The following is a 55829-nucleotide window of genomic DNA, read 5'->3' on the forward strand; positions in this document are numbered from 1 at the left end:
CGTTGCCTGATACGAAGTCCGGCGTAATGCCAAGATCAGCCATCTTGCTGGTCACAGCCGGATCCTTTAGCGTGTCCTGAACCGCGGCGGCGAGCTTGTCTGCAATCGGCCTGGGCAGGCCCGCCGGAGCAAACATGGCCCAACCGGTCCATTGGTCGAAATCGACACCCTGCTCCTTATACGTTGCGACATTGGGAAAGTTCGCACTGCGACGGGTGCACATGGCCAGCGCCTTGACCTTTCCGGACTTGACCGCGGCCGTGCCACTGCCAATGTCCAGCAACCCCACCTTCACGACACCACCGAGCATTGCGGTAACCACCTGGGAGGTCCCCTTGAACGGAATATGGTCGAGCTTGATACCCGTCTTCTGCGCAAGAACCTCAGCACAAAAGTGGCCTGTGGAGCCGAGCCCCCATGTACCGAACTGGATCGGTGTCGGGCTCTTTTTCGCTACCGCCACGAGCTCCTTCAGGTTGTTGGCCGGGAAGTCCTTGGTGGCGACCAGGATGATTGGCGATGTGCCAACGCGAGCGATCGTGGTCAGGTCCTTTATCGGGTCGTATGGCAAGGCTCGGTACACGGCCGGCGCGAGCGTGGTCGTGGTCATCGTGCCAAGGGCGATCGTGTAGCCATCCGGAGTGGCGCGCGCCAGTTGCCCGATTGCAATCGTGCCGCCGGCGCCCGCATTGTTTTCGACCACCAGCGGCTGCTTGAGGCGCCGGCCCATCTGGTCCGCCAGGATTCGGGCAAACACATCGCCACCGCCGCCTGGCGCGGTGGGAACTATCAGGCGGATAGGCTTGCTGGGATACGCCACTTCGCCCTGTGCCTGAACTGCGACGCATAACGTGATCGCAGTGAGCAATGTGAGGGTGCTGAACTTTTTCACTTTTTGTCTCCAACTTGTGGGGCGGTGCACCACTCTTCTCATCTTTCTAAGCGTGGCATCTGCCACGTAAATGGAACACAGTAAAACGTTTCCACTCATTTTGCGACCGCGGGCTTTACGATCAAATGGTGGTAAACCCGCGGGGAATTTGATGCCGGGCGCGCTATGGCACTCCGGTGCTGGCGGCAGGCGCGGAGATCCGGCGCCTCCGCCTTGCTTGCGCTCTGAGCGCTATTGGAGGGGAACTGGAGGTTCAGCCCCCTCCTGACCAACTCTCTCAAGCATTCTGGGTGAGAACGATCTTCCCAAAGTGGGTGTTCTTGCGCATCATTTCGCACGCTTGCGCCACGCGATCGAGTGGCAATCGCACATCGATGGGAAGGCGCAACGCCCCACGCGCGAGTGCAGGCCAGAAGTCCTTGCGCACGCGCTCTGCGATCACTCCAAAGTCCTCGACCGTGCGGGTTCTGAACGTCATGCCGAGATACTGAATCCGGCGCATCGAGTGAAGATCGAAATCAAATGTTCCGCTCTCCCCCGCCATCCTCCCAATATTGACGATCCGTCCTCCGATTGCCACGGCGCGCATGCTGTCATTGATCAGCGGTCCGGCCAGGAAATCTACGAGAAGATCGACACCTCGGCCGTCTGTGAGTTCAAGTACCTTTTTCGCCCAGTCCGGATCGTTGCTATCGAGAGCGACATCGGCACCAAACTCGGCAAGCCGATCGCGCCGCTCCGCCTTGGTCGAGGAGCCGATCACCAGGCTCGCGCCGAAGTGCCTGGCGACCTGAAGACTCATCAGCCCGACACCGGACGATGCACCCAGCACCATGACTGTCTGGCCCGCCTCCAGTTGCGCGGTATGCCGTATCGCCGTGTGCGTCGTCCGTAGCGCGACGGAGAGGCAGGCGGCGGTTTCATAGTCCATATCGGCCGCCGGAAATGGGAAGGCACGCCGCCAATCCGTGACGGCATACTCGGCGAACCCGCCGAGGCCGGAGCACATGACCTTGTCGCCGACTTTGTATGCGGCGACCTCTTCCCCTACCTCGACCACGTCACCAGACCACTCAAGGCCCAATACTGTGCCAGGCCCGCCAGCGGAGCCGTGCGACTTGCCGTCGACAAGCGCCAGGTCTGCGCGATTCAGGGAACTCGCCCGCACTTTCACAAGGACTTCGGTGGCTTTGGGGCGGGGGATATCAAGATCTGTAATGGCCAGTCCGGTCTCATTGCGGATCGCAGCTTTCATACGTGTCTCCTGTCGAAATCGTTCTGGTGCGACGTCGCGTCCGTAGGCTGCGACGTCGCGCGCATTATCATTGTAGAAACGTTTTTACAGTTTGCGCAAGTCTCTGCGAGACAAAAAAACCGCTTCACTTCGAAGCGGCCTTGTTGGGATCCACTGGATCGGGAAAGCCTATGCTGTTGTCTTCTTAAGGCTGGCGACAGCGGGCCCGCAAGACTCTCTCAGAACGAGTTGGGTTGAGATGCCGATCGTCTCCGGCTCGACCTCCGCATCCTTTTCCAGACGCTTGAGCAAGATCTGGGAGAGGACGGTACCGACAACGTCGAGATCCCAGGTCAAAGACGTGATCGATGGGCTAAACAGTTGAGAGAGATCGGTATCACCGATACTGATTACGCTCACATCATCCGGCACAACCCTGCCGGTGTGCCGCAGCGCCTGGAGAACGCCGGACAGGATCCGCGTCCCGAGACAGAGAAATGCGGTGGGAGCATCCGGACCGGACAACAAAGATAGCGCTTCGCTGAAAGCGAAATCCATCGATGACTTCTCCGAACGGATGAGTTTGGGCACGGGCATAAGCCCGCGTTCCTTGTACGCATCCGTGAATCCGGCAATCCGCTCCCGCCCGGGTCGAAGCGCACTACCAGGCGTCAACAACGCGATCCGCGTATGCCCCAGATTCAGCAGATAGCGGGTCGCCTGCATGGCACCGCCATAGTGATCGACATGCACACCGGTTCCAATTGCGGAAAGATCACGATCAAGCGCGATGACGGGCATTTCTTGCGAAAGCTGATCCAGCAACTTTGGGTTCTCTGCCTCACAAGGGGCAAGAATTAGCCCATCCACCCGTCGCCGGCGGAAGAGATCGATCAGGTTCTTCTCGCGCTTGCCATCGTTGTGCGTACTTGCGATCAGCAGCGCGTAGCCTGCGGCCTGCAGAGACGCCTCAATGGAGATGATGATGCGTGCGTAAAGCGGGTTCGATAGATCGGAGACCAATATGCCGATAGCTCCCGACGAGCGCGTCCGCATGCTCTGGGCAATGGCGTCCGGCTCGTACCCCAGGCGGCTCGCTGCCTTGGTGACGGCTGCAATAGCGGCATCGCTCACCCGCCCTGCACGATTGAGCGCGCGTGAAGCCGTACCAATGGAGACGCCCGCTTCCTTTGCCACCTCGCGGATTGTGATACGCGGCTTCATATGGCGAGCGCCGTTGTGAACTGGCTAACCAAAGTGCCCGGGGCCACACGCATGCTCGACCAGCCACCCGACACAGTCTGATGTGACACCTTGCGCGACACAGGTTCAGGCAGTGCGCGGGACTGCAACATCGATTCTCTCCTTTTGCCCTAACCTGCGCCGCGAAGCGGCGGGTTCAGACCGAGTAACGTCTTATGGGAATGCCGAGCATTCTAGCTTACCGAATGACGCGCACTCGTGGAGGCAGAGACCGTCCCATCATGAACCGAGAGCGCCCCTCCCAGTGCGCTCTCGCCCAGGTTGGCAACTATCGCGGGGCGCCGATCAGCCGGATGGGCTCGCCCTTTCCATCCCAGGCAAGGCCAGCACGCCTCACCTCAGCAAAATACTCGGCCTTGCCGCCAGTCATTTCCGATATCTCGAACATCCCGCTAGGCAAATCGGGGTTGACGAAGTACGCAAAGCGCCCCCGCGACCCCATGCGGCCACCATGCCCCTCCACGTAACCGGCCTCCAGAAGCCGTGCGACGATCTCGTCGAAGCGGTCTTCCGTCCAGTACGCGATGTGCTGCGCGCCCTCACCGCTTCGCTTCAATGAGTCCAGGTAGAGCGATGGCGCGTCATCTCGTTGCTGAATCAGCTCAATCTGCAGATCCCCCGAGTTTGCTAGCGCGATAGAGAGCTTGGGCGGCGTCGAATTCTTGCCGTAGTAGCGAAACTCGCTCGTGCCGACGTCTTCCTTGTAGAACCAGGGCCCGACACCTAGCTTCTCCGTCCAGTGCGTCATTGCCTTCTCAATGTCGCTCACGACGTAACCAAGCTGCCGGACCGCGCCAAACAGATAACTCATCGATGTCTCCTTGTCGTCTTGAAAGTGTGCCCTGCCGTGCAGAAACGTTTCTACAATACATCATCCGTCGACCAAACAACAAGGGTAGTGTTTACCATAATTGTTCCAATTTTATAGCAGAACAACAATGCGCTTCAGCAGTGGAAACGTTTCTTCTGTTTGACGAGAACGAGATTCGCAAACTGGAAAGAGACTGCAGAAGAACATACCGGAGACATGAAAATGGCGCAGTTCACGGAGAGAGTAGCCCTGATCACTGGTGGTGCGTCCGGCATTGGCGCTGCCACAACTCGCTTGCTAACCCAGCGGGCGGCAACAGTCGTTATTGCCGACCTACCCAATAGCAACGGCGCCAAGATCGCCCAGGAAATTGGCGGCGAGTTCATGCCGCTCGATGTGACCAGCGAGTCGAATTGGGCGGAGACCGTCCAATCCATTCTGCACCGGCATGGCAGGTTGGATGTGCTCGTCAACGCAGCAGGCATTGTTGGCGACGTCGTCAATGGCACCTTGGCCAAGACGACGCTCGATGACTGGCATCGCGTGCTTTCCGTCAATCTGGACGGGACCTTCTTGGGGTGCCGCGAGGCGATGGCCGCGATGCAGAAAACTGGCGCAGGTTCGATCATCAACCTCGCTTCTGTGGGCGCCTACTACCCGACAACACAAAGTGTCGCGTACGGAGCCAGCAAAGGCGCGGTAACGCAGTTGACCAAGACGGTTGCCCTGACTGGTGCAGAAAATGGCAACAGGATTCGCTGCAACTCCGTACATCCCGGGAAAACGTCGACGCCGATGCTTGAGAGCATCTTCACGCAATACCAACAGCGCCAGGCTGCAGGCGACGTAGACCCCAGGCCGAAAGGACGCCAGATTCCGCTCGGCGACGAGGGACGAGCGGAGGATGTCGCAAATCTGATCGCATTCCTTGCATCGGACGAAGCAGGCTATATCACTGGCGGGGAGTTCACCGTAGATGGCGGGTGGCGGCTGCTCCGCTAAAGGCCAGACACGGCCATGCTGCCCCGCGATCAAGGCAGCAGGCGAAACCCACGCAGTTCAGCACAATTTCTCGCGGCGGCCCGGCTGGAGCCGCCCATATCTATCCAAGAAATATCAGACGGAGAACAAGGATGACCGATACTTTGAGCACCGCGCGCATTCAGACCGTACGCGACCACATGGCACTGGAATGCACCCACGAGTGGGACGCCGTGATCAACACGTTCCAGCACCCCCGGTATGAAATGCATGCTACAGGGGTCGTGTTTGACGGCGAGGAGCAGGTCCGAGGTTACTTCGATTCCTCGCGCATCCCCTTCCCCGACCTTGCCAATGAGATCATCGCCATCGCCGTGGACGATGAGACTGTTCTCGTTGAATTCTGGCTATCTGGTACGCACCTCGGCCCGCTGAAGGCGAACGGCAAAGTCTTTGAACCAACCGGCCGGAAGTTTCGCGTGCGAATGGCAGCGACATTCGAGTTTGCCCCAAACTCGGACAAGATCATCTGCGAGCGGCCCTATTCGGCGGCGGACGCAAAGCTGCGAGCTCTTGGCTTGGTCTGACGAATTGCACCTTTCGTCGGGCGTTGTCCACACTTGCAGTCAGTCGATCTTTCTGGCGCGCCCACGCTCTTCTCGCAGCAGGGCACACCGATGAGAACTGCAGAGCGGGGCTTCTGCGACGCCTCCGCGATCACCGCAAGGCAAGGCACTTGTCGAATGCCCCTTTTCGGCGCACCCTCCAGCGTCCGCTTGTGGAAAGGCCGATGAGGGGTTTTGACTGTTCAGAATATCCCGACTGCAGTGGTCATCAGGTGTCCGCCATGGCCGATGAGTCGACGTTCGACAGGGCAAGCCCGACGGCCGTTGTCGACCCCATTTGAGACGTACCGCCCCGCGACAGGCGACTGGATGGTCACCACAAAGTCGCGTTCGTTCTCCATCCTGATGTCCGGCCGTTCCCTTGGCCACCGGCCATCCGAGACCCACTCGCGAAGTCTCACTTTCTTTGCGAGGTCTTCCTCGCCTTGGGCCTGGCTCGCGGCCGGCAGCAGGAATAGAGCGAGGACCAGCAGGCAGGCAGCGCGAGCAGGTACACGAAAATGGCTCGCTTTGCGGAGGCTCGGGCGGACGCATATTCTGTCCGCAGATCGACTTGCGGCTATCCGCCTTTCGGGAAGAAGGGCTGGCTCGAAGGGCGACTCAGCGATCCGCGCTGCGTGCCAGCGACTCCCGACGAACAACCGACGGTGGCTTCCCGAACCAGCGCTGACAGGCTCGGGTCAGCACGGACTGGTCCGCGAAGTCCAGCAACTGCGCCACCTGCGAAAGGCCGATGTCCGCTTGCGCGAGCAGTTGGCCAGCGAGTTCGCGTCGCGCAGTGTCCTTCAGGATCTCGAAGGTCTGCCCGTCCTCCTGGAGCCGTCGTTGCAGGGTGCGCGGATGCAGGCGCAGCACGCGCGCGACGACCACGAGGTTGACCGGTCCCAGCCTCATCTGGGTGCGCAAGATCTGGAGCACATGGTCGGTCAGCGAAGCCTTTGCCCGCGGCGCCGCCGCGACGAGGTAGCGCTCCACGAAGGCCTGGAGCTGATCGTTCTGTCGGGGAAGCTGTCTGCGCCACGCGACCGATTCCACCAGGATGCCGTCGAACGTTGACCGGAAGCAGGGGACCAGCCCCAAGTGTTCCAGGTACTGGCGCTTGCTGCCCGCTGGCGCGTGGCGGAAGTGAACCTCCGCGGGGCCTACCTCTCCGTCCGACAGTATGCGAACTACCTTGCAGATGTGACTCACTGCGTGCTCGGTTGCCTGGGGCAGCAGCGGCAGGTCCGGCAGCAGAAAGCGCAATTCGACCTGCTCGTGCAACGATCCATGGGCCTCGCGCACCTCAACGGCAATACCCGGCGCATGGTAGTGCATGTGCCGGCCTGCCATCAGAATGCCGTCCCGAACGCTGCGGGCCGACTGGATGGCCAGCCACAGCACCCCCAGAAAGCTGGGGTCTTTCGCATCGGAAAGGCGCAGTCCGAAGTCGTGCAAGCCCAACTCCATGGCGCCGATCTCGATGGCCTGAAGCACGTTTCGATAGGGCAGGTACCGATCCGGGTCGTTGAGCGAGCTTACGTCGAGGCCTGCTTTGGCGAGCAACGCGTGCGGATCTCCGCCGAGCGACTGTACCAGGGACGAGTAACGCTCCAATGCCGCGGCGCGAACGAGGTTGTGGTGAATCGTCATCCACGAAGTGTCGCATGGGATCAAGGAATTGTCACTTAGCATCAAGCCTGTAATCGGGAATGCGCCTATCGTTGGCCTGCATTCAGCGCCACCCACTACCTGAAGGAGACAACGATGCACGGCCACCCAGCCTCAAAAGGCCCGCCCGAGAAAGGACTTGAAATGAGCGCTGGCACGACCGCCGCGCACAAGCCCCTCATCGCCCTGTCGCGGCGTTTCCCCGACGCCTCGCTGGCGATCCTGCGCGAACTCGGCGAGGTCCGTATGCCCGCCGAGCGCGAGGAAGGTGGCGACCTGGCCCCGCTGTTCGAGCATGCCGACTGCGTGCTCGTCATCCCCGGCGATCGCATCGATGCCAAGCTGCTCGCGGCGTGCACGCGGCTGCGGCTCGTCATCACGATCAGCGCGGGCTTCGACCACATCGACCTGCAGGCCTGCACCGCGCGCGGTATCCGGGTGGCCCACACGCCCGGCGCGGTGTGTGCCGCCACTGCCGACATGGCCTTCGGCCTACTGATTGCAGCTTCGCGCCGCATCGTGGAGGCCGACGCTTTCGTGCGTGCCGGCCGCTGGGTCGGACAACTCTCGCCGCTGCCCGGCCAGGACGTTCACCACAGGCGCATGGGCATCATCGGCCTCGGCCGCATCGGCGCGCTGCTGGCCCGGCGCGCCCGGGGCTTTGACATGGACGTGTGCTACCACAGCCGGCGCCGCGTGAGCGAGCAGGAGGAAGCAGCGCTCGGCGTGTGCTGGCTGCCGCTTGACGAGCTGCTCGCCCAAAGCGACGCGGTGATGGTGCAGGTGCCCTATGGACCTGCCACGCACCACCTCGTCGGCACTCGCGAGCTGTCGTTGATGAAAAAGACCGCCGTGCTGGTCAACACCGCACGCGGCGGCGTCGTCGACGACGCCGCCCTGGCCGCCGCCCTGCGCGAGGGCCGCATTGCCGCCGCCGGGCTCGACGTGACCGAGGGGGAGCCGAAGGTGCACCCCGAATTACTGAAGTTACCCAACGTCGTGCTGACACCTCACCTCGGCGCGGCCACGCACGAGACACACCAGCAAATGGCGCGCGAGGCTTTCCAGAACCTGGTTGGCGCGCTGCGCGGCGCGCCGTTGGCCAATTTCCTCAACCCCGAGGCACAGGCGCCGGCTCAATCCTGACTTTTACTGCTCATCAACTATTTGGACCCAGCATGAACATCCCTTCCCTCCAAGCCCACACCAGCCCCGAAGAGTGGCAACTGCGCGTCGAACTCGCCGCGCTCTACCGCGCGACAGCCCTCTACGGCTGGACGGACCTGGTCTTCACCCACATCAGTGCGCGGGTTCCAGGCAGGGACCATCACTTTCTAATCAATCCCTACGGGCTGATGTTCGACGAGATCACCGCGTCGTCGCTGATCAAGGTGGATGCGCAATGCAACAAACTCCACGAGTCGCCGTTCCCGGTCAACCCGGCCGGGTTCACGATCCACAGTTGCATCCACGAAGCGCGCCACGACGTGCAATGCGTGATGCATACGCACACCCGCGCCGGCGTCGCAGTGAGCGCACAGCGCGAAGGCCTGCTGCCGATCTCCCAGCAATCCACGTTGGTGCTGCACAGCCTTGGGTACCACGACTATGAAGGCATTGCGCTGCGCCCCGACGAGCAGCCCAGGCTCCAGGCCGATCTGGGCGACAACAACTATCTCATCCTGCGCAACCACGGCCTGCTGACGGTGGGGGCTAGCGTGGCGGAGACATTCGTGTCCATGTACTTCCTCGAGACCTGCTGCCAGATCCAGATCTCGGCACAGGCCGGCGGCGAGCTGATTCGCGTTGACCCGAACATTCAGCGCAACGTAAAGGAAGTGGTCCGCACGGGAACCTCCGGGCAGGGTGCGCAGATCGCCTGGCCGGCAGTGCTGCGCAAGCTGGACCGGATCGACCCCAGCTACAAGAACTGAGCATTTGCATGGAATGGAAGACAACGATGAGCGCGAACCCCACTCAAAGCCCGCTGAGCCGCTTCACGCGGTTAGACCAAAGCACTCGCGAAGACTGGCAGAGCATCGCCGGCGAGTTCCGCCACCTCGCGGCCGGTCTGCCCGACCGCATCCTGGCCCACCTCAAGTTGCTCGACGGTGACTTCGGCGGCTTTCCGGTGGACCGCTACACCCACTCGCTGCAGACCGCCACGCTGGCCTTGCGCGACGGCCGCGACGAGGAATACGTTGTCTGCGCTCTGCTGCACGACATCGGCGACACGCTGGGCAGCTTCAACCACCCCGACGTGGCCGCGACGTTGCTGCAGCCGTTCGTGAGCGAAGAAAACCACTGGATGGTCAAGCACCACGGCATCTTCCAGGGGCACTTCTTCTTCCACCACCTCGGCATGGACCGCGGCCTGCGCGAGCAGTTCAAGGCCCACCCTTGCTACGAGCGCACCGCGGAGTTCTGCGCCCTGTACGACAACCCCGCGTTCGATCCGCGCGGCGAAACGCTGCCGATCAGCGAGTTCGAGCCAATGGTGCGCCACGTGTTCGCCCGGCCGCGCAACGGTGTCTACAAGGCAGCAATGGACAAAAACCAGGCCGCTCGATAACGCAAGGCCCGGCTACATAACGATAACCAGGAGACACTCATGCAAGAAAGCGCGCTGTCCACGATCGCACTCCCGGTGGCCTTGGCCATCATCATGCTGGGCTTGGGCCTGCACCTGCGCCTTGAGGACTTCAAGCGCATCCTCTTCCAGCCCAAGGCCATCGCCATGGGGCTGCTGGCGCAAGTGCTGTTGCTGCCCGCACTGTGCTTCTTCATCTGCAAGGCCTTCGGCGTTTCGGCCGAACTGTCGGTGGGCCTGATGCTGCTGGCCGCATCGCCAGGCGGCACCACGGCCAACCTGTTCTCGCACCTGTTCAAGGGCGACGTTGCGCTGAACATCTCGCTAACCGCCATCAACAGCGTGCTGGCCATCGTGACGATCCCGACCATCGTCAACTTCGCCCTCAGCCAGTTCATGGGCGGTCAGGCCTACATCCCGCTGCAGTTCCAGAAGACGATGGAAGTCATCGCGCTGGTGCTCGCGCCGGTGGCCATCGGCATGTTCATCCATGCGAAGCTGCCGAGCTTCTCGAAAACGATGGACAAGCCGGTCAAGATCGCGTCGTCGCTGATTCTGGTGCTGCTGATCGTGTCGATCGTGGTGAAGGAATGGGTCGTGATCTCCACCAACTTCCAGATCGTGGGCGCGGCGTGCCTGGTCTTCAACCTGGCGAGCCTGCTGGTCGGCTACCTTATCGGCAAGACCGTCCGCCTGACCGAAGGGCAGAACCGGGCCATCGCGTTCGAGATCGGCATCCACAACGGCGCGCTGGCAATCTACCTGGCGCTGGTCGTGCTCAAGAACGGCACGATGTCGCTCCCGGCCGCGGTCTACAGCCTGTTGATGTATTTCACCGCGGCGGCGTTCGGCTGGTGGGTGGTGCGTAAGGGCGCCGGTAGCGCAGTGGTCGCGAAGTGCGCTTCTCCGGCAAGTCAAAAGTGAAAATCGCACGGCTGTCGGCAAATGACAAAATTCTGACGTGATGTAACAAGGCTGTGGGCGTTATGGGCATGCTTTGGCAACGCGGCAAAGCATCGACCCGGGCCATCACCCAAACAGGAAACTGAAAGCAACATGAAGCAAAAACCGTGGCTCGCCAGCTATGGCGCCATTCCGCACGAGATCAATCCCGACGCCTGCCCATCGCTAGTGGCGCTGTTCGACGAGGGCATGCGCGAACATGCCGCGCGCCCCGCATTTACCTGCCTCGGGCGGACGCTGACCTATCGCGATGTCGATCAGCAGTCGCGGGCACTGGCGGCCTACCTGCAGTCGGAGTTAGGGGTGCGCAAGGGCGACCGCGTCGCCGTGATGTTGCCGAACCTGATCGCGTTCCCGATCGCTCTGATCGCGATCGCGCGGATAGGCGCGATCCAGGTCAACGTCAACCCGCTCTATACGGCGCGCGAACTGGAGCATCAGCTCAGTGATGCCGGGGCGGAGACCATCATCGTGTTCGGTGGCGGTGCGGCCACGGTGGCGGAAGTGATGCCGCGCACGGCGATCCGGCAAGTCATTCTCGTCGGCGCAGCCGGGCAGGGCGGCATCGACGGCGCAGTCGGATTCGAAGCGGCGGTGGCGCAAGGCGCGAACCTGCCGCTGGAGCGTGTGGCAGTGACCGGCGACGACCTGATCTTCCTGCAGTACACGGGTGGAACCACCGGCCTGTCCAAGGGCGCGGCGCTCTCGCACCGCAACCTGATCGCGAACGTCATGCAGTTCAAGGCGATCTCGCCGGGCAACCTTGTCCCGGGTGGCGAAGTCGTGGTGACGGCAATTCCGCTGTACCACATCTTCGCGCTAACGGTGAACTTCCTCACTTGCTTTTCGATCGGCGCCCACAACTGGCTCGTGCCCAATCCGCGCGACATGGATGCCTTCATTGATGTCCTCAAGGCCGCGCGCTGCACGGTCTTTACCGGCGTCAACACGCTGTTTGGCGGCCTGACCCTGCATTCGCGCATCGGCGAGGTCGACTTTTCCGCGCTGCGCCTGGCGGCCGGTGGCGGCTCGGCCATCGTGCCGGCCACGTCCGAGCGCTGGGAGGCGCTGACCGGCGTCTTCATCCGCGAGGGATACGGTTTATCGGAAACCAGCGCGATCGTCAGCTTCAATCCGCCAACCATCAACGCCTTTAACGGCACCACGGGTTTGCCGGTGCCTTCGACGGATGTCCGCCTGCTGCGTGACGACGGCACGGAAGCCGCGGACGGCGAGGCGGGCGAAGTGTGCGTGAAGGGCCCGCAGGTGACGCGTGGCTACTGGAACAAGCCGGCAGAGAATGCCGCTGCCTTTACCAGCGACGGCTACTTCCGCACGGGTGATGTAGGCGTGATCGATGCGGCGGGCTACCTGAAGATCGTCGATCGCAAGAAGGATATGATCATCGTATCGGGGTTCAACGTCTTTCCGAATGAAATCGAGGCGATCGTGAGCGGGTGCGGCGGCGTGGCGGAATGCGCCTGCGTCGGGGTCGTCGACGGCAAGACCGGCGAGGCCGTCAAGATCTACGTGGTGAGGACCGCGAATGCAGCGCTGGATGCCGACACGCTCGCCGCGTACTGTCGCGAGCGGCTGACGGCATACAAGGTGCCGAAGCTGATCGAATTTGTCGACAGCCTGCCCAAGTCCACCGTCGGCAAGGTGTTGCGCCGCGAACTGCGGAACTGACGTCGAGCCGGTGAAGTATCGTCGCAGACTGGAAACCCGTCAGAGGGCCATCCATCTTACCCGGGCACTGATCGCGGAATATGGATATGCGGGAGTCACGCTCGATCACGTCTCTGCGCTCGCTGGCGTGGCCAAGATTAGCCCGGTGTGGGATTTCGGCGGTAACAGCCGTGCGGGAAATCTGGACTGAACGTCTCAATTTCAGGAACAGCCGTTCGTGCCGGCCCGCGCCAACGGCCGAAGTTCGGCCGAAGCGGAAATCCTTCAAGCACCGTCCTTCAGGAAGCAAGCGCCCTGCGGCCCCGAAAACCATCCGCCACGGAGGAGCCATCATGCTACTCGAGCACGAAGCTCCGCACCTGCACCGCCTCCGAATCGAGCCCGATCTGGACATTGAAATCGCCGGGCTCGACGGCATACTCGAGTTTTGCGTTGAAGAACTTCAGTTTCTCCTCATCTATGCTGAAATGCACCACACGCTCTTCACCGGCCTTGAGCATGAGCTTGCGGAAGTCCTTCAACTCCTTCACCGGCCGTACCACGGAGGCGGCGACATCCTGGAGATAAAGCTGGACAACTGTTTCCCCGTCGCGCTGCCCGGTGTTCTTCACGGTCACGCTGGCCTCGATCCGGCCATTGCGCGCCATGGTCCGGCTAGACAGCGTGAAGTCCGACACGCTGAATTCCGTATAACTCAGCCCGTAGCCGAACGGGTACAGCGGGCCGGGCGGCTCCTCGAAGTATTGAGAGGTGTAGTTCCGTGGCTTGCCTTGTACGAATGGGCGTCCGATGCGTGGATGGTTGTAATAGATCGGAATCTGCCCGATCGAACGCGGGAAGGAAATGGGCAGCTTGCCCGACGGGTTGTAATCGCCGAACAGCACGTCGGCGATAGCATGGCCGCCTTCGGTGCCGGCAAACCAGGTCTCGAGCAGTGCATCGGCGTTCTCCTTCTCCCAGTTGAGCGCCAGGGGGCGGCCGTTCATCAGTACCACCACCAGCGGCTTTCCGGTCGTCCTGAGCGTCTTGAGCAGGGTCTCCTGGCTTCCCGGCAGTGAAAGGCTTGTGCGGCTCGACGCCTCGTGCGACATGCCGCGCGACTCGCCCACGGCCACCACGATCACATCGGCACTGCGCGCTGCCTTTACCGCCTCGGCAATCATGTCGCCCGGCGGACGCTTGTCTTGCACAATCTCGGGCTTGTCCCAATTCATCAAGTTCAGATAGCCGACCACGCCGGCATCGTCGGTTACGTTCGCGCCGCGGGCATAGACCACGCGGCCCTTGTCGCCGACTGCGTCGCGCATGCCTTGCAGCAACGTGACCGACTGCCGGGACTTGCCGGCCGCGGACCAGCTTCCCATGATGTCGACGGGCGCATCGGCCAGCGGCCCGATGACCGCGATCGTTCCGGTCTTCTTCAGGGGCAGCGTCCGGCCGCGGTTCTCGAGCAGCACCAGCGACTTGCGCGCGGCGGCGCGTGCCGCCGCCCGGTGCAGGCGGCTCTCCGCGTCGACGTCCGGCGGGTCCTGCGCTGCGACACCGATGCGCCGGTAGGGATCCTGGAACAGGCCCATGTCGTACTTGGCACCCAGTACCTCCCGCACTGCGTCGTCGACCTCACGCACGGACACTTCGCCCGATTTCACGAGCCCGGCCAAGTGCGCCAGGTAAGCCGAGTCGTGCATGCTCATATCGACGCCGGCCTGGATGGAGAGCCTGGCGGCCTCGCGCCCGTCCTTTGCCACGCCATGCAGCGTCAGCTCGTCGATTGCCCCATGGTCGCTCACCGTGATGCCCTTGAACCCCCAAGTCTTGCGCAGCAGGTCCCTCAGCAGCCACTTGTTGGACGTGGCCGGCACGCCGTTGATTGAGTTCAGCGCAATCATGACCCCGCCGGCGCCGGCATCGACGCCGGCCCGGTACGGCGGCAGATAATCCTCGAGCATGCGGTTCGGGCTCATGTCGACCGTGTTGTAGTCGCGCCCGCCTTCCACGGCTCCGTATAGCGCGAAGTGCTTGACAACGGCCATCACGCTGTCGGCATTGGCCAGCGATGCTCCCTGCAACCCCCTGACGCTGGCTTGGGCGCACAGCGAGACAAGATAGGGATCCTCGCCAAATCCTTCGGACGTGCGCCCCCAGCGCGGATCTCGGGAGATGTCGAGCATCGGCGCGAAGGTCATGTCAAGGCCATCCGCGCTGGCTTCAATGGCCGAGACACGTGCACTCTGCGCCACTGTCTCCATGTCCCAGCTCGATGCAAGACCCGGGCTGATCGGGAATACGGTGCGGTGCCCGTGTACCACGTCGTACGCGAAGAAAATGGGAATCTTCAGGCGGCTGTGCGTCACTGCCGCGTCCTGCATAGGCCGGTTGTCCTGTCGCCTCACCGAATTGAACGTGCCGCCTACCCGGCCCGCCGCGATCTCCTTGAGCAACTGGGGCTGCGGCATGTCATCGCCGATGCTGATGAGGCGCAGCTGGCCGACCTTCTCGTCGAGCGTCATCCGTCCCATGAGATCGGCGATGAATGCGTTCTTGTCGTCGGGGGAAACCGACGCGGGACCGGCAAGAACCGGCAAACAGACCAGACTGGCCGACAGGACCAGCGAAGAGAGCATTCTCATCTGATAGTTGTCCAAGTGAAGGATCCAAGCGGCGCGACAGGGTCGCCGCCCCGCTATGGTGCACACCTCCTGTTCTACAGGTATGCGAAGCGAAATACGTTATCTTTCTGCATTGCGTCCGCAGTTTACCGCCACTGCAACCAGCGGCTTTCGCCGCACTTGCGGGGGAGCAGCATTCCTTAACGTGCATTTTCTGGAGAGACTTGTGGTTCTTGCCGCCATCGCCGCGTCGTTACGTACCAAGACGCAAACCGCCTTGCCAGCGCTTATGGCCGCCTGGGCGCTGCTGTGCGGCACCCAGGCTTGCGCGTTCTCCCTGGACGACGTGACACCCCGCGCCAGGACCCTGGCCAACATGCCATATGCCGCACCGGTCAGCAACCTGCCACCCGTGTTCAGTCAGATGCAGTTTGCCGACTACATCAAGATCCAGCCCCGAAGCGACACGATGGAGTGGAAGGACGCGGGCACGCCGTTCCGCCTGGGCTTCTACCACCAAGGCATGCAGTTCAGCAGCCCGGTTCGCATCAACGAGATCGTCGGTGATGCAGTCCACGAGATCAAATACAACCCGGCGCGGTTCAACTTCGGCGACCTGAAGTTCGACAAGTCCGCGACCGGCAAGCTTGGCTATGCCGGCTTTCGGGTGCTCTACCCGATCAACCGCGCCGACAAGCTCGACGAGATCATGAGTGTGCTGGGCGCCAGCTATTTCCGGGTCATCGGCAAGAACCAGGTGTATGGACTGTCCAGTCGTGGCCTGGCCATCGATACCGGGTTGCCCGTAGCCGAGGAGTTTCCGGCCTTCCGCGAGTTCTGGATCGCTCGGCCCGATCCGCAGGACAAGCATCTCGTGTTCTACGCCCTGCTTGACTCGCAGCGCGCCACCGGCGCTTACCGCTTCGATCTCTACCCCGGTGAGGACACGATCCTCAAGGTGGAGGCACGCATCTTTCTGCGTGGGGCCGTCACCAAGCTCGGCGTGGCGCCATTGACCAGCATGTTCCTGTTCGGGCCGAACCAGCAACGCGATCCATATAACTTCCGGCCGGCCCTGCATGACTCCAACGGCCTCGCTATCCACACGGGAAATGGCGAATGGCTGTGGCGGCCGCTGAACAACCCGCGCAACCTCGCCATCAGCACCTTCCTGGTCACGAATCCAAGGGGCTTCGGGCTGCTCCAGCGCGGGCGCGAGTTCTCTGTTTATGAAGATCTGAAGGACCGCTACGACCTGCGCCCGAGCGCCTGGATCGAACCGCAGGGCGACTGGGGAAAGGGCAAGGTCGAGCTCGTGGAAATCCCCTCGCCGGACGAGACCAACGACAACATCGTCGCCTTCTGGACGCCGGACCAGTTGCCGCCCAAGGGCCAGCCGCTGCAGGCGGATTACACGATGCACTGGACCATGAATGAGCGCGCCCTGCTCAACAAGGATCTGGCCTGGGTCAAGCAGACGCTGCGCTCGGCAGGAGAAATCACGCAGGCCAACCTGATCCGCCGTCTCGATGGCAGCACCGGCCTTGTAGTCGATTTCGAGGGCCCCGTGCTCGCTGACCTTCCAGCCGGCACGCAGGTCGGCGCACAGGTCAGCGTGAGCGAGAACGCCGAGCTCCTCGCTAACGTGCTGGAGCCCAATCCTGTCACCAAAGGCTGGCGGCTGAATCTGCGGATCAAAGTCAAGGATCCGCGGAAAGTGGTGGAAATGCGCGCCGCGCTGGTGTCCGGCGACAAGACGCTAAGCGAGACGTGGAGCTACCAACTACCGCCACATTCGGTCGGAGGAAAATAAGCGGAATCGCCACCACGCATGAGCACCTGCGACGAGCCGCATGCGTCCGCGCCATGTCCTCCAGCGCCCGGTCCGCGGTTCACTTGAATTCGTTCGACGTCTGCTTTGGCGGTCATTCAACTAGTACGCGTTGTTGACTGATCCCGTACGCGTCAGATGCCGAAGCCGCACACCAGCATCACGACGGTCAGCAGCACGTCCGGAGACGGCCGGCAGAGCAGAGACACTCCCTTATTTTTTTGCGGAACCGATCGGGATCGACAGCGTCGCGAACAGCGCATAGCCTTCAGTGCGGTTCTGCGCCCCGAACTCCTTGTAGCCACGCAGGTTCATGTATGCCTGCTGGCCGCCGACTGTGAACAGGTAACCAACCTCAGGGCCGACCGCATACACTTTCGATTTGAAATCACCGAGCGCCTGCGATCGCAGGGCGCCAGCCAAGCCGCTGATCGGATAGGTGTCGGCGGTAAGCTGCCGATACGCGTAGCCGACGATTCCCAAATGCCACCGCTCGGATAAGAACTGCGATACCGCCCAGTCGACATGAGCGTCGATGCCGCTCCGGTAGTTCACACTGGTGTTCTTAAGGTTGTAGGTGACGCCCATCACGACGGAGAACTCGTGCCCTGTCTTCTCATTTAGATAGGTGTAGCCGGCGCCGGCGTCGATTGCGGCATGACCGATGCCGATGTTGGCAAGCCGCTGACTGTTGTATGCACCGGTCGGTATATCGCCCGTCAGATAAGTCATCCAGTTGTGGGAATCCTTGTTCCATGAAAGGCTCCCGAACGGATAGAGATCGGTGCCGCCGGTTATCGCGTCAGACCGATTGGCCTGCGCTCCACGGGTTGCGAGCGCGATCGACGAATTTACGTCGTCGTTATTCCTGCCGATACCAAAACTAACGCCGACGTAGGGCTGACCGCCCAATATCCTTTGTTCCGTCGCGTACCCGGGTTGCACGAGCAGTTGAGGCAACCGCGTACTCAGACCCGCCGAAACCGTTCCGCCGATATTGAAAGACTTCCCCCCGCCCGCGCTACCGTTGTAGTAATAAGGCAGGGCAGCCACTGACCAGCCCGGTGACTCGGGCACAGCGGCAAGGCTCGGGAATTGTCCTGAAGACCAGAACGGCACGCCACCCTGGTCAGCGCGCGCCACGTGCGACACGAGTGTCAGCACTGCACCGCCGCAGGCTGCGGCCATGAGCTTCTGTCTGCTGACCGTTTTCATCGCTGCGTACTTCCTGGTCCTGTCATTTCCCCGGTGGCGTGCAGGCGGCGCCCGTGACGAGCTAGATCAAATAGTTCGGCGCAAGATAGCAAACCATCAACCTACAGGCACCCTTCCGCCTCCATCTGAATGCACTTTTTCAGTCTAGGTGAACCACGGCGTTTTCACATAGCCTCGTCGCCGACGAGCCGCCGCTCGCGTGGCCTTGATGATCGGCTCACAGCTTTAAAAAAACGGACGCTAACGCCAATGAACATTCTGTCGGTACGCTACAGCAATTCCCGGTTCGCTGGACCGACCGGCTGTCGGAGCGCCCGTTCATGGCAGCCAGCGCCCTGCCGGGTGTGATTGCGCTGGCGGTGATGATCGCAACCAGTTCGCTGACGACCCTGATGATCTGCTGGGTGCTGAGTTGGCTGTCCTACAATTTTGTCCACGCCACGGTCTTCGCCATTCCGCTCGAGCGCCTGCCCGACACCAGGTCAGGAGCCGGCGGCCGGCGCCGCCACCTTACGTCCGGCCATATGGTGCAGATACGCAAGCAAGTCCTTCAGATCAGCGTCGGACAGCGTTTTCTTGTCGATCGCCGACATGCGCGCGTTAGGCCACCAGCGCAGCGACTGCGGGTCACGGATCAGCCTGGTCAGCTTGTCGTCGCCCAGATACTCGACCGCGCCGTACGGCACATTCAGATCGGGGCCAAGGTGCGCATCGCCGACGCGGTTGAGGGAGTGGCACGAAAAGCAAACGCGCTGGAATGTCGCAAATCCGCGCACGACCGGTCCGCCGGCCGGCAGGCCGGCCGCGGGCCGGATTGCCGCAAAACGCTCGGCAGGCGAAGCGGTGATGTCGATGCGCACGATGCTGTACGTCCAGAGACTCTCATTGACCACGGAGGTAGCGCGGCCCGCTGGCACTGTCCAGATCAGGCGGAACGGCCCGATGTCCTGGCCCTTGAGCGTCGGCCATGGCGAGTCAGGATTTTCCACCGCCAGCCAGGCGCGCGGCTCGTCAACGCTATCGGCCAGCAGCAGGCGCATCGGCAGGTGGGAAATATAGCCATCGCTGGCTGCGGTCGTCGCACTTGCGTCGGCCGTCACCGGCATGCCGCGCAGCAGCGCCGCCAGGGGGATAGCCTTGAACGTCAGCCGGTGCTTCAGGTTGTCGTCGTCCACCGTCACGTCGGTCAGGCGGCGGTCATTCAGCAGCGCCTCCCGCGTCCAGCTGCGCTGTTGCGCACCGGCGGCAATAGTCAGCGTCGCCGTGTCCGCGGCGCACGCCGGACCTGCCAGGAACGCCATTGCGCAGCCAAGCGCGCCAACGGCCATTGCGATCCAGGCTTTCATGCGTTCTCTCCAGAGCGAGCGAAATTGTGCGGCATTCCTGCCGTCGACAGCGCCGGGAGCAGGATGAACAGGTGCGCGAAATGCGCCCGCCGTTCGAGCGCACAGTGTATGCGAAAGAGACCGCTCTCAGATATTCCACCGCTGCGCAATCGCCGACAGCCGCTGCCGCAACTCATCGAACTCGCCGGATAGTCTCAGCGTCAACGATACATAGCCGGCGCATTGCGCGGGTATGGCTTCTGTCATGCGTTCGAGTTGCGAATCGCCGCGCAGCTCCAGGCGCGCGACGACGCCGTACGTCAGGGCGCGCGCCATGCCGATCAGCATGGCGCTGATGCGGCGCGTTTCTTCGCCGAGGCGGTCCTGGATGAAAGCCCTGGATTCGTCGTCAAAGCGCGGACGGGTGGCGGCCAGCACTTCCAGCAGGCTGATGCTGACCCGCATGCCGTGCTGGATCGCCTCGAGCTGTTCCATCGACACGTTGATCTCCTTGGCCACGGATGGCATCAGGGATCGCAGCTGCACCAGCAGGCCGCCTTGCAGGACCATGGCGCGCTGCAGTTCGGCCTTGTCGAGGGCGGCATCCGTGGCGATGGCTGTGTGCAGCCTCGCGCAGCTGCGCAGTGCCTCGGCCAGCTTGTAGCGCCACGAGTACGTGGCGTGCAGGGGCAAGGCGAAGGAAAACAGCAGCGCGATTGCGATGCCGATCAACACATCGGCCGCGCGCCACACCCCGTCGGCGACGGCGTTCTCGCCGTGGCCCGCGACGATGAAGATGGTAATGGCGGAAAGCAGCGCGATATAGCCGCCCTTGCCGATTGCCTGGTACGCACAGATGGCACAAGCGATCACGATCAGCACGTAGCTGAGCAGGGGCGCGTGGAAATACGATTGCTGCAGGATGATCAACAGCCCCGCCCCCGCCCCGATCAGCGTGCCGAGCGCGCGCTCGGCGGCCTTCTTGCGGATGTTGCCGTGGTGCTGCAAGCCGCCGATGACGACCAGCAGCGTAATGGATGCCCATTCGCCGTGAGGCAGGTGGATCCCCGTGGTCAGCGCAATGGACGTCAGCAGCCCGAGCGCCACCCTGGCGGCGTGAATCTGCCGGGCGTAGCGATAGCGGCGGGCCGGATCCAGCAGCGGGCGCAGCACGCGCCGCAGCACAGGAGGAAGGTGCGTGGATAGCGGGCTGGTCATTTGGGCGCGGCGGCGGGACCTGCGATGCCTTGATCCACGCGTTGCAACAGATACGGGAAGAAGGGATTGGACGACATGCGGATCAGCGCATCAAGGCTGACGATCAGCGCCGCCCGTTCGCCGCGCGCGGCCATCGCGCCGAGCTCGACCCCGTAGTTGTCGCCCGCGTCGGGCTGCGCGCCGTAGAGGCCGTCGCCCGGCGGGAACGGCAGCGCCACATGGGAGAGCGAATAGACGTCGGGCGGATAGCGCAAGCCGAGCGGCAGTGTTTGCACCGTGGCGCTGCCGCTCGGTGTGACCTGTCCTACCACGTCCAGCGTGCTCGTACCGGCATTGGTGATGACAGTGGTTGCATAACGGCGCGGCGGCGCCGGCAGCAACCGCGCCACCAGCTCGCTATTGGCCGGGCGCATCAGGGGCCCGAGATGCGCGTTGTGATTCAGGTCGAACAGCACCAGCTCGCTGCCGTTCGCGGGCAGGTGGGCATAAAGCGCGTCGACCACCGCGCGCGTGCTGACCGTGAAGTCGAGCACCGACTGGAAGGTGAGGACCGGCGGCAGTCCGTCCAGCCGCCCGGCGCGGGCGAGTTGGACAACCTGCTGCTGCAGCGCACGCGAGAAGAGTGACGATTGCCGCGCGCCATTGACGGGAAAGGAGTTGTATTTGAACGGGTTGAACTCGGGTACGAGGTCTAGCCAGGCCGCCTTGGCAAAGGCCGGGAACACCGCCGGCCAGCCCAGCACGCCGGCGAAGCGGGCCATGCCGGCGACGCCGATCATCGGCGAGATCAGCACCACGCGCTGGGGCCGCGCCAGCTGCGGATCCTCGATGGCGTCCAACGCGTACTTGAGCGCCAGCGCGCCGCCGTTGGAAAAGCCGACCAGTTGCAACGGCACTGAGGTGCCTGCCAGCCGTTGCGCCTCGCGCACTGCCAGCCGCGTTGCCGCGACCCAGTCCTCCCACTCCACGTCGGTCAGGCCGGCGGGGACCGTACCGTGCCCCGGCAGGCGGATCGACACGGCAACCCAGCCGCGAGCCTGGTAGTGCCGCGCGATATGGCGCAGGCTGTAGGGCGAATCGGTAAGGCCGTGCAGCAGCACGACGGCGCCCGCCGGCTTGCCAGCCGGCATCAGTGTGTACGAGCGATTCCAGTCGTGCGCGAAATGCGGCGGGTAGACCGGGCTGCTGGCGAAGTAGCGATTGGCCGGCGTGCGGTCTTCGGGTGGCAGCTTGTCGGTGACTTCGGTGCGCACCTTGTCGAAGATCGCATTCTCGGCCGCGAGGTAACGGGCCCAGTCCGCCTTTGCCAGCACCTCCGCGTGCAGTTCCTCGGGCACATAGGTGTGCCAAGGTTCCAGCGGTGCACCGCGCTGCGAGTCGTAGGCCCGCACCCCAAGCACGGTAACGAGCACCACGCCAGCCAGCACGGCGGTGCGTTTCAGGAGGCGGACGAGTCTTGGCATCATGATCGGCTACCGTGGCGACAACAGGGAACGGGCTGCTTGCGTCCGCTCACAGGAAGGGGGCGATCGCGCGCATGACGGCGCCAGGCAGGGCCAGTTCGCGCGCATCGGAGCCTTCGCGACAACCCACATCCAGCCCTTGCAACCCGGGTAGCGCCGGCAGCTTGCGCAGGAACTCCGGCGAGTTCGGGGCATCGCGATACAAGTCATAGCCTGCGCGGCTGAAGCGGCCGGGTTCTCTGCGTTGCCTTCCCGGAGCCGGGCGATGTCACCAGGGTTCATTGCGCTTTCTCCAGTCGAAAAAAGCACTTGATTCTATCCCTACCGGTTTGGGAAGAAACGGAAATCGGCTGCGCGCGTCCGGTCGCTCCGTCAGCGCCTGACGTCCGGCGCCCCTCCGCCACCAACCGCACCAGCCGCGCGAGCGGCAGCGCAGTGCCCGGCGCATGCCATGGATGGCGTCCATACGCAAACAGGTTAATTTCTTATTAAGAAATAGTTACCTTAATTTTTTCATAACTGTTTACATATCGTTGTCACACTACCGACGCAAACTCTCGGTGCCGCATCGGTGGACGGTCCCCGGCTCGCTTGGCGCCCATGACCTCCCCGACAGCAGGGAACCTTATTCGCCCAGACAAGAAAACCGAGATTGATAGTGAAAAAAACGCTCCTCGCACTGACCGCCGCAGCCGCGGCATGCTCCGCCTCCGGTATCGCCTCCGCCCAGACTGCGTCCAGCGTGACGCTCTACGGCATTGCCGATGCCGGCATCAGCTACCAAAGCCATGTGCAGGGCCCCAACGGGGGCGGCGCACTGTATGGCGTGACGTCCGGCGGCCTTTCCGGTTCGCGCTGGGGTATTCGCGGCGTGGAAGATCTCGGCAACAACCTGAAGGGCATCTTCGTACTGGAAAGCGGCTTCGACATCGACACAGGCAAGTCCGCCCAGGGCAACCGCCTGTTCGGCCGCCAGGCTTATGTCGGCCTGCAGAACGACCTTGGCGCCATCACGCTGGGCCGCCAGCAAAATGCCTTGTATGACCTGTTCGGCGCCTATGACCCGATGGCGGTCGGCAGCAGCTACTCGCTCAACTCGGTCGATACCCAGGGCTTTAACGGCCGCGCAGACAACGCCGTCAAGTACACCGGCAAGTTCGGCGGCCTGATCGCAACCGGCTTCTACAGCTTCGGCCGCGATAGCAACGTCGCCAACGGCGGCGAAGTACCGGGCAGCTTCCGGGTCGGCAAGAATTTCGGCGGTGGCGTGGCGTACGCCACCGGCCCGGTCTCGGTGGGTGTCGCCTATGACCAGTACCAGGGCAGCACCGTTGCCACGTCCGGCGCCGCGGCCAAGCGCGCCGCCATCGGCGGGTCTTATGCCTTCGGCGATGCGAAGGTGTTCGCCGGCTACCGCTGGCTGCGCGACGAACTCAGCAGTGCCACCACCGTCCGTCATGACAACCTGTACTGGCTTGGCGCGCTGTACAAGTTCACGCCCGCCTTCAGCCTGACCGGGGCGGCTTACTACACCGATGCCCGCAATGACAGCAACGATTCGTGGATGTTCGTGCTGAATGCGGACTATGCCTTGTCCAAGCGCACCGACGCCTACCTGCTGCTCGGCTACGTGAACAATAAGGGGCAGGCCACCTACGGCGTCACCAACGCGATGAATACGCTGGCGGGCCAGAACCAGACCGGCGTCATGGCCGGCGTGCGCCACCGCTTCTGACCTCCATCGCGGCACAAACTGGCGGGCTTGCGGGCCACGCCAGCGAACGATCATATCGACCTTGGCTTGCTCACTGAGTCGGAGGACGTTAGGCCGGCAGCGATCCCGGCCATTTTTTGGCGCCTTCGGGGTTAGGCGTCAGCCTCCGGTGAAGAGCTTGCTCGGCGCGATGTACACGCGGATACCGCCGGCCTGCGCCACATTCGGGAAGATGGTCTTCATATCGACCGACGTTCCCCCGATTGCCTCCAGGAAGGTCCAGCCGACGGTCTTGTTGCCGGCGCGGAAGGCCACCGATTCCCCGGACGCCACGTTCACGTAGTTCATGCCTGGCGTCAGCGTCACGGTGCGGGTCGTCGTGGTCACGTCCGCGGGGCTGCCGAACAGGGCGGCGATCCGGTCGGACTTTGCAACAGATAGTGGCGCTTGCGGCGCTTGCGTGGGCGCCGTGGCACCCCAGGCTGATGAGGCGCCGAGTATGGAGAGTGCCAGCGCGGCGGCAAGCGTTTGCTTCTTGGTCATTATGTTTTCCTTGTGCCTGCCCTTGTTTGTTGGGTAGGTAGGAAAAGTGTAGCTACGCCGTCATTATTCTAAAAATGATATATACAACACCAATCAAGTCGCTTTTTTCATGGATGGTGGTGATGCCGGCGAATTCCGCACGGCCGGGCGGTCCGGCCCATGCGCAAGGGAAGCGCACTCCGGCGCATTGCGCAGGGCCGGTTCCCAGGGTTGGCGCGCGAATCCGCGCCAACCCTGGGAATCCGGATCCGCGCTCAGACCCATCTCCTTATACAGAAGTACCGCCGGCCAGAGCGATGGTGCGAGGCAGAAGTGGATGGATGTCGAGGCAGAGGGGGGGGGGGTTGTAAACCGGCGCGAACTCGCGTTTACTCTTGGATTTCCCGCTAGAGCAAATGGGCAACGAGTCAGGAGCGTGGGTGGACGAGGAATTTGAAGCGCTGGATCTTGGCGATCCAAGACGGGACCGTCGCGCGAAGGAGTTACTGAAGCGGTTTGCGGCCAAGCCGACGGCGAGCATCCCGGGGGCATGCGACGGCTGGGCCGAGACCATGGGTGCGTACCGATTTCTCGGCAACGAAGAGGTCGAGTGGCGAGACATGATGCAGCCGCATTGGGATCGTACGGCTGGGCGGATGCATCCATTTCCGGTGGTGCTATGCCTTGCCGATACGACCGAGCTTGACTTTAACGGCCAGGAGATGGAGGGGGCTGGGCCGTTGAGCTATGAAGTTCAACGCGGGATGTATCTTCACGCGACCTATGCGGTTACGCCGGATCGGGAGCCGCTGGGGGTGGTCGATGCCTGGATGTGGGCACGTGAGCCAAAGGATGCGGACGGGCAACGCGGCGGTATCAAGGAGAGCGTGAGGTGGATCGAAGGCTATGAGCGCGTGGCCGAGCAGGCGGCAACGCTGCTGCAGACCCGGCTGGTCTATGTGGCGGATCGGGAAGGCGACATTGCTGCGTTGATGCAGCGGGCTGATGAGTTAGGCCAGCCTGCTGACTGGTTGATCCGATCGCAACACAACCGCAGCCTTGGCGCTGCCGAGGCCAAACTGTGGGATGCGGTCGAGGCCAGCGAGGCGCTCGGCGAGATCGCCTTCATCTTGCCCGGGCGTGCTGGCCAGAAGGCGCGTGAAGTCAGGCAGGAGCTGCGTGCGCAACGCGTGATGTTGCCAGGCCGCAAAGGACTGTCGCTCACCTGCCTGGTGGCCGCGGAACGCGGCGCGCCGGCCGGCGTGAAGCCTGTGGTGTGGCGATTGCTGACTAATCGGGACGCGCAAGATCTTGATGCGGTGATCGAGCTAATCGATTGGTATCGGGCCAGATGGGAGATCGAGATGTTCTTCCATGTACTGAAAAACGGCTGCAAGGTGGAAGCGTTACAGCTCTCGCACATGGACCGAGTCGAACGTGCGCTTGTGCTGTACATGGTGGTCTCGTGGCGTATTGCGCGACTGATGCGCCTGGGCAGGACCTGCCCCGAGCTGGACGCGTCGCTGTTCTTTGATGCCGACGAGATACGGGGTGCCTATCTGCTGGCGAAGAAGCCGCGCCCTCCAAAGCCACCCACGCTCAATCAAATAATTCGCCTGATTGCATCACTGGGTGGCTTCTTGGGCCGCAAGAGCGATGGCGAACCCGGCGCAAAGACGCTCTGGATCGGCTTGCAGCGAACCAGGGACGCTGCAGCCACAATTCAGGCCCTACGCAACGAGGGCGCATGACTTCTGTATAAGGAGATGGCTCAGACCAGGTTGAGACGTACGTCGATATTGCCGCGCGTGGCATTCGAGTACGGGCAGACGATGTGTGCCTTGTCCACCAGCGACTGCGCGACGGCACGGTCCAGCCCCGGCAGCGCGATGTTCAGGTCCACCTCGATGCCAAAGCCCGTGGGAATGGCGCCGATGCCAACCTGCCCGGTGATGGCGGTATCGGCAGGCAGCGCCACCTTGTCGCGGGCCGCGACGAACTTCAGCGCGCCGAGGAAACAAGCCGAATAGCCGGCGGCGAACAGTTGTTCCGGGTTGGTGCCCGCGCCGCCCGCGCCGCCAAGTTCGCGCGGCGTGGCCAGCTTGACGTCCAGCACATTGTCAGAAGATACCGCGCGGCCGTCACGGCCTCCGGTTGCGGTGGCGGTAGCACGGTAGAGGACTTTTTCGATCGACATGATGACACTCCTGATAGGTGATAAAGCTGGCTCGTCGAGCCTGCGGTTCGAGAAAGGCCGGGAGCCTTCCATATTAAATAGTCAACTATTAAATAGTACGCTATATAAATTGCAATAAAAACGGGCCGCCTTCTTGCCTGGCCCGCCAGACACCAGTTGCTCGCATCGCCCTGGCACCGCGATCCCGATCAGCCACCTGCCTCGGCAAACCGCTCGCGCAGCATGTCCAGTTCCGCCTTCACCGCCACGACCTGCTCCACGCTGCACGCCGAAGCGCACAGCACCGCGCGGGGCACGGCCTCGGCCGGCTCCTTGAGCGCACGGCCTTCGGCGGTCAGCGAGACGATCACCTGGCGCTCATCCGCGGCGGCGCGCTCGCGCCGCACCAGTTGCTGGGCTTCCATCCGCTTGAGCAACGGCGTCAGCGTGGCCGAATCCAGGTGCAGCCGCGCGCCGATTTCCGAAACGGTCAGGCCATCGGCCTCCCACAGCACCATCATCACCAGGTATTGCGGATAGGTCAGGCCCAGCGGCGCCAGCAGCTTACGGTACAGCTTGTTCAGCGCAAGCGACGTGGCATACACGGAAAAGCAGAACTGCTGGTCCAGCAGCAGCGCGGACGCGGCACTCGGCGTGGCGTCAGGTGCAGCTTGCTTGGTCCGGGAGGTGCGTTTCGTGTCCATGGGCTCAAATTTATATCGCGCACGATTAAATTGCAAGCTATTTTTTTCACCGCAGCTCAGTTACCTGAGCATCGATAGCGGCTGCCGCCGCTATTCAATCATTTGAGATTTCCATGTCCTTACACTAAGGTAAGGAATCAGGTTCCGTAGGGGAGCGCACAATGACGTCAGCAACAATCACTTCGAAAGGGCAGGTCACCATCCCTGTCGACGTGCGCAATGCGTTAGGCGTAGGTTCAGGTGACCGGATCGAATTCATCATGAATGAGCAATCCGGTCGTTATGAGGTCGTTCCAGCCATTCAATCGGTAACGGCATTGAAAGGCATCATTGGCAGTCCGAAACAGCCGGTCTCGGTGGAGGATATGAATGCTGCCATCGCCGAGCAAGGAGCGTCGGCGCGATGATTGGCCTCGATACCAATGTACTTGTTCGTTACCTTGCGCAAGACGATGCCGTGCAGTCGCCCAAAGCCAATACTCTGATCGAGTTGCTATCGACCGAGCGGCAAGGCTACGTGACGCAAGTGGCACTGATCGAGGTCGTCTGGGTGTTGAGCAAATGCTATGGCGCGCAACGCGAAGATATCGTCCGGGTCCTCGAGACGCTGCTGCGGACGAAAGAACTCACCGTTGAAGCGTCAGAGACAGTCTGGAAAGCCCTAAGGGTGTTTGCCTCCTCGGCAGCCGACTTCGCGGACTGCTTGATAGAACGCGCCTGCCACGACGCGCAATGCGAATACACGGCGACGTTTGACGTGAAAGCGGCCACGTCAACCGGATTGAAACTCATCAAGTAGAGAAAGGGTCCGTCGGCGTGCCCTGGTGAAAGAACATCTGCCAGCCCTTGTCGGTAAGCTTCCAGATCGAAGTGCGAAGGGTGTGCCGTTCCAGCCGTCCGTCCGGCCGCCGGCACGCCGACCGGTAGTTCAGCATGGCCACGCCTGGCGCGAGCTGCCGCAGCGAGAAGTCCTGCGCCCATATCGTGCCGGATGCGGCCTCGGGGGGCAGTTCGCCGAGCGTCTCGGCCTTGGTGTGGATGCCCCCGGAGCGGCCAAACTCCAGGAAGCTGTCATGCAGCAGCATGTCAAGCCGATCCCTGTCGCCGCGGGCTGCAGGCTGGTGTAGTTCGGTTTCAAGCTGCCGCAGCACCGGCAGCAATTGCGTATCTTCATTCATACCAGGGCACTCCTCTCTCGCTACCGTCTTGCTTCCCGGATCACGGCGCATCCTCATCCAGGCCAATCGCCGTCGTATCGATCCGCTCGACCTTCCCCTTCTGGCGCACTTCCGTGCGCAGCACAAACGCCTCGGTCGGACAGTACCAGTCGGTGACGTTCATGATCGTCGGCTCGGTCTGGATGAGGTCGTCTCCCATCATCAATGGCCCCAGCGAGGATCGCTTCTCATAGGTGATGGGCATGCATTCGCGGCGGCCCATCGCGGTCTCGATGGATTGCGCGCGGCCGACCCGGCGCTCGCCGATGGAGACCGAGGCCGAGGGGGCCCGAATGGTCGTGACCATCTCGTCCGTTGCCAGGCTATGTATCTCCAGTTCCAGGCTGGAACTGAGGGTCTCGCCAGGCAGCACGACGCCCTCCCTGATGGCCAGGCCCGCATAGCTCAGCACGCCCTTGCCCTGGAACGAGGCCTGCCCGAACAGGCGCGTATAGCGCGCCTGCGCATTGATGGTGGCGCGCTGGCTGCTCACCGTGGCCACCGCGCCAGGCGTAGCGCCCCGGTCAAAGCTCATCCTGTGCACCTGGTCCATGACCACCGGCGGGCCCATCATGGCCGCCAGCGCCGACTTGGAGTGGATCGACAGCCATGCGCTGCAGCCCTTCTCCGTGATCGAAGGATGCCGGATGGTCATGGTGATCGACATCGGCATGTCGCCACTGGCCTCCATCTGCGCGCGCGCCCCCGACTGGAACCAGGGCGCGTCGCAGATGGTGCCGGGGATGCCCTCGGGCGCTGCGCTGCCGGTTTGCCCTTGCTGTGCCATCCCTTCATCGGGAAGCCCGCATAACAGCAATGGAAATAACACCGCGCCCAGTCTTCGGAAGGCGCGCGTCGGCCCGTAAGGGTGAGCGGTCATGTCTTGTCCCAAGCCAGAAACCTCGCACTGGCGATCCCCCTGGATAGAGGGATTTCGACCCAGCCGGGCCACCAGCATGCCCCGAAGGTAGCACTTGGCATGGCGGCCCACAACCGGGACAGACACCGGAACAGAAGAATCCATGCCCGGCAGGAAAGTGCTTACTTCTTCCCGCCGGCGGGTTGCGGCCGGGCCGGCGCCGCCACGCCCTGGCGGTCACCGAACAAGGGGTAAGGCACCCCGCGCGCAGGATCGTCGGTGGTCTGGTCGATCACGATCTCCACATCCGCCACCTCGCGCAGCGCCGCTATGAACGGCTGATGCGCAAAGCCACGTCCCACACAGCCCTGCACCAGCAGCCAGCGCCCCCGCACCGTGAGCCACAGCGTGGAATCCTGCCAGCCCGGCATGGCGAGCGACAGCGACTGCAGGCGGCGGCGCGTGCTTTCCACGATCTCCTTCTCGTACTGGTAGGAATTGGCAAGGCGGCAGCGGCCCTCCACATAGCAGTGGTTGCCATCTTCGATCCGGTGATGGGCATCGCGCCGCCATTGCGCCTCGTCCACGCGGGGCCCGAGCGGCTCCGGGCAACCGGCGATGCGCGAAGATATCTGGAAGAAGGGATCGCGGCCACGGTTTTCCTGGTCGTTATCGCCGCCGCGTGCGGGCCAGGACAGCATGGCGGCGCCGGCGAGCGCAACCATGGCGATCTGCACGGAAGCAAACGAACGATGGACGGGCACGGCGGACTCCCCGGTAACGGCTGCGTCTGCATAGCATAGGACCGGCCGCGGCCAGGTGAAAGCCCGGCCAGACACGGGCGCTTCGGCCCGGTTTCCTTGCTTGTTGCGCCAGCCCACGCTCCCGGAACAGGCTGCCGAATGCGAAGGCGCGCAACGGGGGATCGACCTGGCTTTCGCCGCGTGCCGCGCGAAAGCGCGTGAGCGCATCCACGTACAATCTCCGCATGCAAAAGAATAATTCAAGGAGACAGTCATGGCAGTCATCGGACCCGATGTGAGCTTGCATCCCACCGCCTACGTGCACGAATCGGCCTACCTCTATGGCAAGATCACCGTCCACGAGGGCGCATCGATCTGGATCCATGTCGCCGCGCGTGCCGAGAGCAGGGAAATCGTGGTCGGCGCCTACACGAATATCCAGGACTTCGCGATGCTGCATATCGGCGACAGCACGCCAACCATCATCGGCAGCCATTGCTCCATCACGCATCACTGCACGATCCACGGATGCACGATCGGCGACAACTGCCCGATCGGCATCAACGCCACCATCATGGATGGCTGCGTGATCGGCGATAACTGCATCGTCGCCGGACATGCTTTCCTCACGGAAGGCACCGCGATTCCGCCCAATTCCATCGTGATGGGCAGCCCCGGCAAGGTCACGCGCACGCAGAACAACTATGTGCGCAACCGGCTCAATGCGTTTTTGTATTACAAGAATGCGCTGGCCTATGCGCGGCAGGATTATCGGGCGTGGGAAGGTCCGGAGTTCACGGCGGAGATGATGGCGGAGATGGAGAGGCTGCAGGCAGGGCTGGAAGCTACTGGATCGTGACCGGCCGCATCGTGGGCAAGATCGGGCGGTCGGTGCTGCCGGCCAGGTGCCGAAGCGGCTAGACCAGCCCGACATCCACCGCGCGGGTATCGGGAAACACATGCGCCAGGCGCGCATCGTCCAGCCCGTAGAGGCGCCTGAACAGGCCGCCCAGCATGGCGCGGTATTCGTTGAGCACCGGCCAGTCGCGATTCTGGTTCAGCGTGCGCTGCTCCACCGCCACCTGCTCGCCGGCTATGCGCCCGCCGCGCACGGCGCCGCCGGCCACCCAGTACACGGTGCCGTGGCCGTGGTCGGTGCCGCGCGTGCCGTTCTCGCGGAAGGTGCGGCCGAACTCGGAGACCACCACCACCGTGGTCTTGCTCCACACCGGGCCGATCTCATCGGCAAAGCCGGCGACGCCGCGCCCCAGGTTGTCCAGCAGGTTGGCCAGTTGCCCCTGCGCACCGCCCTGGTTCACATGCGTATCCCAGCCGCCCACGTCGATAAAGCCCAGGTTGAAGCGCTCGCGCATCAGGCTGGCCATGCGCCGCGCTTCCAGTTCGAAGCCCTTGGCGCTGAGCGCGCGCCGGTTGGCCGCCTGCATTTCCTGCATGCGGCTGGCCATGTCGGGGTCGGGCTGCGCGGGCAGGTTCGCGGCCATCATGCTGTTGCGGCGCTGCATGGCCTCGGCCTCCTGCGCCACGGTCTGCCGCAGTTCGAAGCCTTCGTTGATCAGCGACTCGAAACGCGTGCCGCGGTACATCTGCGCCAGCACGCGCGTCTGGCGCTCGTCGAAGGGCGTGCGCCCGGTGCCTTTGAGCGAGACATTGGGCACACTGAGCGCGCCGCTGAGCACCATCGGCAGGCCGTCGGTGAAGGCTACCGGCGCGGCACGTCCGCCCATGGACTCGGCGAGCCGGTTGAGAAAGCCGGTGCCGCGCAGCGAGGGACCGGCGCGGCCGGTGCCCTTCCCGTTCACAGCCAGCGGCAAACCCGCCTCGATACTGTCCTGCGTCTCGAAGTGGCTGCGCGAAGAGTCCTCGGTGCCGGCAAAGGGCACAAAGGCAAGCTGCTGCTTCTGCCACAAGGGCAGCAGGCTGTCCTTGAGCGCGGGATGCAGCGCCCACTTGTCGATGGCCCTGTCCGCGCCGCCATCGAAGGCCGCCGCCAGCGACAGCGCGGCGCGCGGATCGGCCGGTGCACCCTGCGCAACCGGCCTGGCGATGGCGATATTCGGGCGCGACGCGTAGTAGAAATCGCTGCCTGCCGGCACCAGCACATTGGTGGCATCGTAGCCGCCGCGCAGGAACACCAGCAGGAAACGCGCATCGGCCTGCTGCGGCAGCGCGTAGGCGCGCGAGACAATGCCGGGTGCCAGCGCGGCCAGTCCCGCCAGCCCGGCGCCCTTGAGCCATTCACGTCGTTGCATGGGTTGCTCCTTGATCCAGGGCAGGACCTCTCATTCCTGCATCCACTCGGGAGAGGAAAGCAGGATGGTGTTCCACTCCGCCTGCGAAGCTGCCTGCGTCATCGCGGTGCGCGTGGCGGGCCCGAGGGTGGGTTCGATGCTGTCGAAAAACACGCGGTTGCTCAGTTGCGGAAACCCAGTGCGCTCAGCCGGCTTGCCATCATCCTTGGAGAAAAGGCCAGCCTGCCCGGAACCGATGGCGCGGGCAATCTCGAAGCGCTTGACCATCTGCCCCGAGCTGGCCCACGCGCTCTCCGCAGCCGGGAAACCGTCCGGCGTGATGCGGCCATAGAGCGGCTCGCCCAGCTGGTTGAGCCAGCCGATGACCGGGCGCAGGTTGGCCACCATGCGGCCGTCGTAGGCCAGCCGCAGCGACGAGGCCACGAACTGCATCGGGTCCTTGAACTTGCGGTCGCCCGAGGCCAGCGTTGCGTTCAGCTCCGGCGACAGGAACAGCGTGCGCAGCACCGCCGCGATATCGCCGTCGCTCTGCGCGAACGTGGCCGCCATGCGGTTGACCAGCGATGGCGGCGGCGCATCGCCAACGAAGTGCGCGGCGAGCTTGTAGGAGATAAAGCGCGCCGTGGCGGGCTCGCGGCTGAGAATGTCGACGGCCTGCTCCACTTCGTGGAACCCGGTGGGCTCAATACGATGGCCGAGCAGCGTCTTGGCCTCGAAATCATGCCGGCCCGGGTTGAACTCGAATACGCCGTCGGCGCGGTAGAGCGCCTGCTTTTGCGGCGGCAGCTTCGGCGGCTGGCCGCTGGCATTGATGCCCAGCCCGGTCAGCACGCGGGCCAGTTCCTGCACGTCCTGCTGCGAATAGCGCGAACCGCTGGCGCCGCCGGACACGCCCAGCGTATGCAGCTCCATCAGCTCGCGCGCGTAGTTCTCGTTGATCCGGTTGACCGCGCTCTGCGCGTTGTCCAGGTACTCCAGCATGGCCGGCGCGGTCACCGTGGCCATCAGCAGGTCGCGGAACTTGCCCAGCGCACGCGGGCGTATTGCCTTGTCTTCGTAGTCCGCGAGCACCCAGCGTACCGAGCCCTTGCCGGAGTACACGCTGAAGTGGTTCATCCAGAACCATGTCATCTGCTCGCGCAACTGCGCCGTGGAGTAAAGCGCGCGCAGCAGATGGCGCCGGCTGGTATCGAGCAGCACCTCGTTGCCGCCGCGGTTCAGCGCATCGCGCGCCTTTTGCTTTTCGTCATCGTCCGTGAGCGTATTGATGCGCTGCTGCTCGGCGCGCACGCTGCGCAGCCTTTGCTCGCCGCTTTGCTGTGCAATGCTCAGCGCGCCGATGGTGACTGCGAGTTCGCCGGCATCGGTGACGGGCGCCTTGAGCTGTTCGTCGAGATAGCGTTCGCGGCCCACCTTGCGCAGCCGTTCGATGCTGGCCTGGTTGGCGCCGAAGGTGACGGTGTTGAGCCAGTGCAGGTCGGCCGGTTTCAAGGCTGCCGCGGCGCTGCCGCTGTCCGGCGCGCCGCCGCCCTGCGCGCACGCGCCCAGCAGGCCGGCGGCAGCAGCCAGCAGCAACACCGGCATCACACGTGAAAAGCTGAAGGTCATGGATAGCCTGCCTGATCTCGAACACCTATAGGTGACACCGCTCTTACGCGAGCGGGCGGGTTTTGGTTGACGTGATCAGCCCGATTTCCATACTGGATCCGCAAGCAGGATGAAAGTTCCTGCCGGATTACCGTGCAAACGGGGGGATTGCTATTCAAGCGGGCGGGGCATCGCGCGCAAGGTCAGGGCCCAGAACACCAGCGCAGCGGCGCTGATGGCGGCGCCCAGCACACACACGCCGGACCATCCGGCGCGCGCATAGACGTGGGTCGAGGCGATCGAGCCGGCGCCGCTGCCTAGCGCATAGAACAACATGTAACAGCCCACCAGCCGGCTGTGCGCTTCCGGCTGTACACGAAACACCAGGCTCTGGTTGGTGACATGGATGGCCTGCCCGGCAAGGTCCAGCACAATGACGCCGGCCACCAGCAGCCACAGCGATTGCTGCGCGAAACCCAGCGGCAGCCAGCAGGCCAGCAGCAGCACCAGCGCCGCGCCGGTCGTCGGCTGGCCCAGCCCGCGATCCGCAAGGTGGCCGGCACGCGCCGCCGCCAGCGCGCCCGCCGCCCCCACCAGCCCGAAGGCGCCGATGGCCGTATGCGACATCGAATACGGCGGCGCGCTCAGCGGAAAGACCAGCGCGGTCCAGAACACGCTGAAGGCGGCAAACATCAGCATGGCGAGCACCCCGCGGATCTGCAGCGTGCGCTCGCGCGCCAGCAGCGTGAACATCGAGCCCAGCAGGCGCGCATAACTCATACGCAACGGCGCGCCGTGCCGATGCGGCAGGTGGCGCGCCAGCACGGCGATCATCAGCAGCGCCAGCACGCCCGAGACCACATACACGGCACGCCAGTCGGCCAGATCAGCCAGCACGCCCGCCAGGGCCCGCGCCAGCAGCAATCCGATCACCACGCCGCCCTGCGCCGCGCCTACCACGCGGCCGCGTTCGGCGGGCGCAGCCAGCGTGGCGGCGAACGCGATCAGGCCTTGCGTCATGGCCGTGCCCAGCAGGCCCACGGCGAGCATGCCGGCCAGCAAGGCAACGCGCGAGGAAGCCAGGGCCACCAGGGCCAACGCCATCGCCAGAAGCAACAACTGCAGCAGTATCAGGCGGCGCCGGTCGACCAGGTCACCCACGGGCACCAGCAACAGCAGCGCCAGCGCGCAGCCCGCCTGCGTGGCGGTGACCACGATGCCTGCCGCGCCGGTGCCGAAGCCGAATTCATGCGCCATGGCATCGAGCAAGGGCTGCGCGTAGTAGACGTTGGCCACGCTGAGGCCGCAAGCCAGCGCGAACAGCCAGACCAGCGAAGAAGGCATCGAAGGCGCTCCCGCACGCAATGCGGCAGCGCTTCCTGGGTTAAAAGTCATGACAGGCTCCATCTGGTTTCGTAAAAAAACCGAGTGAAGTCTAACCGTCACAGTTTCTTAAAGCAACCAGCTTGGATTTCGCCAAAACCTTTCTACGAATGGGGCCAATTAGTGATGCTTTCGCCACTCCGGCAAAGTCCCGACGTATATCGTATAGTCACGATATTAATTTTGTGAGAAGCAGATATTTGTTTCGCCTGCCTGCGAAACAGCGATCCCTTCCGTGACAGCAGTGAACCCTGAAGCCACCCCCGACGCGAGTTCCGACTCGAACCCGATCGACATCGACGCCATCCACAAAGCGCTGGCAAACCCGGTGCGGCGCAATATCCTGGCCTGGCTGAAATCGCCGCAGGAGAACTTCGCCATGCAGGACTACCCGCTAGAGCTGGGCGTCTGCGCGGGCCTGATCGACGCGCGCACCGGCTTGTCGCAATCCACCGTGTCGGCGCATCTCGCCACGCTGCAGCGCGCCGGCCTGGTGACGTCCAAGCGGGTTGGCCAATGGATTTTTTTCAAGCGCAACGAAGAGACCATCCAGGCTTTTCTGGATCACATGCATAGCGATCTGTGAGACCTGGCGGCGCGCAAGCGCCCGATTCCGCACCAATGCCATGGTGCTTCATCCTCCTCCACCCTTCTCGATACCGAGACCAATAGCCATGCCTACACTCTTTGATCCGATCCGTATCGGCGACCTCGATCTTCCCAACCGCGTCATCATGGCGCCCCTGACGCGTTCGCGCGCGGTGGGCGGCGGCCGCGTGCCCAATGCCCTGATGGCCGAGTATTACGTGCAGCGCGCTTCGGCGGGCCTGATCCTCAGCGAAGCCACTGCCGTCACCCCGCAAGGCGTGGGCTACGCAGATACCCCGGGCATCTGGTCCGACGAGCAAGTGGCCGGCTGGAAGTTGGTGACCGATGCCGTGCACGCCGCCGGCGGCCGCATCTTCCTGCAGCTGTGGCACGTGGGCCGCATTTCCGACCCCGTCTTCCTCGACGGCGAACTGCCGGTAGCACCCAGCGCCATCGCGGCCGCGGGCAATGTCAGCCTGGTGCGCCCCAAGCGCCCGTATGTCACGCCGCGCGCGCTGGAAACCGATGAGATCCCCGGCATCGTCGCGGCCTTCCGCCACGGCGCGCAAAACGCCAAGGCCGCCGGGTTCGACGGCGTGGAAGTGCACGGCGCCAACGGCTACCTGCTCGACCAGTTCCTGCAGGACAGCACCAACAAGCGCACCGACGCTTACGGCGGCCCGATCGAGAACCGCGCCCGCCTGCTGCTGGAAGTGACCGACGCCTGCATCGACGTATGGGGCGCATCGCGCGTGGGCGTGCACCTGGCGCCGCGCGCCGATGCCCACGACATGGGCGACTCGGACCTGGGCGCCACCTTCGGCTATGTGGCGCGCGAACTCGGCAAGCGCGGCATTGCCTTTATCTGCTCGCGTGAAGCGCTCGGCGACAACCGCCTCGGCCCCGCGCTGAAAAAGGCCTTCGGCGGCGTCTATATCGCCAACGAACAGATGACCAAGGAAACGGCCGAGCATGTGCTGCAAGCCGGCGAAGCCGATGCCGTGGCCTTTGGCCAGTTGTTCATCGCCAACCCCGACCTGCCGCGCCGCCTGCAGATCGACGCGCCGCTGAACGCGCCGCAGCCCGAGACCTACTACCACCCGGGCGCCGAAGGCTATATCGACTACCCCGCGCTCGCCTGAGCCAGCATGACAGCCGGCGCTGGCTCGCGTGCGACAGCGCGCGTGGCTGGTTGAAGGGTTGAAACGCCTCGCCTTGCGCGGGGCGTTTTCCCATGTTCGGGACGGTTTGAGGGACGGCCGTGCATTCACCAACCATGGCGGCTCCCACCAAGCACATGGAGAGCGCAATATGGAAGTCCGCATCATCTACCCGACGTACGCGTCGCCTACCAGCGCCACATCGGTCCCTACGGCCCGACGATCGGCACGTTCTGGCGCCATCGTGCCTTTTAGCTCGCTGCCTGCAGTTGCGGCAGCAGTTCGTCCGTCGTCAGGATCACGTGGGCATACGTCGGGCCGTTGATCTCGTGGGCGGCGTGCATGGCTCCCGCGCGACTCAGTCTGCCTGCGCCCCGGAACGCTTCACCACCGCGCCCCACTTGCGAATCTCGCTGTCTAGGAACTTGCCGGTTTCCTCCGGGCTCATAGGCATCGGTTCCGAGCCGCGGTCCGTGATGAACTTCGCCAGCTCCGGCGATTGCAAGGCCTTCACCGTTTCCGCGTTGAGCTGGCTCACCAGCGCGGGCGGCAGGCCCTTGGGCGCCATCAGGATGGCCCAGCCCAGCGCCTCGAAGCCGGCAACGCCTTCCTCGCGCACCGTGGGCACGTTGGGCAGCTGCGGCGTGCGCCTGGCCACCGTCACCGCCAGCGGCACGGCCTTCTTCGACTGGATCAGGGGCAGCGCCGCCGTCACCGAATCCACCATCAGCGGGATCTGGTTGCCAAGGAAGTCCGCCTGCGCCGGGCCGCTGCCTTTGTAGGGAATGTGCACCATGAAGATGCCGGCCTGGGCCTTGAGCATCTCGGCGGAGAGATGCTGGGTACCGCCCACGCCGGCGCTGGCGTAGCTGTACTTGCCGGGCGCGGCCTTGGCCTTGGCGATCAGGTCGCGCAGCGAGACGATGCCCGAAGCCGGCGTAGCGAGGAACACCAGCGGCACCGAGAACACCCCCGAGATCGGCTGGAAATCCTGGCGCGGGTTGTAGTTCAGCTTCTTGTACAGGGTCTGGTTGATCGCCATGGCACTGCCGGCCATGACCAGCGTGTAGCCATCGGGCGCGGCGTGCGCGGCCAGCTCCATGCCGAGGTTGCTGCCGGCACCGGCGCGGTTGTCCACGACGATCGGCTGGCCAAGCTGCTTGCCCAGGCGCTCGGCCAGCGCGCGCGCGAAGATATCGGTGGCCTGCCCCGGCGGGAACGGCACGATCAGCTTGATGGGCCGCTCGGGGTAGGCTGCATGGGCAAGCGTGCCGGCCAGTGTCAGTGCGCCGGCGGCGATCAGGGCAAAGGGTCTCTTCACGGGGCTCTCCTGTTTTTTTAGTTCTATGTGTTGTGCATGGTCACGCGCCATGGACACGGGCATATCGGAACGAATTCTACGGGATGCGGCGTCGGCGGCCGCGTGCATACGCTCCGCCAGCAGGGAAAGGGATGCAATCCTATAATCCACCTGCACGCAAGCTCGTCCAGACCTCCCGTTTCCCCGTGCCTGCCATGCGCCACAACAGGACCATCCACATGATCGATCTGTACTACTGGACCACCCCCAACGGCCACAAGATCACGATGTTCCTCGAAGAGGCTGGCCTGCCCTATCGCGTGGTCCCGGTGAATATCAGCCGCGGCGAACAGTTCGAGCCCGCCTTCCTGAAGATCTCGCCGAACAACCGCATCCCGGCCATCGTCGACCAGGCGCCCGATGATGGCGGCGAGCCGGTCTCCACCTTCGAGTCGGGCGCGATCCTGCTGTACCTGGCCGACAAGACCGGGCGCTTTATCCCGGCGGACCTGCGTGGCCGCAACATGGCGCTGCAATGGCTGTTCTGGCAGATGGGCGGGCTCGGGCCGATGGCCGGCCAGAACCATCACTTCGTGCAATACGCGCCCGAGCCACTGCCCTACGCCATCGAGCGCTACGTGAAGGAAACGGCGCGGCTGTATGGTGTGCTGAACAAGCACCTGGCAGACGGTCGCGCATACATCTGCGGTGCCGAATATTCGATAGCGGATATCGCCTGCTACCCGTGGGTGGTGCCGCACGAACGACAGCGCCAGAACCTCGAGGACTTTCCGCACCTGGCAAACTGGTTTACGCGCATACGGGCGCGGCCCGCCACCGAACGCGCCTACGCGCTGGCGAAGACGATCAATACCGCACCAGTAGTCGACGAAGCGTCGAAGCGCGTGCTGTTCGGGCAGGATGCCTCGACCGTGCGCTGACGGGTGAACGCGCTGGCCGGATCAGCGCTTGTGGTCGAAACGCCGTGCCAGCCGTTCGCCGCCGAACTGCACCAGCGTCACCAGCGCCACCAGGATGACGATCACGTTGAACATCACCGCGGTCTCGTAGCGCTCGTAACCATAACGGATGGCAAGGTCGCCAAGGCCGCCGGCTCCCACCGCGCCGGCCATGGCGGAGGAACCGATCATGGCGATCACGCTGACCGTGGCGCCGCCGACGATACCCGGCAGCGCCTCGGGCAGCAGCACGTGCCGCACGATATGCCAGCGCCGGCAGCCCATGGCGCGCGCGGCCTCGATCAAGCCCGGATCGATCTCCTTCAGGCTCACCTGCGCGATGCGCGCGAAGAAGGGAATCAGGTGCACGCTCAGCGGCACCACCGCCGCCCAGGTGCCCATGGTGGTGCCGACGATCAGCCGCGTCACCGGCAGCATCGCCACCAGCAGGATGATGAAGGGGATGGAGCGGAAGGTATTGACCAGCGCGGACAGCGCGCGGTACAGCCGCGGCCGGGGCCGCAAGCCGCCCGGCGCGCTCAGCGTCAGCACGATCGCCAGCGCCATGCCCGCCACGAAGACCACCAGGCACGAACTGCTCACCATCAGCAGGGTCTCGCCCAGTGCACGTATGTACTTGTCAACCATGGGCAGCATAGCCGCGTACCTCGGAATGGCCGGCGCGCGCACCCGCGTACGCCGCATTGGAATTCGAATTCGCACCCGCCGGGGCCGGCATCTCCAGCCGCAGCGGCCGCAGCAAAGCCAGCGTGGCATCGGCTTGCGGCTCGGCAAATACCTGCCACACGTTGCCGAGTTCGACCACGCGGCCGTGGTCGAGCACCAGCACGCGGTCGCAAGCCTGGCGGATCACCGCCATATCGTGCGTAATCAGCACCACGGTCAGGCCCAGCTGGCGATTGATATCGCGCAGCAGCGCCAGGATGGACTCCGTGGTTTCGGGGTCCAGCGCCGAGGTGGCTTCATCGCACAGCAGGATCTCGGGCCGGTGCACCAGCGCGCGCGCAATGCCCACGCGCTGCTTCTGCCCGCCCGAGAGCGTAGCCGGATAGACCTGCGCCTTGCCGGCCAGCCCCACCAGTTCCAGCAGCGCCATCACGCGCGGCGTGATCTCCGCGCGCGGCACGCCCGCCACGCGCAAGGGCAAGGCAACGTTCTCGAACACGGTCTTGGCCGAGAGCAGATTGAAATGCTGGAAGATCATGCCGATGCGCCGCCGCAGCGCCACCAGGCCGTTTTCATCGAGTCCGCCCACATCCACGTTATCCACGCGAACCTGCCCGGAGCCCGGGCGCTCCAGCATATTGATGGTGCGCAGCAGCGTGGACTTGCCCGCGCCGCTGCGGCCGATGATGCCGAATATCTCGCCGCGCGCCACGGTGAAGGAAACATCCTCCAGTGCCGGAGCCTGCGCGCCCGCATAGCGCTTGCCGAGATGCGCGAAGACGATATGCGGCGGACTGGATTGCAGCGGTAGCACCTGTGGCACGATCAGGATCCTCCTGGAAATAGCAGGAACAATAACAATCGGAAATCGGAAATCCGAAGCTCAGAACGCCGGAATCACCGAGCCCTGGAACTTGGTCAGGATGAACTTGCGCACCTCGTCCGAGTGGTACGCCTTGATCAGCGGCGCCACCCACGGCGCGGCCTTGTCGCGCTCGCGCACCGCGATGACGTTCACGTAGGGGTTGTGCTCCTTTTTCTCCACGGCAATGCCGTCGCGCGTGGCGATCAGGCCGGCCTGGTAGGCGAAGGTGTTGACCACGGCCGCGGCGTCGACGTCAGGCAACGAGCGCGCCAGCACCACCGAGGCGCTTTCCACCAGGTCCAGCTTCTTCGGGTTGGCGGTCACGTCGGCCAGCGTGGCTGTGCCGGTGTAGGGGTCCAAACCATCGCGCAGCTTGATCAGGCCGTGATCGCGCAGGATCACCAGCGCGCGGGTCTGGTTGCTCGGGTCATTGGGAATGCCAAGGCGCGCGCCCTGCGGCAGCGATTCCAGCGACTTGTACTTGCGCGAGTAGAAGGCGATCGGCGAGATCAGCGTATCCGCCACCGCCACGATCTTGTAGCCGCGCTGCTTCACCTGGTCGCGCAGGAAAGGGATGTGCTGGAAGGCATTGGCGTCGAGGTCGCCGTTGTTCAGCGCTTCGTTGGGGCTGGCGGTGCCGGTGATCACGATCGGCTGCACTTTGAGGCCCTGCTTCTTGGCCACCTGTGTGACCACCTCCCAGATCTCCTCATCCACGCCGCCGCGCACGCCTACCTTGATGGTCTTGTCGGCAGCCAGCGCCGGGGCGGCGCCAATGGCAAGCGCCGCCGTGGCGGCCAGGAGCGTTGAAAGCAATGCGCGCAAGTTCATAAGCCGTTCACCTTGAGTTTGGACGAGATGCCAGGTGAGCCAGTCTAGGCAAGCGGCGACATGATGGTCCAAGAATAAAACCGCAGTAGCAAATCCGGAAAATGCGGCCGCCCGGGCGCAAGCCCGCCGCATGCCCGTCCGCCACCCTACTTCAGGTACTTCCAGGCACCATTCTGGATCTGCACCAGCGCGGCTGCCCGCTTGTCGTAGCCAACATGGTCGGACCTGGACATCGTCGTCACGCCCTGGGTTGTCACGACGCCGCTGGTGCTCTCCAGCGCATCGCGCAGCGCAGCGCGAAACGCTTCGCTGCCTGGCCCGGCCTTGCCGAGGGCAACGGGAATTGCCGAGCGCAGGACCAGGCCCGCGTCCCAGACATTGGCCGAGAAGATCGAGGCCGAGTTCTGCCCGTAAGCGGCCTCGTATCGCTTGATGAAATCCTGCGCGACGGGACGCATCGGGCTGCCCGGCTCAAGCTGGTCGGCTACCAGCACCGGCCCGACGGCAAAGATCGCACCCTCCGCATCCTTCCCCGCAACGCGCAGGAAGTCCCGGTTGGCGATGCCATAGGTCTGGTAGACCTTGCCCTTGTAGCCACGCTCGGCGAGCGTCTTCTGCGGCAGGGCACCGGGCGTTCCGGACGCGGCGACCAGAACGGCATCCGGCTTCGCGGCGATGATCTTCAGCGTCTGGGCTACCACGCTGGTGTCGGTGCGAACGTAGCGCTCCGTCGCCACGAGCCTGATGCCGGCCTTGTCCGCCAGCGGCTGGAGCGCCGACAGCCACGCGTCCCCGTAGGCATCCGAAAAGGCCATGAACGCCAGCGTCTTCGCGCCGGCCTGGCGCATGTGGTCAAGCGTGGCGCCGACCATCAGGCTTTCGTTCTGGATTGCCTTGAATGCCCAGCGCCGCTTCTCGTCTTGCGGCTCGACGATCCTCGCGCTTGCGGCCAGGCTCATCAGGGGCACCCTGGTCTCGGCGGCAACGTCCACCAGCGGGATGGTCGATGGCGTGACCGAGGAACCCATCACCACATCCACCTTGTGCTCATCCCCCAGACGCCGGAAGTTGTGAACGCTGGCGCTCGGATCCGAGGCGTCATCAAGCACAATGAAGTTCAGCTTCTGCCCCGCAACGTCCTTGGGCAGAAGGTCGATGGCGCTCTTCGCCGGAATGCCCAGCGACGCCGCCGGACCGGTCAGCGACAAGGTGACGCCGACGTTGATATCGGCATGGGCCGTGGCTGCGGCCAGGCCGGAAATGGCAAGCACGGCGGCCATCAGTGCGCGGGTGGGATGGAACATCGCTTTGTCTCCTTGGTGTATCGCGGCCATCTCGGTGGCGCGCGTGGTGGGGGTATGGTGGCGGTAAGGCGTTCCGGGCAGGCTCAGATATCCAGTTCAAGCTCGGGTGTCAGTGCCCTGGAAACGCAAATCATGATGGCCGTGTTCGCCTCGCGCTCCGCATCGCTCAGCACATGGTCGCGGTGGTCCGCCATGCCGGACAAGAGCGGTACTTCGCAGCTGCGGCACAGCCCCTCGCGGCAGGCGAACGGCAGCGGCACGCCGTTCTGCTCCAGGGTTTCGAGAATGGTGGAGCCGGCGGGAACCATGAAGCGGCCGCCGTGCCGGTGCAGGATCACCGTGAATGCCTGCTCCGCGCTTGCGCTGGCTTGCCGTGGCTCGGCACTGAACCGTTCGAAGTGCGTGGCGGCCGGTGGCATGCCCGCCGCTTCCGCCGTGGCGGCCACCGCGTCCATCAGCGGCGATGGCCCGCAGCAGTACACATGACTGCCTTCGTTCAGCGCGCCGAGAAATGCGGACAGGTCCGCCAGTTCGCCCCGGCTCTCGTCATCGACGTGAAGCTGCACCCGTTCGCCATATCGCGACAACACATCCAGGTAAGCCGCACGCTGGCGCGAACGCATGCAGTAGAGCAGCTTCCATGGCCTGCCGTTGGCTTCGCACCAGCGAATCATGCTGAGAACCGGCGTGATGCCAACGCCGCCGGCAATGAAGATATGCGCCGTGGCTGCCGCGTGGATGCCAAACAGCGAACGCGGCATGCTGACGGTGAGCGGGTCGCCTTCCCTGAGCCCGGCATGAACATATTGCGAGCCCCCGCGTGAAGCCGGTGCAAGCCCGACGCCAAGGCAGTAGCGGTGGGTCTCGGCCGGGTCGTTGCAGAGCGAATACTGCCTGACGATACTGCCTGGCAGGTGAACATCGACATGCGCGCCCGCGGTGAAGGCGGGCAAGGCGCCGCCGCAGGGACGCCGCAGTTCGATGCCGCGGACGCCCTCTGCCTCCGAGGTCAGCCTGGATACGATCAGTTCGAGCATGCCGTGCTACCTCAACCCGGACATCGCCGTCTTCTCAACGGGTGCCGGGGATTCTGCCTCTTCCTCTTCGAGCTTGCGGTTCACGGCCCAACGGAATTGCGACAGCGCCGCGTCAATGGAAAACGGCATCATCTTGAAGTTCGGCTCGAGCGCGAGGCTTCGCTGTTGCGCCGAGATGATCTCGCGGTCCTCGTCGAACGCCGTTACCACGCTTTGGTGGATCGACGCGGTGACTTCCGGCTTGTCGATGGCGAAGTTGTGCGGATGGGCGAAGAAGTAGTGCGTGGAGTTCTCGGTCTCCGGGGTGATCGCCTGGCAACCCCGGAACTCCGCGGCGTCGACGCGCACGCCCTCCGGCGCTCCCGTGCCGGTGGGGGACATGCCGGAGTCCATCAGCAGGATGGCCGGGATCGTGAAGTTGTAGATATTCCAGCGGTCAACTTTCCCGGGCCATTCCTTGACGGCTTTGGCGAATGCGGGCGCCTCGGTATTGATGGCCCAGCGCGTAATTCGCACGCCGCCGTCGATACGCTCCACCTTGGGCTTGACGGCGGCATAGTCCTCGCTCCCGCCCAGGGTGGTCGGGTGAACGAACGGCAGGTGCGAGAAATCCAGCAGGTTGTCGCAGATCAGCAGGTAGTTCACGTCGTAGTGGATATAGCCGTCCTGGCTGCGCCAGTCCGGGTGGTCCAGCCACTGCGTATCCGGGATCAGCGACGGATCGGCCTTGTCTGGATCCCCCATCCAGATCCAGACCCAGCGGTGCTGCTCGGCGATGGGAAACTTGCGCACCTTGGCCTGCGGCAGAATGCGCTCCTGCGCGGGCGCCTCGATGCAGTGGCCCGCGCTGTCGAACTTCAGGCCGTGGTACATGCAGCGGATGCAGTCGCCTTCCCTGCGCCCGACCGACAGCGGCGCGCCGCGATGGCAGCAGCGGTCCTCCAGCGCGACGATGCTGCCGTCTTCCTTGCGGTACATCACCACCGGTACACCGATGATGGTGCGGGAGAACATGCCTTCGGCGGGGATCTCATTGTCCCAGCCGGCCACATACCAGGTGTTCTTGATAAACATGCTGCGTTCCTTCGGAAAGTCTCTTTGCGCCCGGCGTGGAAATCCGGGGCGCGCGTTGCCATGCACGCATTGCCTTCCAGCGATGCGTGGGCGGGGAATGGAAGCTGCCAGACCGGGCTAAGGTGCCGTGGCCTGGACCAGGCGGGAAATCAGGATGGGGGCGATGCCCCGTGCAGGCGGGAATGCGGGTGCAAATGCGCGGAAAGGTGGGGCGTCATGTCTTGTCTCCGTATGCCGGGACCCATCTCCGGGGTCCTTGACTGCAGAATAGGTTTGGAGCAAACATGCGTCAACGTCATCTACCTAATAGCTGGAATGTACGCCATGCATGCAGACGAGCTGGACCTCAACCTGTTGTCGGTGTTCGGCGCGATGCTGCGGGAACGCAGCGTGACCAAGGCGGCGCAGGAACTGGGCCTGACGCAAAGTGCGACGAGCCACGCCCTGAACCGGCTGCGCGCGTTCTTCGACGACCAGTTGTTCGTCAAGACGCCCGAGGGCATGATGCCCACCCACAAGGCGGAGGAACTGACCGAAGCCATCGTCGGCGTGATGGCGACGGTAAGGCAGCAAGTCCTGTCCCAGGCGCGCTTCGACCCGCTGGCGGCGCGGCGTACGTTCAATCTGTGCATGACCGATATGGGCGAGCTGGTCTTCCTGCCGCCGCTGATCAGCAGGCTGCGCCGCGAAGCACCGCACTGCACGCTGCGCACGCTGCAGGTACCGCTGCAGCAGATCGAAGGCCTGCTCGGCTCCGGAGAAGCCGACCTGGCGCTTGGCTCCATCCGCGCCGCGCCGGAGGGCCTGTTCCAGCAGCGCCTGTTCATGCATTCCTTCGTGACGATCGTAAGCGCGCGCAACCGCGAGATCGGCGAAGCCCTGACGCTGGAGCAATTTCAGCGCATGCCGCAGATTGTGGTTACGCTGTCAGGGCGAGCCAGCGCGGCCTACGACAGCGCCTTCGACGATCACGGCATCAAGCGGAACATCTACTTGTCCACGCCCCACTTCCTGGTCGTGCCGCTGCTGATCGAGCAGCATCCGGAGCTGATTGCCACGGTGCCGCTGGAACTCGCCAACGTCTTTGCAAGATACGGCACGGTGCGCGTCATGCAGCCGCCGGTGGCGCTGCCGAAATTTGCCATCAAGCAGCATTGGCACCCGCGTTTCCACCATGACCCGGCAATCATCTGGCTGCGCGAGCTGGTGAAGCGGACCTTCGAACACTATCCCAAGGTATTCGTCGGGGAGGATGAACCGGCGGCATCGCCACCGCCGGTGAAGCGGTCGCGGCGCGTGGCAAAGGGACAATGAGCAGCGCGCCTGAACACGCAGGCGTTCCCGCGCCCATGCGTCGGTTTTCCTCCGCTTGCCTACTTACGCGTGCCCGAAGTGGCCCGTGCCGCGACCCGCGGCTCCCGGCCCACGAAGATGCGCGATGGCAGCACGAAGCCCCGCAGGGCCAGCATCTCCAGCGGTCCCTGGCCGACCTCGGTACGCATCAGGTAGCGCACCGGATAGGTCAAGTCCGCCGTAACAGGAACCTTGGCGCTGCGAGCGGTCAGGCTGTCGGGATCTTCGGCGAGAGTCTGGCCATGCCCATCGGCCTGGCTCTCGACACGGGCCTTCGGCCCCTTGGCGTCTGGCGCTTCCGACCCTTCCGGCCTCGCCTGCCACGTCAACTGGTAGTTCGCACTGTCGACCGGTTCGATGTGCGCCCGCTCCAGCATCCGCACCAGTCCCCAGCGGCCGCCGAACTCGTAGTTCTTGTTGGTGCCCGCCGTCTCGGTCTGCCACTGCAGCCGGGTACCCGGGTCCTGCAGGTTGCTGGCCGGCCAGGTCATCGCCTGCCAGGTCTCGCGCTGGTTGTAGTAATGCAGCTTTTGCCCATCCAGCGTCAGCAGCGTGTCGGTCAGGCCCGGGGTCGGGATCGGCTTGAACTCGAAGCGGTACCGGGGCTTGCCCTGCGCCAGCAGGTGCGCCGCAATGCGCTGCAATGCGCTGCAAGGTGTTGATCGCATTGAGGAAGGCGGGATCGAAGGACTGTGCCTGCCCGCCGGTGGCTGCCGGCAGCCATTGATCGCCCTGCAGTTCAAGCACGCCCGCCAGCTGCGTGCCGAGGAACGCGCCGATCAGGCCGCTTTGCGGGCGCAGGAAGCGCGCCAGTTCGGGTAGCGACGCATCGTTGGCGCTGTCGGCAAACGGATAGCGTCCGGCGAACGAGCGGCCCCACGTCATCGCGATGCTTTGCCGCCAGGCCTCGTTGAGGCTCGCCTGCGCCGGCTGCAGCTGGCCCGGCGAGGTGATGCGCGCGCTCAGCGTGCCGCGGATCCTTGGCCATTTGTCTTCATTGAGCGGCAGCCGGAAGCGCCGGTCGGACGGGATCGCCTTGTAGGTGTTGCGGTAGGCCTGGTCGCGCGCGCCGCTGTGCCTGACCTCGATGATCACCTGCCCGTTGGGCGCATCCGGCAGGACGCGGTCCATGCGCAGGATGCGCGACGGGCGGGCGTCCAGCACATTGCTCTCGCCCTCGTAGACCACCTGCGAGGCGATTGCCGCCTCGTGGCGCAGCTGGGCCTCCCATTTGGCGCCGTCCTTGTCCAGGTGATGGCTCCCAAAGACGTAGGACTGGCCGTAGGTCGTCTTGTCCTTGCGGGCGATGTTCGCCTCGGCGTGGATACGCTCCCAGGACTGGTCGGGGTTGTAGTCCGCGACGCGGACCGATTCCGGCACCGTCTGCGCATGGGTCTTGAGATCGGTCACCGCCTCGGCGCCGGACTCGAGCCCTGCCGTTTCACGGAAGGGCACCCGCAACTCCGGCAGGTAAATGTAGTGGTCGATGTCGTCGCCAAACACCACCATCTCGCCGAACTTGCCCGGGGTGAAGTAGCAGTAGAGCCCTTCCTGCTCCATCAGCAGCCGGATATAAGCCCAGTCGGACATCTGGTACTGGAGGCGGAACTTGTGCTGCGGATACTTGCGGCGCGTCCTGAAGCGAAACTGATGGCCCTGCAGGCCATGCCGGCGCAGGATCGCCTCGATGATCTGCGGGGCGGTCCTGTTCTGGTAGATGCGGCTCGCGCGCGTGAGTTGCAGCCGTGCGACCAGCGGCTCCACCACGATCTCGTAGCTGCTGAAATCATGGGTCTGCTTGGTCTGGCTGAAGCGCATGATGCAGCCTGCAAACTTGCGCGGCTCCGTCCCGTCGCCAGGATCGATCAGGAAGGTCGCATCCTTGCCGAGATAGTCGGCGCGCTCAAGCGGCAAGGGATGCGTCAGCTGGATGGCGACGGTGTAAAGCTCGCCCATCCGCTCCACCGCTTCGAATGACACCACCGACAGCTCGGCGGCGCTGGCCGTGCCGGGCACCTCGAGGAAATACGCCTGGCGCCCGGTCAGTTCCTTGGGCAGCGCACCGCCGTATGTCCTCCGTTGTTCATCCGGATCCGTCATGGTTTTCGCTCCGTTGTCAGCGTGATCGATGCTGACGCAGGACTTTAAACGTCTTCTTCTATGCCATAAATACCTTATCTGCTATTTTTGAAATTTAACATTTTTCTAACATAAATTCGTACTTATCCTATATATCTAAAATAGGTCTCCATGCTATTAACTATGGCGCACTGCCTTAACGGATCGTTGTCACAAGAATTGGAAAGCGTTTAGTGCAGCTTTAGAGTCAGCCAGCATCCGGCTGGTCGGTGTCGCGCTTGCGCCGCGGCAGTAGCCCATTGCGAGCGGTCAGCCAACTCTTTTCAGCCAGATCGGGGAGCAGTTGGCTACTGGCGGCACCGCCACCAGTGAGCAGCAACCATGGGCGACGGCAGCGGTTGCGCCGCCCCGGCTCTTTCCGGAACTGACGGCAAAGTGGCTCTAAGATTTTCGGAGCGGGATTTACCCGGTCTTGGGTAGCGAGAATGCTGGCCTAAGCTATGCCCGTCGGGAACCTTCGCGCTTCAGACGTCTTGATGCCCGCGTACTCGCCCCCAGATTAATGCTGCCCCCTGTGACAATCATTGCAAAGGCCGGTATCGAGACGAGATATAGCGGCAGCGTCTTCATTGCATGAACTACGCTTCACGCAGATGACGAGCATCCCTGTGGAGATGTACGGTGCCATCACCGGAACAATCGCCGCACCAGGCGCACCGGCGTTCCGCGCGCCTAGCCGTCCGCCTCAGCCGGCTCCATCGCGCCGAACCGCCACGACAACCGCCGCGCCGCTTGCAACAGAGTCCTGGCCGTGGCGCCATCTGTACCGCTGTCGAAGCTGCCCGACGTGCCAATCAGGGCGATGACCAGCGCAATGCTGCCGGTGTGGTCGAACACGGGCGCCGCAAGTGTGTCGATGCCGGGCACGGGCCGGCTCAGCGCGTTGTCGATCCGCTGCGCGCGGATTTGCGCCAGCCGGGCCGCGTACGCTGGCGCAAGCGCTTCGCCCGCGCCGCCATCCGCTTGGACGACTTCCGATTTCCGCACACCGGCCAGCCGAAGCTCGTCCTGGCCCAGCAGGCCAATCAGCGCGTGCTCCGGCAGGTGCGCTGCGAACAACCGGCCGATCGCCGTATTGACCAGCGAGAGCACAGTACCCACCCGCAGACTGACGTGCTGCGGCCGCGCGGCTTCTTCCAGGCGGACTACCGTCGGCCCCAGCGGGCCGAGCACTGCCATTGCCACACTAAGGCTGGTCGCGCCCGCCAGTTCGATCACTTCCGGCTCGGCCTCGCGGGTTGGCGAGAGCCGCTGCAAGGCGATCAGCCCGAGTTCGAGACCCAGCGGGCCGGACAGGAAATTGCCCGCCGCGTCGCGCGCCAGCAGGCCGATCTTCTGCAGGCTGACCAGATGCGGGAACGCCTTGGCGGGCGGCATGCCGGCCGCGCGCGCGAGATCGCGCAACGGCAGGGGCCGCCCTGCCGCCACCAGCGCGGCGAGCAACTGGCCGGTATTGTCCAGCGCCTGGATACCGCGCTGCGGTTTGGCGGCTTCGCCCTGGGTGTCGTCGGTTGGCATGGGTGCTGGGGTCATTCGGGAGTACCGGCGATGGCTTCACGGATGGCTGCCGCGGTGTCGAGCAGGGCAAGTGCCACGGGGCCGCGCCAGTCCACATCGATGGCGCCGGTCGAGCCGACCACGGTCAGCGCCAGGCGCAGGCGGCCGCTGGTGTCGAGCACCGGCACGCTGAGACTGCTGACCGCCGGGCTGGGCGCATCGATGCTGCGCTCGATGCCGCGCTCGCGGATGGCGGCAAGGATCGCGCCGAAGGCGGCGCCGGGCGTGCCGCCGGGCTGCTGCTGTTGCCAGATTGCCTGCCATTGCCCGGGCGGGAGAAACGCGCAGAATACGCGGCCGGTCGCGGTTGCCGACAGCGACATGACCGAGCCCACGTGCAGGTTCACGTGCAAGGGCGAACTGGCGTGTGCATAGCGGACGATGGTTGGGCCCTGCGGCCCGCTGGCGCAGATCGCCACGCTGAATCCGCACGACGCGGCGAGCGCGGCCACGCGCGGCACCGCTGCCCGGTAGGCGGGATCATGGTCGAGAAACAGCATCCCGAGCTGCAGCGCCAGCGGGCCGGGCTCGTAGCGCCCGGACAAGTGGTCGCGCTTGATCAATCCAAGCCGCACCAGGCTGACGAGGTAAGTGTGTGCTTGCGCGGGCGCGATCTGCACGCCAGCCGCGAGGTCGGCCAGGGTCATGGGGGCACGGACATCGGCCAGCGCCCGCAAGAAACGGCCGCCGACTTCGACGCTCTGTATGCCGCGCTGCGCTTTCTCCGCGCCACCGGCATCCGACGTGTTGTCCGCTGATCTTGCCATTCGCCTCTCGCTTGAAAACCCAGATAGTAATCGACCAGACGCCCCACCTCCCGCATCCCCGAGGGTTTCCCCTTGGTTTCTGTGCCGCATCCGGCTCTCGTATTTTATTAGTCAAAAACAATGAGATTTGTTATTGACTAATTTCGCTGAGATTCCTAAGATGGCCTTACCCCGATACCGGTGCAGTTACAGAGTGAAAACGGGGCGAGACAGTCCCCCGCTATGCAGTGATCCGCCCCGGCGCCTGCTGTCTCGTCTTTTCCCCACGCAGCAGAAAAGAAAGAGGCAAGCATGAGCAAGGCATTCGCATCCCAGGCCGACCTGGAAGCCAAGAAAGTCACCTTCACCCAACTCTCCGAGAACGCCTACGCGTACACGGCCGAGGGAGACCCCAACTCCGGCGTGATCATCGGCGACGACGGCGTGCTGATCGTCGACACCACCGCCACGCCCGCCATGGCGCAAGACCTGATCGCCAGGATCCGCTCGGTCACCGACAAGCCCATCAAGTACGTCGTGCTCTCGCACTACCACGCGGTGCGCGTGCTTGGCGCGTCGGCCTATTTCGCCGAGGGCGCGCAGCAGGTCATCGCCAGCCGCGGCACTTACGAAATGATCGTCGAGCGCGGCGAAGCGGATATGAAGTCCGAGATCGAGCGCTTCCCGCGCCTGTTCGCCGGCGTCGAGACCGTGCCGGGCCTGACCTGGCCGACGCTGGTGTTCGAGAAGGAAATCACGCTGTACCTCGGCAAGCTCGAAGTCCGCATCGCGCATCTGGGCTCCGGCCATACCAAGGGCGACACGGTGGTCTGGCTGCCTTCGCAAAAGGTGCTGTTCTCCGGCGACCTGGTGGAATACGACGCCGCGTGCTACTGCGGCGATGCGCAGCTTGAGCAATGGCCGGCCACGCTGGATGCCTTGCAGGCACTGGGCGCCGAGAAACTGGTTCCCGGCCGTGGCCCTGCCCTCACCAACACGGAGGAGGTCAGGAAGGGCATCGAGTACACCAAGGACTTCGTCACCACGCTGTTCCAGGCTGGCAAGGAGGCCGTGGTGGACCGCCTCGACCTGAAGAGCGCGATGGCCCATACGCGCAAATCGATGGACCCGAAGTTCGGCCATGTCTTCATCTACGAGCACTGCCTGCCGTTCGACGTGTCGCGCGCCTTCGACGAAGCCAGCGGCATCAAGCACCCGCGCATCTGGACCGCGCAGCGCGACAAGGAAATGTGGGCCGCGCTGCAGGATTGAAGACCAGCCGCCGCAAAGATGGAACGGCCGAGTAGAGTGGATGGAGACACAGGCATGAGCAACGACTACCAGAACCTGTCATTTGATTACCAGCCGTGCCCCGAGCAACGGCAGGAGCAGGCAGGCAATCCTCACCCCGTCATCGTCGTCGGCGCCGGCCCCATAGGGCTGGCCACCGCGATCGACCTGGCCCAGCATGGCGTGCCGGTCGTGCTGGTGGACGATGACTGCACCCTGTCGAACGGGTCGCGCGCGATCTGCTTCGCCAAGCGCACGCTGGACGTCTTCGACCGGCTCGGCTGCGGCGAGCGCATGGTGGAAAAGGGCGTTTGCTGGAACGTCGGCAAGGTCTTCGTGCGCGACGAGCAGGTCTACACCTTCGACCTGCTGCCGGAAGCCGGCCACCAGCGGCCGGCCTTCATCAACCTGCAGCAATACTACGTCGAGGGCTTCCTGCTCGACCGCGCGCGCCAGTTGCCCAACCTTGAGATCCGCTGGAAGCACAAGGTGGTGGGCATCGAGCAGCGCCATGCCGGCACGCCGGATGCCGCCGTGGTGCTGACCGTCGATACGCCGGACGGCCCCTATGCGCTCACCGGCCGCTACGTGGTGGCGGCCGATGGCTCGCGCAGCCCGCTGCGCAACCTGCTCGGCCTGGACAGCAAGGGCCGCACCTTCAAGGATCGCTTCCTGATCGCCGACGTGAAGATGGAAGCCGAATTCCCCACCGAGCGCTGGTTCTGGTTCGATCCGCCCTTCCATCCGAACCAGTCCGTGCTGCTGCACCGCCAGCCCGACAACGTCTGGCGCATCGACTTCCAGCTCGGCTGGGATGCCGATCCGGTGCTGGAGAAGACGCCGGAGCGCGTGATTCCGCGCGTGCAGGCACTGCTCGGGCCCGATGCGAAGTTCGAGCTGGAATGGGTCAGCGTCTATACCTTCTCCTGCCTGCGCATGGACAGCTTCCGCCACGGCAACGTGCTGTTTGCCGGCGACTCCGCGCATGGCGTCTCGCCGTTCGGCGCGCGCGGCGCCAACAGCGGCGTGCAGGATGCGGAGAACCTCGCCTGGAAGCTGGCTTTCGTGCTCCAGGGCCAGGCGCCGGACAGCCTGCTCGATACGTATGCGAGCGAGCGCGAGTATGCCGCCGACGAGAACATCCGCAACTCGACGCGCTCCACCGACTTCATCACGCCGAAGAGCGCCGTCAGCAAAGTGTTCCGCGATGCCGTACTGAACCTGTCGAAGCAACATGCGTTCGCGCGGCAGCTGGTCAATAGCGGACGGCTCTCCCTGCCGTCGGTATTGCACAATTCGCCGCTCAACACGCCCGACACCAGCGAATTTGCCGGCGGCATGGTGCCGGGCGCGGCCTGCGTGGATGCGCCCGTATCCGGGGAACAAGGCCCGGGCTGGCTGCTGCCGCAACTCGGCGGGCAGTTCACCGCGCTGGTATTCGGCGCGCCCGATGCCGGCGACCTGCGGGCCCTGCAAAGCCTGCGCCAAGGCACGCTGCCGCTCAAGCTGGTCGTGGTCGACGCGGGGGAAGCCTGCACCGGGCAGCCGGGCGTGACGGTACTGCGCGACGCCGAGGGCCTGGCGGCACAGCGCTACGACGCGCAGCCCGGCACGCTGTACCTGATCCGCCCGGACCAGCATGTCTGCGCGCGCTGGCGGCAGGCCGACATCGCCAGCGTCGGGCAGGCGTTGGCCCGCGCAACCGGCAACGCGCCGTGCATGCAGGCGGCGGCAAAGGCGCAAGCCCCTGCCCCCGTCGCGGCATAGGCATTCCGGCGACATTCCGAATCGGAGACAGAGCGATGGCACTCAATTCACACCCCAACCTGAAGCGCCCCGACGACTTCTACGAAGCCCTGATCGACATGCACCGCAATCTCGACGACGGCCAGAGCCAGGCGGTCAATGCGCAACTGATCCTGTTGCTCGCGAATCATATCGGCGACCACGGCACGCTGCTCGCGGCCATGCAACTGGCGCGGGCAGGTGCGGTGCAGGACCGCAGCGCGCAAGCCTGACCGCGGCGGGCGCATCCTGCGCCCGCCGCTCCCAACTCTTTGCCCAGGCGCGCAAGACGCCGGCATCCAGGGCGAATCGACGCCCGCGTTCCCGGAGACAATCCATGACTTATCCCTCTGCAGGGGCCATCGCGCCCCAGGCTACTGCCGTGCGCGATGATGACGCGCTCTATCGAAAGATCTGGCTGCGCATCATCCCCTTCCTGTTTGTCTGCTACGTCATCTCCTTCCTGGACCGCATCAATATCGGCTTTGCCCAGTTGCAGATGAAGCAGGACCTGGGCTTCAGCGATGCGATGTACGGGCTGGGCGCCGCCGTCTTCTACGTTGGCTACGTCCTGTGCGAAGTGCCCAGCAATATGCTCCTGGCCCGCTTCGGCGCGCGCCGCACCTTCACCCGCATCATGCTGCTGTGGGGAGCCGCCTCGGTCGGCATGATGATGGTGTCCACCCCAACGCATTTCTATACGCTGCGCTTCCTGCTCGGCGTGTTCGAGGCGGGTTTCTTCCCCGGCATCGTCCTGTATCTCACCTACTGGTTCCCGGCGCGGCGGCGCGCGGCGGTAATGGCCATCTTCTTTGCCGGGGTTGCCGTGGCGGGCGTGCTGGGCGGGCTGATCTCGGGCTGGATCATGCGCGACATGGCAGGCGTGCTCGGCCTCTACGGCTGGAAGTGGATGTTCGCCATCGAAGGCGCGCCCGCCATCATCCTCGGGCTCATCGCCGCGGTCTGCCTGGTCGATGGCCCGCAGCAGGCCAGCTGGCTCACTGACAAGGAAAAGGCCTTCCTCGCCGCGCAGAACGGCCCGGCCGGGAGCGCCGCGCATGCGCACTCCTTCAGCGCGCTGATGCAGGCGCTGCGCAATCCGCGCATCTACCTGTTCGCGTTCATCTACTTCTCGCTGACATGCGGCTCGCTCACCCTGAGCTTCTGGATGCCCCTGATGATCCGGGATTTCGGCATTACCGACGTGATGTCCATCAGCCTGTACTCCGTCATCCCGAACGCGATCGGCGCCGTCGGCCTGATCCTGATCGCCCGCAACTCCGACCGGCGCGGCGAGCGGCATCGCCATTTCCTGGCCTGCACGTCGGGTGGCGCGCTGGCACTGGCGCTGCTGACCCTGCATCTGCCCAGCTTCGCGGCAATGCTCGCCCTGCTGTCCGTCGCGGCCGTGCTGATCTTTGCCGCGCTGCCGATCTTCTGGTCGTTGCCGCCCAGCCACCTGCCTGCGCATACGGCGGCCACCGGGATCGCCTTTATCAGCAGCATCGGCATTACGAGCGGCATCGTCAGCCCCTGGGTCATCGGGCAGATCAAGACGCACACCGGCAGCATGGACAATGCGTTGTACCTGCTGGCAGGCTTGCTGGTGGCCAGCGGCG

General features: G+C 64.1%; 51 protein-coding genes and 1 pseudogene (2 of these 52 running past the window's edge). 21 read left to right on the forward strand and 31 right to left on the reverse strand.

Features of this window, described 5'->3' with window-relative positions:
• The 4 genes from ACZY0R_RS05205 to ACZY0R_RS05220 form a co-directional block, all read right to left on the reverse strand.
• Positions 1-892, reverse strand: partial view of a Bug family tripartite tricarboxylate transporter substrate binding protein gene (locus tag ACZY0R_RS05205; protein WP_045236966.1) — the 5' portion only. It extends 77 nt beyond the left edge of the window; only the first 892 of its 969 coding nucleotides appear in the window; its start codon is at positions 890-892; its stop codon lies beyond the left edge, outside the window.
• Positions 893-1169: 277 nt separating this feature from the next.
• Entirely contained in the window at positions 1170-2147 is a 978-nt protein-coding gene (locus ACZY0R_RS05210) for a quinone oxidoreductase family protein (RefSeq protein ID WP_488857435.1), read from the reverse strand.
• Positions 2148-2315: 168 nt separating this feature from the next.
• Positions 2316-3350 carry a LacI family DNA-binding transcriptional regulator gene (locus tag ACZY0R_RS05215; protein WP_488857436.1) on the reverse strand — a complete coding sequence of 345 codons (1035 nt, stop codon included), beginning with the start codon at positions 3348-3350 and terminating at the stop codon, positions 2316-2318.
• Between the two features lie 307 nt (positions 3351-3657).
• Positions 3658-4200, reverse strand: coding sequence for a VOC family protein (locus tag ACZY0R_RS05220; RefSeq protein WP_488857437.1), 543 nt, complete (start codon positions 4198-4200; stop codon positions 3658-3660).
• A 222-nt stretch (positions 4201-4422) separates the two neighbouring features.
• Between ACZY0R_RS05220 and ACZY0R_RS05225 the strand changes: the two genes are divergently transcribed.
• Positions 4423-5202: an SDR family NAD(P)-dependent oxidoreductase gene (locus ACZY0R_RS05225; protein WP_488857439.1), complete on the forward strand. Its 780-nt coding sequence runs from the start codon at positions 4423-4425 to the stop codon at positions 5200-5202.
• A 131-nt stretch (positions 5203-5333) separates the two neighbouring features.
• Positions 5334-5768: an ester cyclase gene (locus ACZY0R_RS05230; RefSeq protein WP_488857440.1), complete on the forward strand. Its 435-nt coding sequence runs from the start codon at positions 5334-5336 to the stop codon at positions 5766-5768.
• A 639-nt stretch (positions 5769-6407) separates the two neighbouring features.
• On the opposite strand, the gene ACZY0R_RS05235 is transcribed toward ACZY0R_RS05230, so the two are convergent.
• The gene (locus tag ACZY0R_RS05235; protein WP_488857441.1) at positions 6408-7439 is read right to left on the reverse strand and encodes an AraC family transcriptional regulator ligand-binding domain-containing protein; all 1032 of its coding nucleotides are present in this window, start codon (positions 7437-7439) and stop codon (positions 6408-6410) included.
• Between the two features lie 114 nt (positions 7440-7553).
• Here ACZY0R_RS05235 and ACZY0R_RS05240 point away from each other — a divergent pair, with 114 nt between their 5' ends.
• The 5 genes from ACZY0R_RS05240 to ACZY0R_RS05260 all read left to right on the forward strand — a co-directional run bounded on the left by ACZY0R_RS05240 (position 7554) and on the right by ACZY0R_RS05260 (position 12699).
• Positions 7554-8603 carry a 2-hydroxyacid dehydrogenase gene (locus ACZY0R_RS05240; RefSeq protein ID WP_488857442.1) on the forward strand — a complete coding sequence of 350 codons (1050 nt, stop codon included), beginning with the start codon at positions 7554-7556 and terminating at the stop codon, positions 8601-8603.
• A 32-nt stretch (positions 8604-8635) separates the two neighbouring features.
• Positions 8636-9391: a class II aldolase/adducin family protein gene (locus ACZY0R_RS05245; protein WP_488857443.1), complete on the forward strand. Its 756-nt coding sequence runs from the start codon at positions 8636-8638 to the stop codon at positions 9389-9391.
• Between the two features lie 26 nt (positions 9392-9417).
• Entirely contained in the window at positions 9418-10029 is a 612-nt protein-coding gene (locus tag ACZY0R_RS05250) for an HD domain-containing protein (RefSeq protein ID WP_488857444.1), read from the forward strand.
• A gap of 39 nt (positions 10030-10068) precedes the next feature.
• Positions 10069-10971 (forward strand): bile acid:sodium symporter family protein, encoded by a 903-nt coding sequence (locus ACZY0R_RS05255; RefSeq protein WP_488857446.1) that lies wholly within the window; start codon positions 10069-10071, stop codon positions 10969-10971.
• Between the two features lie 132 nt (positions 10972-11103).
• Entirely contained in the window at positions 11104-12699 is a 1596-nt protein-coding gene (locus ACZY0R_RS05260; RefSeq protein WP_488857447.1) for an AMP-binding protein, read from the forward strand.
• Positions 12700-13034: 335 nt separating this feature from the next.
• On the opposite strand, the gene bglX is transcribed toward ACZY0R_RS05260, so the two are convergent.
• Entirely contained in the window at positions 13035-15323 is a 2289-nt protein-coding gene (gene bglX / locus ACZY0R_RS05265) for a beta-glucosidase BglX (RefSeq protein ID WP_488859509.1), read from the reverse strand.
• Between the two features lie 274 nt (positions 15324-15597).
• On the opposite strand from bglX, the gene ACZY0R_RS05270 reads away from it, so the two are divergent.
• Positions 15598-17121, forward strand: a complete 1524-nt coding sequence (locus ACZY0R_RS05270; RefSeq protein WP_488859510.1) for a glucan biosynthesis protein G — start codon at positions 15598-15600, stop codon at positions 17119-17121.
• Positions 17122-17352: 231 nt separating this feature from the next.
• On the opposite strand, the gene ACZY0R_RS05275 is transcribed toward ACZY0R_RS05270, so the two are convergent.
• From ACZY0R_RS05275 to ACZY0R_RS05295, 5 genes are all read right to left on the reverse strand, one after another.
• Positions 17353-18354, reverse strand: coding sequence for a SphA family protein (locus ACZY0R_RS05275; protein WP_488857448.1), 1002 nt, complete (start codon positions 18352-18354; stop codon positions 17353-17355).
• Positions 18355-18836: 482 nt separating this feature from the next.
• Positions 18837-19700: a cytochrome c gene (locus tag ACZY0R_RS05280; protein ID WP_488857450.1), complete on the reverse strand. Its 864-nt coding sequence runs from the start codon at positions 19698-19700 to the stop codon at positions 18837-18839.
• Between the two features lie 126 nt (positions 19701-19826).
• Positions 19827-20897 (reverse strand): FUSC family protein, encoded by a 1071-nt coding sequence (locus tag ACZY0R_RS05285; RefSeq protein ID WP_488857451.1) that lies wholly within the window; start codon positions 20895-20897, stop codon positions 19827-19829.
• The gene (locus tag ACZY0R_RS05290; RefSeq protein ID WP_488857452.1) at positions 20894-22360 is read right to left on the reverse strand and encodes an alpha/beta hydrolase; all 1467 of its coding nucleotides are present in this window, start codon (positions 22358-22360) and stop codon (positions 20894-20896) included. The genes ACZY0R_RS05285 and ACZY0R_RS05290 overlap by 4 nt, the downstream gene beginning before the upstream one ends.
• A 49-nt stretch (positions 22361-22409) precedes the next feature.
• Positions 22410-22565: a hypothetical protein gene (locus tag ACZY0R_RS05295; RefSeq protein ID WP_488857453.1), complete on the reverse strand. Its 156-nt coding sequence runs from the start codon at positions 22563-22565 to the stop codon at positions 22410-22412.
• 453 nt (positions 22566-23018) lie between these two features.
• On the opposite strand from ACZY0R_RS05295, the gene ACZY0R_RS05300 reads away from it, so the two are divergent.
• Positions 23019-24095, forward strand: coding sequence for a porin (locus tag ACZY0R_RS05300; RefSeq protein ID WP_488857454.1), 1077 nt, complete (start codon positions 23019-23021; stop codon positions 24093-24095).
• 138 nt (positions 24096-24233) lie between these two features.
• Here ACZY0R_RS05300 and ACZY0R_RS05305 read toward each other — a convergent pair whose 3' ends face one another.
• A complete protein-coding gene (locus tag ACZY0R_RS05305; protein ID WP_488857455.1) occupies positions 24234-24617 on the reverse strand; it encodes a CzcE family metal-binding protein in 384 nt (127 codons plus the stop codon).
• Between the two features lie 395 nt (positions 24618-25012).
• On the opposite strand from ACZY0R_RS05305, the gene ACZY0R_RS05310 reads away from it, so the two are divergent.
• Positions 25013-26347 carry an IS4 family transposase gene (locus ACZY0R_RS05310; protein ID WP_488857457.1) on the forward strand — a complete coding sequence of 445 codons (1335 nt, stop codon included), beginning with the start codon at positions 25013-25015 and terminating at the stop codon, positions 26345-26347.
• Between the two features lie 20 nt (positions 26348-26367).
• Here ACZY0R_RS05310 and ACZY0R_RS05315 read toward each other — a convergent pair whose 3' ends face one another.
• On the reverse strand, positions 26368-26793 hold the full coding sequence (locus ACZY0R_RS05315) for an organic hydroperoxide resistance protein (protein ID WP_447432539.1): 426 nt from the start codon (positions 26791-26793) through the stop codon (positions 26368-26370).
• Between the two features lie 188 nt (positions 26794-26981).
• Entirely contained in the window at positions 26982-27476 is a 495-nt protein-coding gene (locus tag ACZY0R_RS05320) for a MarR family winged helix-turn-helix transcriptional regulator (protein ID WP_488857458.1), read from the reverse strand.
• 161 nt (positions 27477-27637) lie between these two features.
• Here ACZY0R_RS05320 and ACZY0R_RS05325 point away from each other — a divergent pair, with 161 nt between their 5' ends.
• Complete coding sequence (locus ACZY0R_RS05325; protein ID WP_045236954.1) at positions 27638-27883, forward strand: AbrB/MazE/SpoVT family DNA-binding domain-containing protein; 246 nt, start codon at positions 27638-27640, stop codon at positions 27881-27883.
• The gene (locus ACZY0R_RS05330) at positions 27880-28275 is read left to right on the forward strand and encodes a type II toxin-antitoxin system VapC family toxin (protein WP_488857459.1); all 396 of its coding nucleotides are present in this window, start codon (positions 27880-27882) and stop codon (positions 28273-28275) included. Before ACZY0R_RS05325 ends, ACZY0R_RS05330 begins: the two co-directional genes overlap by 4 nt.
• Here the strand turns inward: ACZY0R_RS05330 and ACZY0R_RS05335 are convergent.
• From ACZY0R_RS05335 to ACZY0R_RS05345, 3 genes are all read right to left on the reverse strand, one after another.
• On the reverse strand, positions 28268-28654 hold the full coding sequence (locus ACZY0R_RS05335) for a nuclear transport factor 2 family protein (protein ID WP_488857460.1): 387 nt from the start codon (positions 28652-28654) through the stop codon (positions 28268-28270). The genes ACZY0R_RS05330 and ACZY0R_RS05335 overlap by 8 nt on opposite strands.
• A gap of 40 nt (positions 28655-28694) precedes the next feature.
• Entirely contained in the window at positions 28695-29573 is an 879-nt protein-coding gene (locus ACZY0R_RS05340) for a hypothetical protein (protein WP_488857462.1), read from the reverse strand.
• A gap of 161 nt (positions 29574-29734) precedes the next feature.
• Positions 29735-30253: a BON domain-containing protein gene (locus ACZY0R_RS05345; RefSeq protein WP_488859511.1), complete on the reverse strand. Its 519-nt coding sequence runs from the start codon at positions 30251-30253 to the stop codon at positions 29735-29737.
• A gap of 316 nt (positions 30254-30569) precedes the next feature.
• On the opposite strand from ACZY0R_RS05345, the gene ACZY0R_RS05350 reads away from it, so the two are divergent.
• Positions 30570-31154 (forward strand): gamma carbonic anhydrase family protein, encoded by a 585-nt coding sequence (locus ACZY0R_RS05350; protein WP_488857463.1) that lies wholly within the window; start codon positions 30570-30572, stop codon positions 31152-31154.
• A gap of 58 nt (positions 31155-31212) precedes the next feature.
• Here ACZY0R_RS05350 and ACZY0R_RS05355 read toward each other — a convergent pair whose 3' ends face one another.
• The 3 genes from ACZY0R_RS05355 to ACZY0R_RS05365 form a co-directional block, all read right to left on the reverse strand.
• Complete coding sequence (locus ACZY0R_RS05355; RefSeq protein ID WP_488857465.1) at positions 31213-32565, reverse strand: DUF1501 domain-containing protein; 1353 nt, start codon at positions 32563-32565, stop codon at positions 31213-31215.
• 30 nt (positions 32566-32595) lie between these two features.
• Positions 32596-34173 carry a DUF1800 domain-containing protein gene (locus ACZY0R_RS05360; protein ID WP_488857467.1) on the reverse strand — a complete coding sequence of 526 codons (1578 nt, stop codon included), beginning with the start codon at positions 34171-34173 and terminating at the stop codon, positions 32596-32598.
• Positions 34174-34323: 150 nt separating this feature from the next.
• Entirely contained in the window at positions 34324-35496 is a 1173-nt protein-coding gene (locus ACZY0R_RS05365; protein ID WP_488857468.1) for an MFS transporter, read from the reverse strand.
• 328 nt (positions 35497-35824) lie between these two features.
• Here ACZY0R_RS05365 and ACZY0R_RS05370 point away from each other — a divergent pair, with 328 nt between their 5' ends.
• Together ACZY0R_RS05370 and ACZY0R_RS05375 are read left to right on the forward strand one after the other, a co-directional pair.
• Entirely contained in the window at positions 35825-36121 is a 297-nt protein-coding gene (locus ACZY0R_RS05370) for an ArsR/SmtB family transcription factor (RefSeq protein WP_488859512.1), read from the forward strand.
• A gap of 88 nt (positions 36122-36209) precedes the next feature.
• Positions 36210-37265 (forward strand): alkene reductase, encoded by a 1056-nt coding sequence (locus tag ACZY0R_RS05375; protein WP_488857469.1) that lies wholly within the window; start codon positions 36210-36212, stop codon positions 37263-37265.
• A gap of 376 nt (positions 37266-37641) precedes the next feature.
• On the opposite strand, the gene ACZY0R_RS05380 is transcribed toward ACZY0R_RS05375, so the two are convergent.
• Complete coding sequence (locus tag ACZY0R_RS05380) at positions 37642-38604, reverse strand: Bug family tripartite tricarboxylate transporter substrate binding protein (protein WP_488857470.1); 963 nt, start codon at positions 38602-38604, stop codon at positions 37642-37644.
• 218 nt (positions 38605-38822) lie between these two features.
• Here ACZY0R_RS05380 and ACZY0R_RS05385 point away from each other — a divergent pair, with 218 nt between their 5' ends.
• A complete protein-coding gene (locus ACZY0R_RS05385) occupies positions 38823-39524 on the forward strand; it encodes a glutathione binding-like protein (RefSeq protein ID WP_488859513.1) in 702 nt (233 codons plus the stop codon).
• A 21-nt stretch (positions 39525-39545) separates the two neighbouring features.
• On the opposite strand, the gene ACZY0R_RS05390 is transcribed toward ACZY0R_RS05385, so the two are convergent.
• The 6 genes from ACZY0R_RS05390 to ACZY0R_RS05415 all read right to left on the reverse strand — a co-directional run bounded on the left by ACZY0R_RS05390 (position 39546) and on the right by ACZY0R_RS05415 (position 45340).
• The gene (locus ACZY0R_RS05390) at positions 39546-40190 is read right to left on the reverse strand and encodes a methionine ABC transporter permease (protein WP_488859514.1); all 645 of its coding nucleotides are present in this window, start codon (positions 40188-40190) and stop codon (positions 39546-39548) included.
• Positions 40183-41058 carry a methionine ABC transporter ATP-binding protein gene (locus ACZY0R_RS05395; RefSeq protein WP_488859515.1) on the reverse strand — a complete coding sequence of 292 codons (876 nt, stop codon included), beginning with the start codon at positions 41056-41058 and terminating at the stop codon, positions 40183-40185. Before ACZY0R_RS05395 ends, ACZY0R_RS05390 begins: the two co-directional genes overlap by 8 nt.
• Positions 41059-41112: 54 nt before the next feature.
• Positions 41113-41925 (reverse strand): MetQ/NlpA family ABC transporter substrate-binding protein, encoded by an 813-nt coding sequence (locus ACZY0R_RS05400; RefSeq protein ID WP_488857471.1) that lies wholly within the window; start codon positions 41923-41925, stop codon positions 41113-41115.
• A 146-nt stretch (positions 41926-42071) separates the two neighbouring features.
• Positions 42072-43229, reverse strand: coding sequence for an ABC transporter substrate-binding protein (locus tag ACZY0R_RS05405; RefSeq protein WP_488857472.1), 1158 nt, complete (start codon positions 43227-43229; stop codon positions 42072-42074).
• An 83-nt stretch (positions 43230-43312) separates the two neighbouring features.
• On the reverse strand, positions 43313-44266 hold the full coding sequence (locus tag ACZY0R_RS05410) for a PDR/VanB family oxidoreductase (RefSeq protein WP_488857474.1): 954 nt from the start codon (positions 44264-44266) through the stop codon (positions 43313-43315).
• A 6-nt stretch (positions 44267-44272) separates the two neighbouring features.
• Entirely contained in the window at positions 44273-45340 is a 1068-nt protein-coding gene (locus tag ACZY0R_RS05415) for an aromatic ring-hydroxylating dioxygenase subunit alpha (RefSeq protein ID WP_488857475.1), read from the reverse strand.
• A 324-nt stretch (positions 45341-45664) separates the two neighbouring features.
• Between ACZY0R_RS05415 and ACZY0R_RS05420 the strand changes: the two genes are divergently transcribed.
• Positions 45665-46654 carry a LysR family transcriptional regulator gene (locus tag ACZY0R_RS05420; protein WP_488857476.1) on the forward strand — a complete coding sequence of 330 codons (990 nt, stop codon included), beginning with the start codon at positions 45665-45667 and terminating at the stop codon, positions 46652-46654.
• A 59-nt stretch (positions 46655-46713) separates the two neighbouring features.
• On the opposite strand, the gene ACZY0R_RS05425 is transcribed toward ACZY0R_RS05420, so the two are convergent.
• The 4 genes and pseudogenes from ACZY0R_RS05425 to ACZY0R_RS05440 all read right to left on the reverse strand — a co-directional run bounded on the left by ACZY0R_RS05425 (position 46714) and on the right by ACZY0R_RS05440 (position 51156).
• Positions 46714-47361, reverse strand: coding sequence for a type VI secretion IcmF C-terminal domain-containing protein (locus ACZY0R_RS05425; protein WP_488859516.1), 648 nt, complete (start codon positions 47359-47361; stop codon positions 46714-46716).
• Positions 47362-47389: 28 nt separating this feature from the next.
• Positions 47390-48793, reverse strand: a pseudogene (locus ACZY0R_RS05430) (type VI secretion system Vgr family protein); the annotation flags it as partial.
• 711 nt (positions 48794-49504) lie between these two features.
• Positions 49505-50350: an IclR family transcriptional regulator gene (locus tag ACZY0R_RS05435; protein WP_488857477.1), complete on the reverse strand. Its 846-nt coding sequence runs from the start codon at positions 50348-50350 to the stop codon at positions 49505-49507.
• 11 nt (positions 50351-50361) lie between these two features.
• Positions 50362-51156, reverse strand: a complete 795-nt coding sequence (locus tag ACZY0R_RS05440) for an IclR family transcriptional regulator (protein ID WP_488857478.1) — start codon at positions 51154-51156, stop codon at positions 50362-50364.
• 291 nt (positions 51157-51447) lie between these two features.
• On the opposite strand from ACZY0R_RS05440, the gene ACZY0R_RS05445 reads away from it, so the two are divergent.
• The 4 genes from ACZY0R_RS05445 to ACZY0R_RS05460 form a co-directional block, all read left to right on the forward strand.
• On the forward strand, positions 51448-52407 hold the full coding sequence (locus ACZY0R_RS05445; RefSeq protein ID WP_045236937.1) for an MBL fold metallo-hydrolase: 960 nt from the start codon (positions 51448-51450) through the stop codon (positions 52405-52407).
• A gap of 54 nt (positions 52408-52461) precedes the next feature.
• Positions 52462-54192, forward strand: a complete 1731-nt coding sequence (locus ACZY0R_RS05450) for an FAD-dependent oxidoreductase (protein WP_488857479.1) — start codon at positions 52462-52464, stop codon at positions 54190-54192.
• A gap of 35 nt (positions 54193-54227) precedes the next feature.
• On the forward strand, positions 54228-54443 hold the full coding sequence (locus ACZY0R_RS05455) for a DUF2783 domain-containing protein (RefSeq protein ID WP_488857480.1): 216 nt from the start codon (positions 54228-54230) through the stop codon (positions 54441-54443).
• Between the two features lie 104 nt (positions 54444-54547).
• Positions 54548-55829 carry the 5' portion of an MFS transporter gene (locus ACZY0R_RS05460; protein ID WP_488857481.1) on the forward strand. It continues 44 nt past the right edge of the window, so only the first 1282 of its 1326 coding nucleotides appear in the window; the start codon lies at positions 54548-54550; the stop codon falls past the right edge of the window.

It is taken from the genome of Cupriavidus sp. F041 (genome assembly GCF_057814235.1).

What these genes read in the sequence shown, in the direction of transcription:
- ACZY0R_RS05210 (WP_488857435.1), bottom strand. Translation starts at nt 2,147, where the DNA reads ATGAAAGCTGCGATCCGCAATGAGACCGGACTGGCCATTACAGATCTT.
- ACZY0R_RS05215 (WP_488857436.1), bottom strand. Translation starts at nt 3,350, where the DNA reads ATGAAGCCGCGTATCACAATCCGCGAGGTGGCAAAGGAAGCGGGCGTC.
- ACZY0R_RS05220 (WP_488857437.1), bottom strand. Translation starts at nt 4,200, where the DNA reads ATGAGTTATCTGTTTGGCGCGGTCCGGCAGCTTGGTTACGTCGTGAGC.
- ACZY0R_RS05225 (WP_488857439.1), top strand. Translation starts at nt 4,423, where the DNA reads ATGGCGCAGTTCACGGAGAGAGTAGCCCTGATCACTGGTGGTGCGTCC.
- ACZY0R_RS05230 (WP_488857440.1), top strand. Translation starts at nt 5,334, where the DNA reads ATGACCGATACTTTGAGCACCGCGCGCATTCAGACCGTACGCGACCAC.
- ACZY0R_RS05235 (WP_488857441.1), bottom strand. Translation starts at nt 7,439, where the DNA reads ATGACGATTCACCACAACCTCGTTCGCGCCGCGGCATTGGAGCGTTAC.
- ACZY0R_RS05240 (WP_488857442.1), top strand. Translation starts at nt 7,554, where the DNA reads ATGCACGGCCACCCAGCCTCAAAAGGCCCGCCCGAGAAAGGACTTGAA.
- ACZY0R_RS05245 (WP_488857443.1), top strand. Translation starts at nt 8,636, where the DNA reads ATGAACATCCCTTCCCTCCAAGCCCACACCAGCCCCGAAGAGTGGCAA.
- ACZY0R_RS05250 (WP_488857444.1), top strand. Translation starts at nt 9,418, where the DNA reads ATGAGCGCGAACCCCACTCAAAGCCCGCTGAGCCGCTTCACGCGGTTA.
- ACZY0R_RS05255 (WP_488857446.1), top strand. Translation starts at nt 10,069, where the DNA reads ATGCAAGAAAGCGCGCTGTCCACGATCGCACTCCCGGTGGCCTTGGCC.
- ACZY0R_RS05260 (WP_488857447.1), top strand. Translation starts at nt 11,104, where the DNA reads ATGAAGCAAAAACCGTGGCTCGCCAGCTATGGCGCCATTCCGCACGAG.
- bglX (WP_488859509.1), bottom strand. Translation starts at nt 15,323, where the DNA reads ATGCTCTCTTCGCTGGTCCTGTCGGCCAGTCTGGTCTGTTTGCCGGTT.
- ACZY0R_RS05270 (WP_488859510.1), top strand. Translation starts at nt 15,598, where the DNA reads ATGGCCGCCTGGGCGCTGCTGTGCGGCACCCAGGCTTGCGCGTTCTCC.
- ACZY0R_RS05275 (WP_488857448.1), bottom strand. Translation starts at nt 18,354, where the DNA reads ATGAAAACGGTCAGCAGACAGAAGCTCATGGCCGCAGCCTGCGGCGGT.
- ACZY0R_RS05280 (WP_488857450.1), bottom strand. Translation starts at nt 19,700, where the DNA reads ATGAAAGCCTGGATCGCAATGGCCGTTGGCGCGCTTGGCTGCGCAATG.
- ACZY0R_RS05285 (WP_488857451.1), bottom strand. Translation starts at nt 20,897, where the DNA reads ATGACCAGCCCGCTATCCACGCACCTTCCTCCTGTGCTGCGGCGCGTG.
- ACZY0R_RS05290 (WP_488857452.1), bottom strand. Translation starts at nt 22,360, where the DNA reads ATGCCAAGACTCGTCCGCCTCCTGAAACGCACCGCCGTGCTGGCTGGC.
- ACZY0R_RS05305 (WP_488857455.1), bottom strand. Translation starts at nt 24,617, where the DNA reads ATGACCAAGAAGCAAACGCTTGCCGCCGCGCTGGCACTCTCCATACTC.
- ACZY0R_RS05310 (WP_488857457.1), top strand. Translation starts at nt 25,013, where the DNA reads ATGGGCAACGAGTCAGGAGCGTGGGTGGACGAGGAATTTGAAGCGCTG.
- ACZY0R_RS05315 (WP_447432539.1), bottom strand. Translation starts at nt 26,793, where the DNA reads ATGTCGATCGAAAAAGTCCTCTACCGTGCTACCGCCACCGCAACCGGA.
- ACZY0R_RS05320 (WP_488857458.1), bottom strand. Translation starts at nt 27,476, where the DNA reads ATGGACACGAAACGCACCTCCCGGACCAAGCAAGCTGCACCTGACGCC.
- ACZY0R_RS05325 (WP_045236954.1), top strand. Translation starts at nt 27,638, where the DNA reads ATGACGTCAGCAACAATCACTTCGAAAGGGCAGGTCACCATCCCTGTC.
- ACZY0R_RS05330 (WP_488857459.1), top strand. Translation starts at nt 27,880, where the DNA reads ATGATTGGCCTCGATACCAATGTACTTGTTCGTTACCTTGCGCAAGAC.
- ACZY0R_RS05335 (WP_488857460.1), bottom strand. Translation starts at nt 28,654, where the DNA reads ATGAATGAAGATACGCAATTGCTGCCGGTGCTGCGGCAGCTTGAAACC.
- ACZY0R_RS05340 (WP_488857462.1), bottom strand. Translation starts at nt 29,573, where the DNA reads ATGACCGCTCACCCTTACGGGCCGACGCGCGCCTTCCGAAGACTGGGC.
- ACZY0R_RS05345 (WP_488859511.1), bottom strand. Translation starts at nt 30,253, where the DNA reads ATGCTGTCCTGGCCCGCACGCGGCGGCGATAACGACCAGGAAAACCGT.
- ACZY0R_RS05350 (WP_488857463.1), top strand. Translation starts at nt 30,570, where the DNA reads ATGGCAGTCATCGGACCCGATGTGAGCTTGCATCCCACCGCCTACGTG.
- ACZY0R_RS05355 (WP_488857465.1), bottom strand. Translation starts at nt 32,565, where the DNA reads ATGCAACGACGTGAATGGCTCAAGGGCGCCGGGCTGGCGGGACTGGCC.
- ACZY0R_RS05360 (WP_488857467.1), bottom strand. Translation starts at nt 34,173, where the DNA reads ATGACCTTCAGCTTTTCACGTGTGATGCCGGTGTTGCTGCTGGCTGCT.
- ACZY0R_RS05365 (WP_488857468.1), bottom strand. Translation starts at nt 35,496, where the DNA reads ATGCCTTCTTCGCTGGTCTGGCTGTTCGCGCTGGCTTGCGGCCTCAGC.
- ACZY0R_RS05375 (WP_488857469.1), top strand. Translation starts at nt 36,210, where the DNA reads ATGCCTACACTCTTTGATCCGATCCGTATCGGCGACCTCGATCTTCCC.
- ACZY0R_RS05385 (WP_488859513.1), top strand. Translation starts at nt 38,823, where the DNA reads ATGATCGATCTGTACTACTGGACCACCCCCAACGGCCACAAGATCACG.
- ACZY0R_RS05390 (WP_488859514.1), bottom strand. Translation starts at nt 40,190, where the DNA reads ATGGTTGACAAGTACATACGTGCACTGGGCGAGACCCTGCTGATGGTG.
- ACZY0R_RS05400 (WP_488857471.1), bottom strand. Translation starts at nt 41,925, where the DNA reads ATGAACTTGCGCGCATTGCTTTCAACGCTCCTGGCCGCCACGGCGGCG.
- ACZY0R_RS05405 (WP_488857472.1), bottom strand. Translation starts at nt 43,229, where the DNA reads ATGTTCCATCCCACCCGCGCACTGATGGCCGCCGTGCTTGCCATTTCC.
- ACZY0R_RS05410 (WP_488857474.1), bottom strand. Translation starts at nt 44,266, where the DNA reads ATGCTCGAACTGATCGTATCCAGGCTGACCTCGGAGGCAGAGGGCGTC.
- ACZY0R_RS05415 (WP_488857475.1), bottom strand. Translation starts at nt 45,340, where the DNA reads ATGTTTATCAAGAACACCTGGTATGTGGCCGGCTGGGACAATGAGATC.
- ACZY0R_RS05420 (WP_488857476.1), top strand. Translation starts at nt 45,665, where the DNA reads ATGCATGCAGACGAGCTGGACCTCAACCTGTTGTCGGTGTTCGGCGCG.
- ACZY0R_RS05425 (WP_488859516.1), bottom strand. Translation starts at nt 47,361, where the DNA reads ATGCGATCAACACCTTGCAGCGCATTGCAGCGCATTGCGGCGCACCTG.
- ACZY0R_RS05435 (WP_488857477.1), bottom strand. Translation starts at nt 50,350, where the DNA reads ATGCCAACCGACGACACCCAGGGCGAAGCCGCCAAACCGCAGCGCGGT.
- ACZY0R_RS05440 (WP_488857478.1), bottom strand. Translation starts at nt 51,156, where the DNA reads ATGGCAAGATCAGCGGACAACACGTCGGATGCCGGTGGCGCGGAGAAA.
- ACZY0R_RS05445 (WP_045236937.1), top strand. Translation starts at nt 51,448, where the DNA reads ATGAGCAAGGCATTCGCATCCCAGGCCGACCTGGAAGCCAAGAAAGTC.
- ACZY0R_RS05450 (WP_488857479.1), top strand. Translation starts at nt 52,462, where the DNA reads ATGAGCAACGACTACCAGAACCTGTCATTTGATTACCAGCCGTGCCCC.
- ACZY0R_RS05455 (WP_488857480.1), top strand. Translation starts at nt 54,228, where the DNA reads ATGGCACTCAATTCACACCCCAACCTGAAGCGCCCCGACGACTTCTAC.